We start from the raw sequence: 55,663 nt of genomic DNA, 5'->3' as shown, positions 1-55,663 counted from the left end.
CCGGATGCGCTCCGAGTCGGCGTCGCCCCAGCCGCCGGCCGCGACCGCGACCAGCCCCGACATCAGCCGTGGGAACTGGATCCGCCCGGCCCCGGTGACCGGCGCGGCCAACTGCTCGGCGATCACCAGCAGCGCGTGCGCCAACGGCGACCAGGCCTCGGCGGGCCGCCCCGAGGGCGGTGCGGCGAACTCCGGTGCGGCGCAGTCGACGAGCGCGACCGGCGTGTGCCCCCGGTAGGCGTCCCGCAGCTCCTCCAGGACCGCGCTCTTGCCGAGTCCGCGCGCGCCGGTGAGCACGACGAACGGCACCTCGCGCGGGTGCTCCACGGACACCGCACGGTGCTGGTGCGGACGCAGCCCCACCAGCCGCGGAGCGAGTCCGGCCGGATCCGTCCCGAACAACGCCGCGCGCCCGTGCAACCGTCTGTGCACCGAACCTCCCCCGTCCGACGCGACCCCAACTCCAGGGTAAATAGAGGGCCTTGATTCGGACCAGATTCAGTGATGACCGTTGGGTCACGAAATGCCGGAGCGTCAGTTCACGGCGATCGAATCGAGCTTGGCCCGCAGATAGACGTGCGAGTCGACCGGCTCGTACGCCACCCGGCCCACGGGTGCGGGCACGGACTCCACGAGGGTGCCGGGGGTGCACTCGCCGAAGTAGACCAGCGACATCAGCTCCTCGGCGGGCGCGTCGGCGGGCGGCGGCAGAACCCGGTGCCGCCCGGACCGCCACCGGTCGCCGGTCCACCGGGCCATCAGGTCACCGATGTTGACGGTGAACGCGTCGGGGTCGAAGGGCGCGTCCTGCCATCCCCCGTCGTCCGTGTACACCTGGAGCCCGCCCTTGCCGGCCTGCCGGTCGAGGATCGTCACCGTCCCGAAGTCGGTGTGCGGCCCGATCCGGAACTGCCCCGGCTCGGGCGGCCCGGTCACGTCCCGCCCCGGATACCAGTTGATGTTGAACCCGTACGTCGGATGGTCCATGTGCCGGGTGAAGAAGTCGGCGTCGAGACCGAGGGCGTGGCCCAGCAGCTCCAGGAGGCGGTTCTCCAGCTCGGCCATGCGGGCCAGGTACTCCTCGCACAGCGGCCGCAGCGCGGGCACCTCGGCGGGCCAGACGTTCGGCGCGTACCACTCGGCGTTCACGACCGGGTCGTCGAACGGCTCGTGCGTCGCGAACGTCAGCGACTCCTTCAGGTCCGGCGGGGTCTCGGTCCCCTCCGCGTACCCGTTGGCCTCCGCTCCCGGCCCCAGCCAGCCGCGCCCGCCGACCCTCGCCTCGTACGCCCGCTTCACGCCGGCCGGCAGCAGGAAGAACTCCCGCGCCGCCGCCCGGATCCGCGCCCGCAGCGCCGGATCGACCCCATGCCCGGTGACCAGCAGGAACCCGGCCCTCCGCAGCGCCTCGTCGACGGTGCGGGCGATCCGGGCACGGTCGTCCGGGCCGCCGCCGAGCCAGGGGCGCAGGTCGACGGCCGGGACACGGGCTTCACTCACCGACGTCCTCGTTCCACAGCCGGGGACGTGGCCGGGAACGTGGCCGGGGATGTTCCTTCACGACGGTCCATGCCCCCACTCTTCCCTTCGGCGGGCCCCGGGCAACTCGGCGTTCGGCGGACGTCCGGCGGTCTGTAACCTGAGCCGATCATCGCCGCGCACAGAGCGGCAGTCGGGGTCCCGTCGGGAGGAACGTCCATGGTTGCTGCTCCGGTGCTTCAGGAGCTGCGCGAGGTGTGCCAGCCGCACGCGAAGCTGGCGAGCCGCAACGGCGAGCACTGGGCGGGCCGCCTGTACATGCGCAGGATCTCCCTGCGCTTCACCCGGCAGCTGGTGCGCACCCCGGTCACCCCCGACCAGCTGACCTGGACGATGGTCGTGTGCGGGGTCGCCTCCGGGGCGGCGCTGATGATCCCGGGACTGACGGGCGCCGTCCTGGCCGCCCTCATGATGCAGCTGTTCCTCCTCTTCGACTGCGTGGACGGCGAGGTCGCCCGCTGGAAGGGCCAGAACAGCGCGACCGGCATCTACGTCGACCGCCTCGGCGCCTACCTGGCCGACGCGGCCCTGCTGGCGGGCGCCGGCTACCGGGCCGCCGAGTCCGGCCTGGGCGGCTGGCTGTCGCTGGGCATCGCCACGGCCCTGGGCGTCGTTCTCCTCAAGGCGTCCACCGACCTGGTCGACGTGGCGCGCGCCCGGCGCGGCCTCGCGGTCGCCGACGACGAGGCGACCCGGCCGCGCTCCCAGGGCGTGGCGACGGTACGGCGGGTGGCCGCCGCGTTCAGAATCCACCGCGTGACGAACGGCATCGAGGCGTCCCTCGTACTGCTGGCCGCAGCCGTCGCGGACACCGTCCTGGGCGGCGGCGTGGAGGTGACCCGCTGGGCGCTGGCCGCGCTCGCGGTCATCACCTGGCTGATGGTCCCGGCCCACCTGCTGTCGATCCTGGCGTCGTCGCGGCTTCGCTGAGCACGTCCAGATAGCCGTACAGGCGGCCCGCACCTTTGAGCATCGCCCGGGTGCGGGCCGTCAGTGTCTCGCCGCGTGCCGCGACCGCCGCCCGCAGGGCCTCGCTGCTGCCCTCCCGGCGCAGCCCCTCCAGCACCGGGCGGATCTGGTCCAGCGGGTAGTGGCTGCGGCGCAGCGTGTGGATCAGCCGGGCGTCCCGCACGTCCACGGGCCGGTACACGCGGTACCGCGTGCCGCGCTCCCGCTCCGGGGTGACCAGCCCGGCCGCCTCCCACACCCGCAGCGCCGACGTCCGTACGCCGATCAGCGCGGCGACCTCGCCGATCCGCAGTCCGCCGCTGGGCAGTTCGGCCGGTTCCCGCCCCGCCAGTGTCTCCAGGGCCTGGCGCGCGGCCTCCAAGGCGACGCGTTCCGCGTGCAGCGCGGCGTGCGCGGCGTCCACGAGAGCGAGGGCACGCGGCACGTCACCGGCGTGCACGGTCTGCATGATCCTGGCGGCGCCGGTCGTCCCGTACCCCTTCGACAGCGCCCGGTAGGTCAGCAGCGCCTGCCGGTGGACGGGCGCGAAGGTGCGGTGGCCGGTCTCGGTGCGCGTGGCGGGCGGGAGCACCCCCGCGTCCTCGTAGTTGCGGATCTGCTGGGTCGACACCCCGGCGAGACGGGCCAGGTCGACGGGCCGGAGCCGCTTGTCTGAACTCACGGATTTGAAGGTTACGCGGCCCGGCGACGGCAGTCTCCGGCAAAAGTCCCAACAAGGACTTCAATGGAAGACTTGAAGCCATGGACGACTCCATTCACGTCACGGGTGCCCGTCTCCACAATCTCAAGAACGTCTCCCTCTCCCTCCCCAAGAACAAGCTGGTCGTCCTGACCGGCCTGTCCGGCTCCGGAAAGTCCACGCTCGCCTTCGACACCCTCCACCGGGAGGGCCAGCGGCAGTACATGGAGTCGCTGGGCATGGTCACCGGCTTCGTCAGCAAGCCCGCCGTCGACTCGATCACCGGCCTGTCCCCGTCCATCAGCGTCGACCAGCACCACACCAACCGCAGCCCGCGCTCCACGGTCGGCACGGTCACCGAGGTCTTCACCTACCTCCGCCTGCTCTGGTCGCGGATCGGCGTCCGGCCCTGCCCGTCCTGCGGCGAGCGCGTCCCGCCCGCCCACTCCTCGGCGTCCCCGTACGACGAGGACGCCGAGCCCGGCACGACGCCCTGCCCGCACTGCGGCACCGCCGTGCCCGAACCGGTGATGGGCACGTTCTCCTTCAACAAGCCGGCCGGGGCCTGCCCCGAGTGCACCGGGCTCGGAGAGGTGATCCGCGCGGACGTACGGCAACTCGTCGACGAGGAGCGGTCCGTCGCGGACGGGGCGGTCGTCAGCTGGCACCCCAAGGCGACCGAACGCAACCTCGTCCTGCTGCGGGCGGCGGCCGAGCACTACGGCCTCGCCTTCTCCGCGAACACCCCGATACGCCAACTCGCCCCGCTCACCCGGACCCTGCTCCTCCACGGCGTCGAATCCCCCGAGTTCCGCACGCACTTCCCGGACACCGAACCGCCCGCCACCGTCTCCGCCGGCCGCTTCGAAGGCGTGGCCACCGCGCTGATGCGGCGGTACGCCGAGCGGATCGACGACGTCGGGTACCGGGAGAAGACCGAGCGCCTGATGCTGAAGGAACCGTGCCGGGCGTGCGCGGGGACCCGGCTGCGGGCGGAGAGCCGGGCGGTGACCGTGCGCGGCCTCGGCATCGTGGAGGCGGCACGGCTGCCGCTGACCGAACTCGCCGCCTGGCTGGCCGGGCTGCGGGAGCAGGTGACACCGGACGAGTGGCTGTTCGTGGAACCGGTCGTCGCGGACCTCACCGAGCGGGTGCGCCGCCTGGTGGACGTCGGCGTCGGCTACCTCACCCTGGACCAGCCCACCCCCAGCCTCTCGGCGGGCGAGACCCAGCGGCTGCGCCTCGCCGCACTGCTCGGCTCCGGCCTGACCGGCGTGCTCTACGTCCTCGACGAGCCGACCATCGGCCTGCACCCGTCGGACACCGCCCGCCTCATCGACGTCCTGCGCCGGCTGCGCGACCTCGGCAACACGGTCCTCGTGATCGAGCACGACCTGGACGTCCTGCGCGCCGCCGACCACGTCGTGGACATCGGACCGGGCGCGGGCCGGGACGGCGGCCGGGTGGTCGCCGAGGGCACACCGGAGGAGGTGGCGGCGACCGAGGGCTCGGTCACCGGGGCGTACCTGTCCGGCCGGCTGCCCGCACCGGCGTCGAAGGGCCGGGGCGACGCGGTCCGCGCCCTGGTCGTCCGGGGCGCACGCGAGCACAACCTGAAGGACATCACCGTACGGATCCCGCTGGGCCGCCTGGTCACGCTGACCGGCCCCTCCGGCTCCGGCAAGTCGACCCTGCTGCTGGACATCGTCGACCGTGCCGCCCGCCGGCACTTCTACCGCGCGGGCGACGTGCCCGGCGCGAACGACGGCATCGACGGCTGGGAGCACCTGGGCAAGGTCGTCACCATCGACCAGGAACCCATCAGCCGCGTGCCGCGCTCCAACGCGGCGACCTACTCGGAGGCGTTCACCCCGATCAGGGAGGCGTTCGCGGCCCGCTCGGGCGGTCGTCTGACGGCCGGCCACTTCTCCTTCAACGTGCCCGGCGGCCGCTGCGAGCGCTGCGAGGGGGCGGGCGTGCTGACCGTGCACATGCACTTCCTGCCCGCGGTGGAGGTCCGCTGCCCCGCCTGCCAGGGCCGCCGCTTCCGCGGCGAGGTGCTGTCCGTCCGCTACGAGGGGTACGACATCGCCGAGGTGCTGGAGGCGACGGTGGAGGAGGCCCTGGACGTCTTCGCGGAGGTCCCGGCGGTCGCCACCCGCCTGCGCCGCATGGCGGACGTGGGCCTCGGCTACCTGCCCCTGGGCCAGCCCGCGACGACCATGTCGGGCGGCGAGGCCCAGCGCATCAAACTGGCGAAGGAACTGGGCCGCAGGGCCACCGCCCGCACCCTCTACCTCCTCGACGAACCGACGACCGGCCTGCACGCCGCCGACACCGCCCGTCTGCTGGACGTCCTCCAGCGACTGGTCGACGCGGGCCACTCCGTCGTGACGATCGAACACAACGAGGACGTCGTCCGAGCCTCCGACTGGCTGATCGACCTGGGGCCGGAGGGCGGGGCGGGGGGTGGACAGCTGGTGTGGGAAGGGACGCCGTAGCGCCCTGGAACGCGGTGAGCTCCCGTCCGGGCGGGACGGGAGCTCACCTCTTCCTGGGCGATGGTGCCGTCAGGGACCGTTCACGGCGAAGTTCTGGTTCGTCGTGTTCGTCGCTCCCGGGCTGTCGATGTTGTTGTTGACGGCGATGTTGTTGAACATCGGCAGGATGCCGCTGAGGTCGACCGGCAGGATCGAACCCCCGCCGCCGTCGCCCCCATTGCCGCCGTTGCCCCCGTCGCAGGTGCCGCCGCCGACCGTCGTCGCGTCGCTCGCGGTGTCCGACTGGCTGCCGCCGCCGGAGACGGTCGCGGAGTTGGTGAAGCTGCACGCCGCGCCGGACGTGACGTTGACCGTGAGCGTGATCGGCGGGTAACTCGCCCCGGGGTCCAGCTCGTCACCGCGGGTGCAGGTGACGGTGCCCGCGGCTTGGCTGCACGTCCATCCGTTGCCGGTGGCGTTGTTGTAGGTGACGCCTGTGGGCAGGGTGTCCGTCACGGTCACCGTCCCCTCGGTCGGGCCGGCGCCGGAGGCGTTGGAGACCGTGAGCGTGTAGGTGCCGGTGCCGCCCTGGGAGAAGGCTCCCGAGTGCGACTTGGCGATGGACAGCTCGGCGGGGTCGTCAGGGGGGCTCTGCGTGACGGGGCTGCAGACGGTGTCCTCGTCGGTGGTGCCGCCGCCGGCCATCCCGACGAAGCCGGTGTTGCACACCTCGCTCGGCGCGTTCTCGGTCACCTCGGCGGTGACGGTGATCGGCGGGTAGGCGGCCCCCGGGTCCAGAGCGGGGCCCGTGTAGGTGCAGTTGCCGCCCGAGCAGGCCCAGTTCGTGCCCTGCAGGCCGACGATGATCAGTCCGGGACCCGCAGGCGAGTCACCGACGATCACCGGGCCCGACGGCGTCGCGGACTCGGAGTTCGACACGGCGAGGGTGTACGTCACGAACTGCCCCTGGGAGAACGGGGCCGGCGTGTTGGCGGTTTTCTCGATGACCAGTGGCGGTTCCTGACGGGCCGTGGAAGCCGCGTCGGCGGTCGCGGGCAGTGCGAAGGTGACACCCAGGGCCACCGCGAGGCTGCCCAGGGAGCGCGCCAGTCTTCGGAGAGACATTGGATCTTCCTGTCCGGTGATGGGTGAGATCAACCGAATGGCACCACAGCGATCCGGGCAGGAACGCGCGGCAGCACAGGGAGCCCCTGCCGACTTCATCCGAACCGCCTAGCGATCCGAGTCCGCGTGGCGCGAGGTGCGTGACGCCCTCGCTGTAGCGTTCACCTCATTCTCATTGCAACGAGCCGGAATAAGGACCGTTGCATTAAATCTAAAGCCGTTGCAACGATTTCTCGCCTGTGAGCTGCGAAGACAGCAATACTTCGCAACAAGTATGTTGCCGTATCTCTGAATGCAACGTAGCGTTTCCAATGTCAGAAACGACGAGCCAACAGGAGAGCACCATGCAGAAGTTCGACACCCCGGCCGCCGTCACCGCCGTCCTGGACATCCCCGCCGGACGCATCCAGCTCATCGCCGCCGACCGTGCCGACACGACCGTCGAGGTCCTGCCGGCCAACGCCGCCAAGAGCCGTGACGTGAAGGCCGCCGAGCAGGTGCAGGTCGTCTACAGCGACGGCGTGCTGCGGATCGAGGCGCCGGAGGCGAAGAACCGGGTCCTCGGTCAGTCCGGGTCCGTCGAGGTGACGGTCCAGCTGCCCGCAGGATCGCGGGTCGAGGCGAATGCGGCCGCCGCCGAGTTCCGCGGCGTCGGGCGGCTCGGTGACGTCGCCCTCACGGGCGGCCACCGTTCGGTCAAGCTCGACGAGGCCGCGAGCGCACGCCTCGCCGCCCTCGACGGCGACGTCACGGTCGGCCGCCTCGGCGGCCCGGCGGAGATCAGCACCCAGCGGGGCGACATCCAGATCACCGAGGCCGTCCGCGGCACGGTCACCCTGCGTACCGGGCAGGGCGGCATCTCGGTCGGCGCCGCTCGCGGAGTCTCCGCCTCCCTGGACGCCGGCACCGGCTACGGCCGCGTCAGCAACACCCTCAAGAACGACGGCACCGCCGAACTCGACATCCACGCCACCACCGGCCAGGGCGACATCACCGCCCGCAGCCTGTAACCGCTCGCAGTCACTGAAACAGGGGGCACTTCTCATGACCAGCTTGGCCATCGCGGCGAACGGGCTGCGCAAGTCCTACGGCGACAAGACCGTCCTCGACGGCATCGACCTGGCCGTCCCGGAAGGAACGATCTTCTCCCTTCTCGGCCCGAACGGTGCCGGCAAGACCACCGCCGTGAAGATCCTGTCCACGCTCATCACCGCCGACGGCGGCGAACTGCGCGTCGGCGGCCACGATCTCGCCGCCGACCCGCAGGCCGTGCGTGCCGCGATCGGGGTGACGGGGCAGTTCTCCGCCGTCGACGGCCTGATCACCGGCGAGGAGAACATGCTCCTCATGGCCGACCTGCACCACCTGTCCAAGCGTGAGGGACGCCAGGTCGCCGCCGAACTGCTGGAACGCTTCGACCTCACCGACGCCGCGAAGAAGCCCGCCTCCACCTACTCCGGCGGCATGAAGCGCCGCCTGGACATCGCCATGACCCTGGTCGGCAGCCCGCGGATCATCTTCCTCGACGAGCCCACCACCGGCCTCGACCCCCGCTCCCGCCACAACATGTGGCAGATCATCCGCGAACTCGTCACCGGCGGCACCACCGTCTTCCTCACCACCCAGTACCTCGAAGAAGCCGACGAACTCGCCGACCGCATCGCCGTCCTCAACGACGGCAAGATCGCCGCCGAAGGCACCGCCGACGAACTCAAGCGGATCGTCCCCGGCGGACACGTCCGCCTCCGCTTCACCGACCCGACCGCCTACCACCACGCCGCCGCCGCACTGCGCGAAGCCTCCCGCGACGACGACTCCCTCGCACTCCAGCTGCCCAGCGACGGCAGCCAGCGCGAACTGCGCTCCATCCTCGACTGGCTCGACTCCGCCGGCATCGAGGCCGACGAACTCACCGTCCACACCCCCGACCTCGACGACGTCTTCTTCGCCCTCACCGGCGGCCCCGCCGTCATCCCCGCCCAGTCCAAGGAGGACATCCGATGAGCTCCCTCTCCCTCGCGCTGCGCGACTCGTCCACGATGCTGCGCCGCAACCTCCTGCACGCCCGGCGCTATCCGTCGCTGACGCTGAACCTGCTGCTCACGCCGGTCATGCTGCTGCTGCTCTTCGTCTACATCTTCGGCGACACGATGAGCGCGGGCATCGGCGGCGGCGGTGGCGGCCGCTCGGAGTACATCGCCTACATCGTCCCGGGCCTGCTGCTGATGACCATCGGCAGCACCACCATCGGCACCGCGGTCTCCGTCTCCAACGACATGACCGAAGGCATCATCGCCCGGTTCCGCACCATGGCGATCCACCGCCCCTCGGTGCTCGTCGGGCACGTCGTCGGCAGCGTGCTGCAGTGCGTGATGAGCGTGATCCTCGTCGGCGCCGTCGGCGTGGCCATCGGCTTCCGCTCCACCGACGCCACCGCACTGGAGTGGCTGGCCGCGTTCGGACTGCTCGTCCTCTTCGCCCTGGCCCTCACCTGGATCGCGGTCGGCATGGGCCTGGTCAGCCCCAACGCGGAGGCCGCCAGCAACAACGCGCTGCCGCTGATCCTGCTGCCGCTGCTGTCCAGCGCCTTCGTGCCGGTCGACTCCATGCCGGGCTGGTTCCAGCCGGTCGCCGAGTACCAGCCCTTCACCCCGGCCATCGAGACTCTGCGCGGCCTGCTCCTCGGCACCGGGATCGGCCACAACGGATGGCTCGCCGTCGCCTGGTGCCTGGGCCTCGTGATCCTCGGCTACTTCTGGTCGACCTCCAAGTTCGACAACGACCCGAAGTAACCGCGATGGCGACGCGGGCCACTTCCCGCAGACTCGTCCCACCCCCCGGGGCGGCGTACACCGACATCCCGTCGGAGTACGCCGCCCCGTTCTCGTGAGGTAATGGGAAACTTCGGGCCACCCCCAACCCCCACCCATCCAGGCACCGTTCCAAGGGCTCCTCCCCCCGGCGTCCCAAAACTTCCAATCAACCACCCACCCGCCTTCAGCCGCCAAGCCCACCCGGCGTGCCGCCGCCGCGCTGACGCGCCTCCTGCGCAGGGCGCAACTCAGCCCACGGTGCCGGAAACCGGCAGAGGGCCACCGTCTTTCCGGGCCGTCCGCTCGCTTCTCACCCGTGCTGGAGCGAGCCGAGTCAAGGGTGGCCCGGAGGGCCATCGCCGAAGGCGACGCGGAACGCAGCGCAGCGGAGTGAAGCGCCCTTTACTCGGCTCGCGGAAGCACGACTCTGGCCAAGAAGCGGGCGGCCCCTGCCGTCACTGTCTCTCGAGTACGGCATAGTCCGCGAAGCTGCGCCGGTAACGCAGGTGGCAGGTCTCCTGGGTGTGCTTGCGCTGCCACTCCTCGACGTCCGCCGGATGAGCCCGCGGTCCCGACGCCGCCCCGCAGTCCGCCTCGTCCCCCGAGACGCAGTACGCCTCGTACTCCGGCTGCGCGGACGGGTCCTGGAAGATCGTGTACGGCACGAACCGGAAGAGGCGGCGGCCCGTCGACCGCTCGTTCGCCGCTCTCACGCCGGCGCTCAGCCGTTCCTCCGGAGTGGCCGCCCTGATCCTCGCCGGGTCCGCCTCCCACTCCCGGCCGCCGCCGACGGGGCGCAGCAGCGCGTACGGGCCGACCCTGGCCTGGAATGCACCGACCTTGCGCGTCTGCGGGTCGTACACGAGCGTTCCCGGTTCCATCCGTACACCTTTCGTGACTCTGGGTGTATCGAGCGTCGCGGACGGGAACAGCGGCAATCAACGCTGGACGCGTGCGACTGGCTGTTTGGCACGGAGGGGGAAGCGGTGACCAGGCGGAACGCGGAGGGGACCTCCGGTGCGACGAACGCGGAGATGTTCGGCGAAGTGCTGCGCCATTTCCGGGAGATGGCATTGCTGACGCAGGAGCGGCTGGCGAAGGAGGTCTACTGCGACCGGTCCCATGTGGCGCGGGTCGAGGCGGGGGCGCGGGTACCTCAGGACACGTTCGCGAAGAAGTGCGACGAGGTGCTGGGTACGGGTGGGGTGCTGGCGCGGCTGTGGGCGAAGGTGGACTGGTATCCGCAGGTGGAGCATCCGGACTGGTTCCAGCGCAGGGTCGACATGGAGGCGCAGGCGCTGGCCTTGCGGGAGTACCAGGAGTTGCTGGTGCCCGGCCTGTTGCAGACTGAGGACTACGCCCGAGCGTTGTTCAGCCGTCGGGGCAGAAGCGCCGAGAAGGTGGAGTCGAGCGTACGGGCCCGGCTCAGCCGACAGCAGCGGTTCCTTGCGGACGACGGCCCGATGTACGCAGTGATCCTGGACGAGAGTTGCCTGCGCACCGTGGTCGGGAGCCCCGAGATCATGAGGGACCAGTGCGCCCATCTGCTGAGCGTCGGCCGACGTCCCAACATCCGCATCCAGGTGGCCCCGGCCGGCCTTCTCGGACTTGTCCGGCCCCGCATTTCCATGTCTCTCATGGAGCTGCCCGGCAGCCGGTGGGTGTACTCCGAGTCGTTGGACCGGGGCCATTTCAGCAATGATCCGGCCGTCTACGCGGGCCATAGCCAGACCTATGATGTGCTCAGGGCCGACATCCCGTCAGCTCGCGAATCCGCCGCTCTGATCAGCGACGCGAGGGAGGGGTTCGAGCACCATGAACAGGTACGACCTGAGCGCGGCGACCTGGGTCAGGAGCAGCTACAGCGGCGACAACGGCGGCAACTGCGTCGAAGCGGCCCCCGACTTCCCCTCCGCCGTCCCCATCCGCGACAGCAAAACCCCTGACGGCCCCGTCCTCCTGATATCCCGCACCGCCTGGGCGGAGTTCACCGCCTCGCTCGCAGATCTCGCATGAGCGCAGGCGCAACCGTCGCCAGCCCCGCCACCGCCATCCCCGCTCCCAACCACAGCGGCGCCCGCAACCCCCACCCCTCGATCACCACGGCGCCCAGCGACGAGCCGAGGATGATGCCGAGGGTGATGAACGACGAGTGGACCGTGTTCACCAGCGGGCCCGCGTTGCCCGCGCGCTGGACTCGGGTCACCATCGCGGGGTTCATGGTGACGCCCACGAGCCCGATGCCCAGCATGCAGACGACGGCGGGGAGGGGCGCGTCGGCGAGCATGGCGAAGCCGGTGAGGAAGAGCAGGTTCAGCAGCAGGCCCGCCGCGAGTACCGGCAGCGTGTGCCGGTCGGCGAGCCGCCCGACGACGGTGTTGCCGACGACGGTGGCGGCACCGTAGGCGATCAGCAGGACCGGCACCGTGCCGGTGGAGAAGCCGGTGACCTCGGTGAGGATCGGGTTGAAGTAGCTGAACGCGGAGAACGTCGCGCCGATGATGAGCGTGCTGGTGGCCAGCGCCGGCAGCAGCCCCGGCCGCCGGAAGACGCGCAGCTCATCGCGTAAGCCGCCGCCGGCCTCCGTGGGGGCGAGGCGGGGGACGCCGAGCAGGGTGGCCGCCGCGGCGACGACGGTGATGAGGGTGATCGCCCAGAACGCCGCCCGCCAGCCCCAGCGTTCGCCGATCAGCGTGGACAGCGGCAGGCCGAGGAGCGTGCCGAGCATGAGGCCGTTCATGGCGACGGCGATCGCGCGGCCCCGCGCTTCGGGGCGGGTGAGCTGGGCGCACAGCGATATGCCGACGCCGAAGAAGGCCTGGGAGGCGATGCCGGTGATGATGCGCGCGGCGAGCATGACGCCGTAGCCGGTGGCGGTCGCGGCGAGGACGTTGCCCGCGAGGAAGACGGCGAAGAGGACCATCAGGGCCGTGCGCGGCGGGAGTTTCATCAGGGCGACGGTGAGGAAGGGGCCGCCGGCCGCCATGGCGACGGCGAACGCGGTGATGAGGTAGCCGATCTGCGGGACGGTCGCGTCCAGTCCGTCCGCCATCTGCGGCATCAGCCCGGCGACCACGAACTCGCTGGTCACCATGGCGAAGATGCCGAGCGCGAGGACGTACACGGCTCGGGGCACGGGTGGTCTCCTTGACTTGGTCAACATGGTTATGGATAGCTCAGTACAAAACTTGCTCATGAAAAGAAGCGCCAGCGGCGCGGTGTGCTTCTCAGCCTGTGAGCGCGTCCATCGTCACCTCGGCGATCGCCTCCAGCGTCGCCCGGTCGGCGCCGCCCTGGCTGGAGACGCGCATGCCGCCGATCGCCGCGTTGACGAAGCGGGCGAGGGAGGCGGAGTCCCGGGGTGAGGTGATGCTGCCGTCGCGCCGGCCGGCCTCCACGGCCGCGCGCAGGGCCGCCAGGCGGCGGGCCGTGTCGCGTTCCAGCAGTTCTGCGGCGCGGTCGTCGCGGCCGGCCAGTTCGACCGTGGTGTTGACGGTGAGGCAGCCGAGGCTGCGGCCGCCCGCGCGGTGTTCCGTCTCGCCGTCCACCACCCAGGCGAACAGGGCGCGGACGCGTTCCGCGCCGCTGAGCCGGGTGTCCTCCAGGAGGGCCAGCTGGGCGGTCGTCATGGTGTCGATGTAGTGGGCCAGCGCGCGTTCGAACAGGTCGTGCTTGCTCTTGAACGTGTTGTAGATACTGCTGCGGCCCAGTCCGGTGGCGTCGCACAGGTCCTGGGTGGAGGTGGCTTCGTAGCCCTTCTCCCAGAACGTGCGCATCGCCGCGTCCAGGGCTCGTCCCTCGTCGAAGTTCCGTGGTCGGGCCATGAGGCGAGACTACGGTTTTGGATCGGACGTTTCAATAGCGCGTGGTTCGACGGCGGGCGCTTCCGCGGCGATGGACCGCCAGATCCGGTCCGGCAGTACCCGCATCGCCTCCTCGAGGTCGGCGTCGTCCAGGCCGGACAGCCGGCGCCGGGCCGTCGCCACGATGGGCCCCAGGACCAGGGACTCCATCAGGGCCTGGGGCAGTGGCGCCACCTCGCCCGAGTCGACGTGCGTCTGGATCCACAGCCCGAACGCCGAGACGCGGGCCTCCTGGGTGTCCCGGAGTTCCTTCGCCTGGGTAATGGTCCGGCGGTCGGCCCGCGAGGAGTGGAGCAGGCGGGAGGCGGCCGGGTGCTTCTGCACGAAGGTCAGGTACGTCCGGGTGAGCGCCCGGATGCCGGTGCGGGCGGTGCGGGTCTGCTGGAGCGCTCCCAGCAGCTCGCCGAGCAGCTCGTCCAGCCAGCGCCGCGTCAGCGCGTCCAGGAGGCCGTCGATGCTGCCGAAATGGTGGTAGAGGCTTCCGAGGCTGACCCCGCTCGCTCTGGTGACGGCGCTCACGGTCAGCCCCTGTTCGCCCGCCTCCGCGTAGACGCGCAGGGCGGTGTCCAGGAGGACTTCGGCGGTCGCCGCACCTCGTTGCTGCTTGGGGCTCATGTCGTGCAGGGTAGATCACGTGAATTTCTAGAATCAGTTTCTAGAAAGATCTTCCAGTACTACCTCTCGCTGCACCACACTGACGGCATGTCACAAACAGCGCAGCAGTCCGGTGCGGGGGCTCGTGGCCGCCTTGCGGTGGTCGCGGTCGCCGGGGCCGTGCTCTTGACCGTCGGCTGCACCAGCCAGACGAACGACGACAGCAGCAACTCGTCCTCCGATTCCTACGCGACCTCCTCGCCGTACGACCCGTACACCGAGGACCCCTCCACGGAAGATCCGTATGCGGAGGACACGTACTCGGATGACTACGGCGACTCCGGGGGCTACGACGACTCCGACGATTCGTACGAGGACCCCTACGCGGAGCCGTCCGAGACCGAGGAACCCGACCCGTACACCTCCGGCACCTGCCTCAACGGCGAGCTGCCGAACTCCACCACCGCCCAGAGCGTCAGCAACGTCGACGAGGTCGACTGCAACGCCTCCGACGCGCACTACAAGGTCATCGAGTCCATCCCCATGACCTCCGACATGAGCCGCTGCAACGACAACCCGCAGACCCAGTACGCCTTCTCGTCCCGCTACACCCTCAACGGAGTCACCGTCAGCGAGTACGTGTACTGCCTCGTCGGACTCGGGGCGTACGCCCGATGAGCGGTGCTCCCGGAACCGAGCCGCTGGGGGACGACGACCCCCGGCGGATCGGTCCGATCCCGCTGCTCGGACGGCTCGGCGCCGGCGGCATGGGGCGGGTCTACCTCGGCGTGCACGAGGGCCGGTACGCCGCCGTCAAGCAGTTGCTGCCCTCCGTCGTCGGCGAGGACAAGGACTTCGTACGGCGCTTCGGGCACGAGCTGGACAACCTCGCCCGGCTGCCCGGGACGGCCACCGCGCCGCTGCTCGCCAGCGACCGGGACGCCACGCCGCCCTGGTTCGCCACCGCGTATGTGCCCGGACTGACCCTGCACGAGGCCGTCGCCCGGCACGGCGGTCCGCTGCCCGTGCGGGCCCTGTGGGTGCTGCTGCGGGAGGCCGCCTCCGCGCTGACGGCGGTGCACGCGCTGGACATGGTGCACCGGGACCTCAAGCCGTCCAACGTCATGCTCACCCTGGACGGCGTCACCCTCATCGACTTCGGGGTCGCCCGCGCCGCCGAGCAGAGCCAGCTGACCCGCACCGGCATGGTGGTGGGCACCCCCGCCTACATGTCCCCCGAGCAGGCCTCGGGCGCCCGGCGGCTCACCGGGGCCGTGGACGTCTTCGCGCTGGGGTCCGTCGTCGCGTTCGCCGCCAGCGGGCGCCCGCCCTTCGGCGACGAGTCCGGGCACGGGGTGCTCTACCGGATCGTGCACGAACAGCCCGACCTCGCGCCGCTGCGCGAACTCGACGCCGACCTCGCCGAGGCCGTCGCGTCCTGCCTGGACAAGGACCCGGAGGGCCGCCCCACCGCCGCCGAGCTGCTCGAACTCGCCGAGGCGCACGGGCCCTTCGAGGCGCCGCCGTGGCCGGAGTCCATCACCGGACCGCTCGCCGAACGCGCCGGCTTCGCCGCCGGCACGCCCGACCCCGGCGAACTGCCCCTGCCGGACGCGCCGGCACCGGAACCGGCACCGACGCCGACGCCGGTCGTCGAAGGGCAGGGGTCCCGGCCGGAGCAGCCGCGCCGTGAGCGGCGGCGTACCCGCGTCGTCCTGGCCGTCGTACCGGTCGTCGTCGTGGCGACCACCACGACCCTCGCCCTCCAGTACCTCCCGCACACCTCCGACCCGGACCGGGACCGGGCCGGCGTCACGCCGACCGTCACGGTCTCGTCGTCGGCCGCACCCGACCCCACCGGCACCGCACCCGAGGACCGTGCGTCCGCCTCACCCGGCAAGGACAAGGGCAAGGGGAAGGACGAGGACGGCGAGGAGCGCGGCGAGGACGGCGGTGGCGGCAGCGCCTCCGGGGGATCCGGGGCCGCCGACGGCTCCGGCGTCTCCGACGACGGCGACGGCGGATCGGGCGCCGGTGACTCCGGCGGATCCGGGAGTACCGGCAGCACCGGCGACTCCGGCGGATCGGGCGGCTCCGGTTCGGACCCGGTCACCGCCGCCCCGGCCCCCGCGCCCGCCCCCGCCTCCTCCACCGGCCGCTACCGCAACGGCGACGACGGCACATGTCTCACCCAGGTCTACGGCGCCGCGAACACCGGCGGCTGCGCCGGTTCCGGCACCTCCTGGACCGTGAGCAGCACCTCCGGTGGATTCCGGCTGGTCAACAAGGAGTCCGGCGGCTGCCTGGCCGCCAACATGCTCGGGCAGGCCGTCTTCGTGAAAACCTGTGACGGCTCGGCGTCGCAGGTGTGGCGGTCCGGTTCGGGCGGTTCGCTGGTGAGCGTCGGCAACGGCGGGTGCCTCGACCTCGGGATGAACACCAACACGGTGACGTCGAACTGCGCCGGCCAGGCCTCCCAGCGCTGGTCGAAGGTGTGACCGACCTGGGGCCATCGGCGCCGCCGATGGCCCCATCGTCAGGACGCCCCACTGGCGCGTGGACCCGGGCCTTCGCCCGCTCGTAGCGTCCTGGGCATGACCTCGCAGACCTCCTCGCAGACCGCGTCGCAGCACAAGGGCACCGCCCAGCTGACCGCCGCCATGGTGCTCTCCGGCACCCTCGGCGTCTTCGTCGTCGAGTCCGGCGCCTCGCCCTTCAACGTGGTCTTCTTCCGCGTCCTGTTCGGCGCCCTCGCCCTCGGCGGCTACGTCCTCGCCCGCGGCTGGCTCAGGAACCACGGATTCACGCCCCGCACCCTCGGACTCGCCGTCCTCGGCGGGGTGTTCATCGTCTTCAACTGGGTGCTCCTCTTCCAGTCGTACGAGAACACGTCCATCTCCGTGGCGACCGTCGTCTACCACACCCAGCCGTTCTACGTGGTGCTGCTCGGCGCGCTGCTCTTCCGGGAACGGCTCACCGCCGCCAGGACCGGCTGGATCGCCGTCGCCTTCGCCGGGCTGATCCTCGTCTCCGGCGTGACCCCGGGCGACTTCGCCGACGGCGGCGGGTACCTCCTCGGCATCGGCCAGGCCCTGCTCGCCGCGCTCCTCTACGGCCTGTCCACGGTCGTCACCAAGCACATCACCGGCGTCCGCCCGCACCTCATCGCCCTCGTCCAGGTCGTCGTCGGCATCCCGCTGCTGCTGCCCTTCGCGGACTTCGGCGCGATGAGCGGGACCGGCGCCGACTGGGGCTGGCTGGTCGGGCTCGGCGTGATCCACACCGGGCTGATGTACGTGCTGATGTACGCCGCCTACGCCCAGCTGCCCACGGCCAAGATCGCCGTGCTCGCCTTCGTCTACCCGGCCGTCGCGATGGTCATGGACTGGGCGGTGTACGGCCACCACATCGGGCTCGTGCAGGCGCTCGGCATCCCGCTGATCGTCGCCGCCAGCCTCAAGGTCACCCTTGCTCGGACGCCAGCTTCCGCGCCTGCTCCAGGAACAGCCGGGCGTGCGCCGGAAGCCGCTTCCCGGACCGCCACGCCAGTTGCGTCCGAAGCGTGAACGGCGGCTCCCAGTCCAGCCGTACCAGGGAACCCCCGGCGAGTTCGGCGGCGACCGTGATCTCGGGCAGCAGCGAGACCCCGAGACCGGCCGCCGCCGCCCGTTTGGTCGCCTCGATCGTGCCGAACTCCATGAACGCCACGGGAGCCAGCGAGGTCAGCTCCTGCTCGAACAGGTCGCGGTAGGCGCAGCCCGGTTCGGTGGCGAGGAGGGACTGGGGGAGAAGGTCGGCGGTGCTGAGCGGGCGGCCGGCGAGCGGGTGGCCGGGGGCGGCGACCAGGGCCAGCGGCTCGACCGCCAGCACCTCCGTCTCCAGCCCGGCGTGCTCGGTCTCCCGCTCCATCAGGAAGCCCAGGTCGTAGGTGCCCTGGCGCAGGGCCTGCCGGGTCTCGTCGCCGATCGTCGTGCGCAGCGAGAGGCGGACCTTCGGATAGCGGTGGTGGAAGAGCTCCAGGAGCGGGGGCAGGCGGTGGTTCGTCAGCGACTCCATGGTGCCGACGGTGAGCGAACCCGCCGGCTCCTCGGCGTCCGCGACCGCCGACCGCGCCTCCTCGGCCAGCTCCAGGATCCGGCGGGCGTACGGCAGCAGCCGCTCACCCGCCTCCGTCAGCCGGATGCGGCTGCCGAGCCGGTCGAACAGCTCCGCGCCCAGCGAGGACTCCAGGGCACGGATCTGGCTGGTCACACTGGACTGGGCGTACTTCAGCTCGGCCGCCGCCCGGGTGAAGCTCAGGACGGTCGCGACCTTCTCGAAGGTGACCAGCAGCCGCAGCTCCACGTCAGGGCTCGTCCCGCTTCTTCTTGTCGCTCTCGCCCTCGCCGCCGCCGTCGTTGTCGTCGCCGTCCTTGTCGAGGGACTTCAGGAACTCCGGGTTGTCGTCCGGGGCGACCCACTGCCGCGACCGGCCGCCGCCGCCCCGCACCCCGGACCAGCCGTCGGCGGCGAGCGCGCGCTTCTTGCCGGCGATCAGCCAGGAGATCGAGCCGACCAGGGGGAACAGGAGCACGAGGATCGCCCACAGCGGCTTCGGCATGTGGCGGATGTCCTGCTCGTCCGTGCTGATGCAGTCGATGAACGCGTACACGCTCAGGGCCAGTGGCACGACGAACATCAGGACGCGGAGCATGGTGCACCCCCAGTGGAACGGCGGTCGGGACCCGCGCAGGCGGCCCCCGTGACGGGGCCAGGGTAGCCCCTCGGGGATACTTGACCCCATGGCTTACGACGATCTTCGCTCCCTGCTCAGGGCACTGGAGCGCGAGGGAGACCTGAAGCGCATCAAGGTGGAGGTCGACCCCCATCTGGAGGTCGGGGAGATCGTCGACCGGGTGAACAAGGCCGGCGGTCCCGCGCTGCTCTTCGAGAACGTGAAGGGCTCGTCGATGCCCCTCGCGATGAACGTCTTCGGGACCGACCGGCGGCTGCTGAAGGCCCTCGGGCTGAAGTCGTACGACGAGATCAGCGGCAAGATCGGCGGGCTGCTGAAGCCCGAGCTGCCGCACGGCTTCGTCGGTGTGCGGGAGGCCTTCGGGAAGCTCGGCGCGATGACCCACGTACCGCCGAAGAAGGTCAAACCGGACAACGCGCCCGTGCAGGAGGTCGTGCTGCACGGCGACGACGTGGACCTCGACCGGCTGCCCGCGCTGTTCACCTGGCCCAAGGACGGCGGCTCCTTCTTCAACCTCGGGCTCACCCACACCAAGGACCCCGAGACCGGCATCCGCAACCTCGGGCTGTACCGCCTCCAGCGCCACGACAAGCGCACCATCGGCATGCACTGGCAGATCCACAAGGACAGCCGCAACCACTACCAGGTGGCGGCCCGGCGCGGGGAGCGGCTGCCCGTCGCGATCGCGTTCGGCTGCCCGCCCGCCGTGACGTACGCCTCCACCGCCCCGCTCCCCGGCGACATCGACGAGTACCTGTTCGCCGGGTTCGTCGCGGGCAAGCGGATCGAGATGGTCGACTGCAAGACCGTGCCGCTGCAGGTGCCGGCGAACGCCGAGGTCGTCCTGGAGGGCTGGCTGGAGCCCGGCGAGATGCTGCCGGAGGGGCCGTTCGGCGACCACACCGGCTTCTACACCCCGCAGGAGCCGTTCCCCGCGCTGAGGATCGACTGCGTGACCATGCGGAAGCGCCCGCTGCTCCAGTCGATCGTCGTCGGCCGCCCGCCGACGGAGGACGGCCCGCTGGGCCGCGCCACGGAACGGTTCTTCCTCCCCCTGCTGAAGATCATCGTCCCGGACATCGTCGACTACCACCTGCCCGAGGCCGGCGGCTTCCACAACTGCGCCATCGTCTCGATCGACAAGAAGTACCCCAAGCACGCGCAGAAGGTGATGAGCGCCATCTGGGGCGCGCACATGATGTCCCTGACCAAGCTGATCGTCGTCGTGGACTCCGACTGCGACGTCCACGACCTGCACGAGGTCGCCTGGCGGGCGCTCGGGAACACGGACTACGCCCGTGACCTGACGGTCGTCGAAGGCCCCGTCGACCACCTCGACCACGCCTCCTACCAGCAGTTCTGGGGCGGCAAGGCGGGCATCGACGCGACGAGGAAATGGCCGGAGGAGGGCTACACCCGCGACGGCGGCTGGCCGGACATGGTGGAGTCCGACCCGGACACGGCGGCGAAGGTGGACCGCAGGTGGAAGGAGTACGGACTGTGAGCGGCGCGGCCTCCGCGGCGATCCCCCAGCCCGGGCGGACCAAGGCGTTCCTGCGCCTGGTGATGATCGAGCACTCGATCTTCGCGCTGCCCTTCGCCTACATCGCCTCCCTCACCGCGATGTTCCAGCTGGACCGGAACATCCACTGGGGCCGGCTGCTGCTCGTCACGGTCTGCATGGTCGGCCTGCGCACCTTCGCCATGGCCGTCAACCGGATCATCGACCGCGAGATCGACGCCCGGAACCCGCGCACCGCGCACCGGGAGCTGGTGACCGGCGCGATGTCGGTGAAGCACGCCTGGACCGGCGCGCTGGTCGCGGTCGTGGTGTTCCTGGGCTCGGCGGCCCTGCTGAACCCGCTGTGCCTGGCCCTGGCCCCGGTCGCCGTCGTGCCGATGGTCGTCTACCCGTACGGCAAGCGGTTCACGAACTTCCCGCAGGCCATCCTGGGCCTCGCCCAGGCGATGGGCCCGGTCGGCGGCTGGCTGGCGATCACCGGGGAGTGGTCCTGGGACGCGGTGATCCTCGGGCTCGCGGTCGGCATCTGGATCGGCGGTTTCGACCTCATCTACGCCTGCCAGGACGTCGAGACCGACCGCGAGATCGGGGTCCGCTCGGTCCCGGCCCGGTTCGGCATCCCGGCGGCGATCTGGGGCGCGCGGGCCTGCCACGCCGTGACGACGGGCCTGTTCGTCTGGTACGCGCTGGCGACGGACGCCGGTGCCTTCTTCTGGCTGGGCCTGCTGATCGTCGCGGGCGCGTTCGTCTACGAGCACACCATCGTCCGCCCCCACGACCTGTCCCGCCTCAACCGGGCGTTCTTCTCCGTCAACGGGTTCATCGGCATCGCCCTGTTCGCGTGCGCGCTCCTCGACCTGCTGGTGCGGGGACTGACGGTCTGAGCCGCGGGCCTGGACTGTCGGTCCGCGCGGCCCGGCGGCTAGGGTCGGTTCGGTTCCGTTCCGCCGCCTGTCTGTGAGAGGCCCCGATGCCGTCCGAGAACACGCCTCCGCCGGATCCGTCCGCCCAGCACTTCGGCCCGGAGGGCATGCGCCGCCTCGACGTCCCGGCCGCGTACGCCGGCGGGATCCCGGAGGAGGCGCGGGCGCTCCTCGCCCGTACCGGGGTACCGCTGCACGTCGGCTCGTACTTCACCGCCGCCCGCGAGACCGACGCCCCGACCCTCGGCCTGTTCGCGGGCCACCACGGGGTGACCGTCCCGGACACGATCGCCGACCTGGTGCGGCTGGGCACCGACCGGCTGGGCCAGATCTGCGTCCGCGCCGACGGGGCCGTGCAGGCGCTGTTTCTCGGCCAGTTCGGCATGGACGACCTGTACGTCAGCTCCGGCGTCGACGCCTTCAACCGGTCGCTGGCCGCGCTCGACCGCCGGATGCCCGTCATCGCCGCCGCCGAGAGCCTGCCGGTCGCCGCGGCCGCCTTCCGGGAGCTGAACGCCGAGCTGCGGTCCCTCGACCCGGCCGCGTTCGAGAACCGGGAGAGCTGGTGGCCGCGCGTCCTGGACGACGTACGCCACACCCTCAACTTCCCGTTCTCCGCCGCCTTCGAGTACGTCGACGGCGACGGGCAGAAGCAGATCGTCACCGACGCGACCGGCCCCGGCCGCCCGCACCCCGAGGAACTGGTCTGGGACCGGCTCGCCGGGCAGGGCGTCCAGCCCGAACAGGTGCGGCGCGTCTACTGCGAACTCGAACCGTGCATGATGCCGGGCCACTACTGCGCCGTCTGGCTCCAGCGGCTCTTCCCGCACGCCGAGTTCACCCACAGCTTCGACTACGGCGACACCGCCGACTCCCGCGAGGAAGGCATGAAGGAGCTGATCACGCACGCCGCCCAGCAGGGGCCGCGGTGACCGCGCCCGCATCCGGCGGGCAGCGCTGGGCACGGCCCGCCGCCGGACGCGAACCCGCCGCGGCGGCCCTGCTCGGCTGGCTCGCCGACCCGAAGGCGCCCGGCCTGTGCGTCGTCACGGGCTCCGCGGGCTGCGGCAAGTCGACGCTGCTCGCCTGGCTGGTCGGGCACGGCACCCGGCCGGGCACGGCGGCGGAACGCCGGGTGCACGCCTTCGCCCCGGCCGGCGGACTCGGCGTACGGGCACTGGCGTGGATGCTCGCCGACCAGCTGGGCGTGGCGGCGCGGACACCGGGCGAGCTGGCGCGGGCGCTGGCCGCGGACGCCCGCCGCACGGTGATCGTCCTGCCGGAACTGCACGGCGCCGCCGACCCGGAGGCGACGGCCGCCCTCGTCGACCTGCTCGTCGGGGTGAGGCACCTCCGCCTGGTCGTCGAGGTCCGCACCGGGGACACGCCCCGGCCGGCCGCCGCCGGCGACGCCGCCGTCCTGGACCTGGACGACCCCCGCTGGACGGACGAGGCACGGCGGGCGGAGTGGGAGCGGGACGGGCACGCGGAGCGCCCCGAGGCGCCGCCGGAGCAGGCGGACTCCCTGCCCGGCCTGGACGACCCGGTCGCGGTCCTCGCCGCCGACCCGTACCGGCTGACGACGGCTTACGAGACCGCCGCCGACGCGCACGGAGGGCTGCGGGACGCCTGGCTGCGCGCCGGGCAGGCGCTGGTCGCCGCTCAGCCGCCCGCGTCGCGGGCCCTCGCGCTGCGGGCCGCACTCGGCGACACGGCGGACCCGCGGCTGGCGCCCGCCCTGGACGAGGCGGCGGCGGACGCCCCGTGGCGGATGGCGTGGTCCCGGGTACGAGGTGATGTGCGGCCTCCGTGGCCGGGGCCGGCGCTCGCCCTCGCCCACACCGGCGGGCGTCTGCTGAGCTGCGACCACCAGGGCACCGTACGGGTCCTGGACGCCGGGACCGCAGCAGCCGAGGGCCGGCTGCCCGAGCCGTATCCGGGGGCGACGGCCCTGGCGGCGCTGCCCGACGGCGCCGTCCTCGTGCTGGACGCGCGGGGCCGGGTCCACGTGGACCGCGCCCTGGTGGCCCGCCCGACCGGACTGGAGGCGCTGGTCGCCGAGGACGCCGGGCCCGCCCAGGAGGAGGCGGCGAAGGCACTGGCGGAGGCCTGCGAGGCGACGGCGCTGGCGACCGGCCCGAGCGGCCTGGCCGCGGTGGGGGACGCCGGCGGCACCGTGCACCTGCCCGCCGTCACCCGCTCCGCCCGTCTGCACGAGGGCCGGGTGACCGCCCTGACGGTCTGTCAACTGCCGCCTTCGGACGTCCCGTTGCTGTACAGCGGCGGCGTGGACGGACGGGTGCGGGCCTGGGGTCCGGGCGGCGATCCGCTCGCCACGCCGGTCGTGGAACGCCCGTGCGCGGTGACGGCGTTGAGTGCGCGGTACGTCGCCGAGACGGGGCCGGTGCTGGCGGTGGCCTGGTCGGACGGCCGGGTGGACCACCACGTCCTCGACACCGGGGTACGGCGCTCCTTCCGGCCGGGCCAGCCGGTGACGGCCGTCGCGGTCACGCCGGAGGGCGGCATGGTCGTCGGCACCGCCGAGGCCCTGGTGGCCCTGCGCCCCGTCTGATCCCCGTACCGGGTTCTTCACAAGGGTGTCGCAACCGCCCGCCGCTCCCTTGCGCCCATCCCGGCGACCGTCGTTATGGTCTTTGCTCGCGCTGAAAGTCCCTTGTGGGAAAGAGGACTTCGACGGGAGGAGTGCGGCGATGGGTTACACGATCCCGGGTTGGCTGGACGAGATCCTGGACTTCATCGGGATCAACTTCCCCAACGTCGACGAGGACGACTACCGCGAGATGGCCACGGCCATGCGCGACTTCGCCGACAAGTTCGAGGGCCACGGCGGCGACGCGCACAAGGCGTTCGGAAGAATCCTTTCCTCGTCCGAGGGATGGGCCGTCGACGCCATGGAGAAGCACTGGGCCCATGTGAAGGCCGAACACCTCGACAAGATTCCCGAGATCGCGAGGCTGTTCGCGGACGCCTGCGACGTGGTCGCGGACATCATCTTCGGCATGAAGCGCAAGGCCGAGGTCGAACTCGCCGTCATGGCCGGGTCGGTGGGCATCTCGCTGGGACTGTCGGTCGTGACCGGCGGTCTGTCCGCGCTGATCGGGGCGGCCGAGGTCGCCGCCATGCGGCAGCTGGTGAAGCGGATCATCGACGAGGCCGTCGACCGGATCGTGGAGGAGCTGACGACCCGGGTCACCGAGCCGGTCACCGCGAAGCTGGAGAAGCTCGCCGAGGACGCCGTGCTGGATCTGGTGGAGGGCGCGTTCCAGCTGCCGCCCGGGGAGGGCGGCGGCGACGGCAAGAAGGGGCCGGGCATGCAGCTGGCCTCGGCCGGCGGAGGAGGCGGACCCGGCGGGGAAGGCGGCTACAAGAAGCTGCACATCGACCACGTCGAGTTCGAGGACGGGGCGGGGAAGGTCGCCGCGCACGGGGGAGAGCTGAGCCTCGCGACGGCCACGCCGTTCGCCAAGGCGAAAGGCTCCTTCGGTAAGACCAAGGGCAAGGACTCGTTCACCGCCGCCTTCGACGGGGTGCTGGAAGGCGCGCTGAACGGTGCCGAGAAGGCGGTCAAGAAGATAACCAAGCATGTCACCGAGACCGTCCCCGACAAGGTCAAGGCCACGTCCAAGACGCACAAGGGGAGCGACCTGGACGTCGGGCACGACGCCCAGAAAGTCAAGACGAACGGCAAGGGAGGCGGGGACGACACCCCGATGTACCTCCTCAACCACGACGGCACGGTCGAACGGCTCCATGCGGACGGCGGCAAGCCGACCAGAATGAAGGGCGACGAGGCGGGCCTCCCCGACTTGGTCGGGGAGGACGGCAAGGTCTGGCGATACCGCGCCACGGTGGACAAAGGGGATAATCCCTACGGTCTCAAGCCGGACCCTGACAATCCCAAGGTCGAGTCGAGGCGGCTGAAGCCCCACGAGAAGAGCGAACTGGCCTACGCCACACAGTTGGCGCGCTACTCCAAGCAGGATTACAAAGGCGGCAACTACGCCGCGGCCCATTACGTCGACTCCAACGGCAATTCCTTCATTTTGGTCGGGCACAGCAAGGGCGTGCACTCGGAACGCACCATCGGCTATCCGGTGCTCAGGGACGGAAATCCAGACGGGCTCGGACCCCTCTATACCGAGCGACAACCGTGCCAGGCCGCCAGCTCATGGTGCGACCAATGGCTTGCCGAGCACTTCAAACAAGACATGGACGTGACGCACTCGCACAAATACGACCAGACACCGGGTCCGGACGGCAAGACCGACCCCAAGAAGGACGAAGAGCACAAGACGTACCGGTTGAACCTGCGTGACTGGCACGAGAAACACGGCCTCGGCCATGGGATGATGACCGAAGCGGACGGCGCGGTCATGGAAGCCGCCCGCAAAGCCAAGAAAGGGTGATCCGTGATCTTCGATCTTGATCACGAGAGCTTGACCGACGTGGTCGGAGAGGAGAACGTGCACCTGCTGCCGCAAAGCACCGCGGAGCAGTACGGTTTCACCGGAGAGACGCTGGGATTCCTCACGGAGGTGGGCATTCCGTCGTCCGAGGAGTGGGAGCTGCCGTTCGGACTTCCCGCGGACTTCGATCCCGAACTCCTGTGGGACCGCGCCTCGCGGGAGCAGCGGGGGTGGACGTTCCCGGCCGGCGTGAAGGCGGTCGTTCCCATCGGGAATTTCCCGGTCAACGCTGTGGTGATCGATCCGGGGACGGGAGTGGTGTACCAGTACACCGATGCTCTTCAGGAGATCGTTCCCATTCACCGGGACCTGTCCTCCCTGGCCCGAACCCTGACCGCTTTCGTCGGCTACATCGAGTCCTACGAACAGGCGGACGGGGAAACCCCCGAATGGGAGGACGCGCGCCGTCAGCGAGAAGTCGAGACGCTCCTGGCGGACATCAAGCAGGTCGACCCGTTGCCCTTCGCCCACGAACTGAGCGAATGGAACGAACTCTTCGAGAACCTGTCGACAGGTGTCTACACCTGATCCCACTCCGTTCGAGTACGAGCGAGTACGAGCGAGTACGAGGAATTCCCGTGGAATGTGATCCTGGAGGAACTCGAAAGCGGCATCTGGTGAGCTCGGCGCCCCCGGCCTGAACATCGCCCGGCCCGCCGGTAGGCTCGGGGGTGTGAACGCAGGAGAAACGCAGCGCGCGCCTTGGATCGTGGGGGTGTCCGGAGCGTCCGGGACGCCCTACGCCGCCGCGGTGCTGCGTGCGCTGCTGGACGCGGGGGAGAGCGTCGACCTGGTGGTCAGCCGGGCCTCACGGCTCACCCTGCTGGACGAGACCGGGATCTCCTTCCGGGACGCGCACTGGCGGGACGACCTCGGGGAATGGCTGGCGCGGGGAGCCGACGGGAAGCCGGACGCCTTCCGGGCCGACCTCGACGCGGTGCGGTACTGGAACGCCGGCGACCTGGCCGCCGGGCCGTCCTCGGGCTCGTACCCGGCCAAGGGCATGCTGATCGTGCCCGCCTCCACCGCGTGCGTCGCCGGAGTCGCCCTCGGACTCTCCAAGGACCTGCTCCAGCGGTCCGCGAGTGTCACGCTGAAGGAACGGCGGCCCCTGGTGGTCGCCGTGCGCGAGGCGCCACTGAGCGGACAGACCCTGCGGCACCTCGTCGCCCTGGACGACGCCGGCGCCTCCGTCGTCCCCGCCTCGCCCGCCTTCTACGCGGGCGCGACGCACATCCAGGACCTGGTCGACTTCGTCGCGGGACGTGTCCTCGACGCTGTCGGCGTCCCCCACACTCTGTACCGCCGCTGGGAAGGGGAACTCGGCGGCGGCTCCCGCAACGACTGACCCCCACACGCTCGTTTCTCGGATCTCAGATTTCTTCAGCGGAAGGCTTCGAATCGCATGGACGCGGTGGACAGGCAGCTCATCCAGGCCCTGAGGGAGAACGGCCGGGCCTCCTACGCGGAGCTGGGACGCCTCGTCGGCCTGTCGGGACCCAGCGTCACCGACCGCATCAACCGGCTGGAGGCGGCCGGTGTCATCACCGGCTACCGCGCCACCGTGAACGCCGCCTCGCTCGGCCTCGGTGTCACCGCCCTGGTCGGCATCTCGCTCTCCGACGCCGCCGACCACGAGGACGTGGCACGCCGGCTGAAGGACCTGCCGGAGATCGAGGACTGCTGGTTCATCGCCGGCGACGACTCGTACATGCTCAAGGTCCGCGCGACCGACGTGGACGGGCTGGAGCGGATCATCCGCCGGCTGGGCGGCACCAAGGGCGTCTCCCGGACCCGTACCACCATCGTGCTCTCCACCAAGTGGGAGAACCGGGTGGGGGAGTTGCCGGAAGAGGCGTAGGCGTACGGTTTACGAAGTCTGTCTAGGAAGGGATCACCCATGGACGTCGGGCTCAAGCGCGAGCTGGAGGAGAAGGTCCGCGCCGGTGAGCGGCTGACCCGCGAGGACGGCATCGCGCTGTACGAGTCGGACGACCTGGCCTGGCTCGGCGGGCTCGCGCACGAGGTGCGCACGCGCATGAACGGCGACGTCGTGCACTTCAACGTCAACCGGCACCTCAACATGACCAACGTCTGTACGGCCTCCTGCGCGTACTGCTCCTTCCAGCGCAAGCCGGGCGAGAAGGACGCGTACACCATGCGCATCGAGGAGGCCGTGCGGCTGGCCAAGGCGATGGAGTCGGAGAACCTCACCGAACTGCACATCGTCAACGGGCTGCACCCGAACCTGCCGTGGCGGTACTACCCGCGTTCCCTGCGGGAACTGAAGGCCGCACTGCCGAACGTCTCCCTGAAGGCCTTCACGGCGACCGAGATCCACCACTTCGAGACCATCTCCGGGCTGACCGCGAGCGAGATCCTGGACGAGCTGATCGACGCGGGGCTGGAGTCCCTGACCGGCGGCGGCGCGGAGATCTTCGACTGGGAGGTCCGGCAGCACATCGTGGACCACCGCACCCACTGGGAGGACTGGTCCCGCATCCACCGCCTCGCGCACGAGAAGGGGCTGAAGACCCCGAGCACCATGCTGTACGGGCACATCGAGGAGCCCCGGCACCGGGTGGACCACGTGCTGCGGCTGCGTGAACTGCAGGACGAGACCGGCGGCTTCCAGGTCTTCATCCCGCTGCGCTACCAGCACGACTTCGTCGACATGAAGGACGGCAAGGTCCGCAACCGCCTCCAGGCCCGCACCACCATGGCGACCCCGGCCGAGGCGCTGAAGACCTTCGCGGTGTCGCGGCTGCTCTTCGACAACGTTCCGCACGTCAAGGTCTTCTGGGTGATGCACGGCGTGCAGACCGCGCAGCTCGCGCTGCAGCACGGGGCGGACGACATGGACGGGTCGGTGGTCGAGTACAAGATCACCCACGACGCGGACAACTACGGCACGCCGAACAAGCTGACCCGGGACGATCTGCTGGATCTCATTCGGGACGCGGGGTTCCGGCCGGTGGAGCGGAACACCCGGTACGAGGTCATCAGGGAGTTCGAGGGGCCGGACGCGGGGCGGCGGGAGTCGCCCCAGCCGATGAGGATCTGAGGTTCGCGGTTCGGGTGCGGGTCGTGGGGGGGGGCTCGCGCAGTTCCCCGCGCCCCTGGGGTGGGTACTCGCGAGGGCGTGAGTACCGCGCCCGAGGAGCAGTACACCGCCGAACCCTTCGTGCCGGACGGTGCTGATCTGGATGGTCTGCGCCGGGCCGCCGGCGAGTGCCGGGGCTGCCCCCTTCACCGTGATGCCACGCAGACCGTGTTCGGGGCCGGGGACGCGCGCGCCCGCGTCATGCTCGTCGGCGAGCAGCCCGGTGATCAGGAGGACCGGCAGGGCAAGCCCTTCGTCGGGCCGGCCGGGAAGCTGCTCGACCGGGCGCTCGCCGAAGCGGGGATCGATCCCGGTGAGGCGTACGTGACCAACGCCGTCAAGCACTTCAAGTTCACCCAGGCCGAGCCCCGGAAGCGGCGGATCCACAAGGCGCCGAGTCTGCGGGAGACGACGGCCTGCGGGCCGTGGCTCGCGGCCGAGCTCGCGTTGGTGGAGCCGGAGCTGATCGTGGTGCTGGGGGCGACGGCGGGCAAGGCGCTGCTGGGGTCGTCGTTCCGGGTCGGCGAGGTGCGCGGGACGGTGCTGGAGCGGGAGATCCACGGGCGCGCGGAGCGGCTGGTGCCGACCGTGCATCCGTCGTCGGTGCTGCGGGCCGACGACCGGGAGGGCGCGTACCAAGGGCTGGTGGCGGATCTCAGGGTGGCGGCGCGGGCGCTGTCGTAATGACTAGGATGCCTGCATGCCCCTTACGTTCACGCTCGATCCCGCCGTCACCCCCGACCTGCGCGACGGCATCCTCGACCTGTGGGCCGACGTCTCCAACGCGGGCGGAGCCGTCGGCTTCGTGCCGCCGGTGGAAAGGGAGACGATCCGGCCCGAGCTGGTGAGGCACCTCGTGGCCATGGCGGAGGGCCGGGCCCGGCTCCTCGTCGGCCACGACGAGGACGGACGGGTCGCCGCCACGGGCTTCTTCCACTTCAACACCCACCGCCTGATGACCCACTGGCTGTGGCTGTACACGGTGATGGTGCACCCCCGCCACCAGGGGAAGGGGTACGGCCGTGACCTGCTCGCCGCCGCCGAGGACGCCGCCCGCGGCTTCGACGGGATCGAGGCGATCCGGCTGACCTGCCGCGGCGGTCTCGGCCTGGAGCGGTTCTACGCGTCCTGCGGCTACAAGGAGGTCGGACGCGTGCCCGGCGCGATCCGGGTCGCCCCGGACGACGACCGGGACGACGTCGTCATGCTGCTGCCGCTGGGCTGAGCCCCGCCTGCAAGACCGGGTCGTCGGCGTGCTTCACTGGATCGTGCCCCTGTTCGTCATCGGAAGAGTGGATTGAGATGCTCCGATACACGCTGATGCGCCTCGGCATCTTCGCCGGTTGCCTGGTCGTCGTCTGGGGCCTCGTCTACTCCGGTGTCGCCCCGCGCGGCCTCGGCGACTCCAACGGCATGTGGATCGTCCTGCTCGCGCTGGTGATCTCCGCGCCGATCAGCTTCGTGGTGCTGCGCGGCGCCCGGGACCGCGCGTCCGAGGGCATCGTGCGCAAGGTCGACCAGGTGAAGGCCAACTTCGAGGCCAACCGCAGCCAGGAGGACCGCGCCGACGACGCGGCCCGCGCGCAGGGCCAGACCGCGCAGGGCCAGACGTCGTAAGACGCGTCACACAAGCACAGAGCCCCGCCCCCCGAACACCTCGGAGGACGGGGCTTCTTGCGTTCCGTGGGTGCCGGCGGCCGCCCACCTCTCAAAGAAAGGCTTTGGGACTCCCAAAGTTCAGGTGTTAACGTCTTCGGTGTGAAGTCAGCAGCCGCGTCCCCCTGGTCCCCGAGCCTCATGCTCGTGGCGCGCCTGCACGTGGACCTCTGCCGGTGCGCCTCCGGGATCTGTCCCCGCTGACGCCGCGCCCGGCCCTTTCGTCGTCAGTCCACGTATTTCCCCTACGCGCCCCCAACGGAGCATGTCCGTGTCCGCGAACACGAAGTCGTTCAAGGTGCCCTTCTGGGCCCAGATACTCGCCGGCCTCGTCCTGGGTGTCCTGCTCGGCTGGATAGCCCGCAGCCAGGACCTCTCCTGGCTGGTCACCACCCTCGAGAAGATCGGCGGCACCTTCATCGGGCTGCTCAAGCTCGCCGTCGCCCCGCTCGTCTTCTTCGCGATCCTCGTCTCGATCACCAACCTGCGGAAGGTCAACAACGCGGCCCGGCTGGCCGGCCGCACCCTCCTCTGGTTCATGATCACCTCGCTGATCGCGGTGGCCATCGGTCTCGCCATCGGCCTGGTCACCAACCCCGGCGCCGGTACCGGCCTCACCCCGAAGGACGGCGCGGAGCCCGAGCACACCGGGTCCTGGATCGACTTCCTGACCGGCATCGTCCCGACCGACGTCATCACGCCGTTCACCGAGCTGAACGTGCTGCAGATCGTCTTCATGGCCGCCGTCGCCGGTATCGCCGCCCTCCAGCTCGGCGACAAGGCCCAGCCGATCCTCAGCCTCAGCGAGTCCGTCCTGGAGCTGTTGCAGAAGGCCCTGTGGTGGGTCATCCGGCTCGCCCCGCTCGGCACCGTCGGCCTCATCGGCAACGCCATCGCCACCTACGGCTGGGACCTGATCGGCAAGTACGCCACCTTCACCGCCGACGTCTACATCGGCTGCGCGCTCGTCCTGTTCGGCGTCTACCCGGCGCTGCTGGCGACCGTCGCCAAGGCCAACCCGGTACAGTTCTTCAAGGGCGCCTGGCCCGCGATCCAGCTGGCGTTCGTCTCCCGCTCCTCCGTCGGCACCATGCCGCTCACCCAGAAGGTCACCGAGCGGCTGGGCGTGCCGAAGGAGTACGCCTCCTTCGCGGTGCCGTTCGGCGCCACCACGAAGATGGACGGCTGCGCCGCCATCTACCCGTCGATCGCCGCGATCTTCGTCGCGCAGATCTTCGACATCCAGCTGAGCGTCGGCGACTACCTGCTGATCGCGTTCGTGTCCGTGGTCGGCTCCGCCGCCACCGCCGGCCTCACCGGCGCCACGGTCATGCTGACCCTGACCCTGTCCACGCTCGGCCTGCCCATGGAGGGCGTCGGCCTGCTGCTCGCGATCGACCCGATCCTGGACATGATGCGCACGGCCACCAATGTGGCCGGGCAAGTTGTCAACCCGTTGATTGTGGCGTCGCGGGAGAACATCCTCGACCGCGACAAGTACAACAGCGTGTCGACGGCTCCCCTCGATGCCGATGAGCCCCGGGCGGTGGCTGCCGCCGCTTGATCGTGGCGGACGACTGTGGCCGCCTGGCCAAGTCGCGTGACGCCCCGCGCCGACCTCGTGGTGCGGGGCGTCACTTTGCATTTCATCGGAAGTTACACGCCGACTGGGGCAAGCCACTCACTCCGGTGGCGCTTCATCCGGCACGTCGACCGATGTGATCTTGATGGAGGTGATCTCGGGCGGCTTGCGTCTGCCGCGGCCGATGCTGAACACGTCCACGTGGTCGATCACGGACGCCACGATGGCACGGCGGCGTTCGAGGTTTTCGGGTCCGTCGTCCTTCCAGACCGCAAGTGCGTCGGTCTCGACGCGAGATCGGCGAATACCTGTTGTTGCTTCGCGCGTGCGCAGGGTCTGGAGCTCCGAGCGAAGGTGAGCCAGGGAGTCGAAGTAATCCTCGTCCTCCATCCGTCCTTTCTTCCAGCGGTCTCGAAGTGCCCGGATGCGGCTTTCCAGCAAGTTGATCCCGTCCGTGAGGTCTTCCGCAGGCACCTCTTCCTCCCGAGGCGTGCGGGACAGGAGCGCAGCTTCGGTCACCTCGTTGAGCCGCTCTTCGATCCAGTCGTACTTGCGGCTCACCTTGCCGCAGCCTAGGTGACCGTTCCTGCCTCGCTGCCCTGAGTGACAGAACGTCCGCCGGAAGGTTCGTCCCTGGATGGTCGCCCACTGCACGCGCATGGTGGAGCCGCAGTAACCGCACCGAAGGAATCCGGAGTACAGGTGCTTCCGCTTGCCCGAGCCTTGCGCCGCCGGTGTGGCGCGCCCGTCCAGAAGGATCTGGACGGTCCTCCACTGCTCGCGGGTCAGAGGGGCACCGTAGATGCTGTCTCCGATGTCCTGGCCTTTGTATGTGACGATTCCCCCAGTCCGTTCCGACCGGTACAGGCGCTTCACCGCCTGGATCGTCCAGGCGCCGCCGTGCGGAGTCGTGGAGCCCTTGGAATTCCAGTACCGGGCCACATCACCCGGCGTCTTCGGCGCCTGGTCCATCAGCATGTGGTAGCCCTCACGAATGAGTTCGGCCTCGCCTTCGTTCAGCTCCTTGAAGTGCGACCCCTCCTTGAAACCGAACTGCCTTCTCCCGCCGGCGTGCGGCTTGCCCTCCTCTCTGCGCTGTAAGAGGGAGTTGTTCACGCGCTCCGACATGCGCTCCGTCTCCTGCTGCGCCACCGCACCCTTGATGGTCAGGACCATCCGGCCGTTGGCTGTCGACGTGTCCTCGCCCTCCGTAGTGGCGAACGCGAATCCGTGTTCCTTCTGCGCTTCGAGGAAGCTGCTCAGCTCGCTGATCCGGCGTGTCAGGCGGTCGATGGAGTAGACGACGATCCCGTCGATGACGCCGTCGCGGGCGTCGCGGAGCATCTCGGTGTACTGGGGACGCCGACGCTTGCTGGTCGTTGACGCCGACATGTCGTTCTCCGGGTAGACCTTGAGAACGCCCCACCCCATGCGCTCGCACAATTCCCGGCACGCCTTCTCCTGGCGCTGGATACCGAGTTCCTGACCCTTGCGATCCTTACTGATTCGTACGTAGATCCCTACACGCTTGGGCCTGGCCATGTCCCACCCCTGGTCACGGATTAGGTGCTTGCGCCTGAATAACGTGCATACAGACAGTTCGGTCACGAGGTGGCCGGCCAGGCCCTCGTCCCGGTCGTCGTCTCCGCCCGTGAGGGGCTGCTGGACCGCGAGGCCTACGACTCGGTGGGTGGCGGCTCGCCGGTCGACGAGCCGGCCGCGGGTCCGGTCGACGAGTCCCGAACGGTTCAGGCCGCGGCCTGACCGAGCGGTCAGTAACGGCGCGGTACGGACCGTACGCTGTTCCGCATGGGTTCCGTGAAGACCAAGCGGATGCCGCGTGCGGTCCGTGAGCAGCAGATGCTGGACGCCGCCGTACGGATCTTCGGGCAGCGCGGGTACATGGCGGCCTCGATGGACGACATCGCGGAGGTCGCGGGCGTCTCCAAGCCGCTGGTGTACCTGTATCTGCACTCCAAGGACGAGCTGTTCAGCGCCTGCATCCGCCGTGAGGCGCGGGCGCTGATCTCGGCCGTCCGCTCCGGCATCGACCCGTCCCTGTCCGCCGACCGGCAGTTGTGGGACGGGCTGCTGGCGTTCTTCACGCACACCGCCCGGCACCCCGACGGCTGGTCGGTGCTGCACGTCCAGGCCCGCACCCACGGGGACGCCTTCGCCGCCGAGGTCACCGCGATGCGCGCGGAGGCGGTGGCGTTCGTGACCGGGCTGATCGCGGAGGCCGCCCCCGAGGCGTATCCCGAGCGGGAGGCCGCCGGGCTCGCCCAGTCCCTGGTGGGCGCCGCGGAGTCGCTCGCCGCGTGGGCCAACGCCACTCCTGGCGTCACCGCCCGGCAGGCGGCGGCGACGCTGATGAACTTCGCCTGGGCGGGTCTCGGCGGTCTGCTGGAGGGGCGGGCCTGGTCACCTCCGCAGGGGTGAGGCGAGCGGTTCGACGCTCCCCGTGAGGTGGACCCGTTCGCCCCCGCGCAGCTCGAACCGCCCGTCCCGCGCGCCGTACCGGACCGTCCCCGGCAGCGGTACGGGCGCCAGGAACCGGGCCCTCACCCGCACCGCGTCCGGGGTGCCGTGTTCGGCGAGGCAGCGGGCCACGCTCCACATGCCGTGCGCGATCGGCCGGGGGAAGCCGAAGACGCGGGCGGTGAGCGGGTGCAGGTGGATGGGGTTGCGGTCGCCGGAGGCGGCGGCGTACCGGCGGCCGAGGTCGCCGGGGAGGTGCCATTCGGCGAGTTCGGGCAGGGGGGTGTCCGGGTGTGCGCCCGCCGTGCCGGCCGGGTGGCCGGTGCGGTGCCGGGCGAGGTAGGTGCTTCGCGACTCCCAGACGACTTCTCCGGCTTCTCCGGCTGGCCGCAGTTCGGTCACCACGGTCGCCTCCGTGCCCCTGCGATGCGGCGTCAGTCCCCCGACGCGGACGGTGACGTCGTATGCGCCGGTGGCCGGGAGGGTGGTGTACCGGGTGAGGTCGAGGGAGGTGTGGACGAGGCCGAGCAGCGGCAGCGGGAAGTCCCGGCCGCTCATCAGCCGCATGGCCAGCGGGAAGCCGAGGATGTGCGGATACGTCGGCGGCAGCGCGTCCGCGCCGGTGGGGAAGCCGCAGGCCCGCTCGTAGGCGGCCAGCCGGGCCAGGTCGATACGGGCCCGGGCGAGGGTGAGCGGGGCGCGGGGGTAGTCGGCGTCGGGGCGGGGGCGTTTGAAGGGGGACAGCAGGGCGCCACGGGTGAGGGAACCGGTGAGTGAGGCCATGTCGGGGGCTCCCGGGGACGTGTCCGCTGTGCTTACTCTGGAGTAAGGTTACCGCAGGTAAGGCGTGTTGATGTATGCACTCTGCACACATCAGGCCCCGGACCGTTCCCGAAACCTCCAGGAACCCGCACAGGCCCCTCACGCGGGCGCCGTAGGATCCCCGTCCTACCGGCGGTAACGACCGAGCCGCCCGGAGGAGCCGCATGCCCATCTCGTACTCGTCCCAGCCGGTGCCGCCGGTGTCGTCCGCCTCGGCACTCGACTACGACCCGGACAGCGGTCCCGTCCTCGTCGAACCGGAACTGCGGCGGCTGGACGGCGAGGTGCGCGAGGTGGCCGTACCGCCGCTCGTGCCGCCCGTCACCCACGGCTCGCTCGCCGACCTGCCGTTCGAGAACGCCGCCGCCGAGCCCGGACGGGCGGTCCTCAGCCGCCGTGCCGACGACGGCGTATGGACCGATGTGACGGCCGCCGGCTTCGCCGCCGAAGTGCTGGCCGTCGCCAAGGGGCTGATCGCCGAAGGGCTCGTCCCAGGCGACCGGATCGCGGTCATGGCCCGCACGTCGTACGAGTGGACCCTGCTCGACTTCGCCGCCTGGGCGGCCGGGCTCGTCACCGTTCCCGTGTACCCGACCTCCTCCGTCTTCCAGACCCGCTGGATCCTCCAGGACTCCGGAGCGGTCGCCCTCGTCACCGAGACGGCCGGGCAGGCCGCCGCGATCGGACCCGAACTCGAACGGCTGCGCGACCTGCGGCACGTGTGGGTCGTCGAGAAGGGACACGTCGAGGAGCTGGGCCGGCGCGGCGCGCTCGTACCGGACCAGGAGGTGGACGTACGGCGGGGCGTCCTAGGCCCCGACACCCTCGCCACCCTCGTCTACACCTCCGGCACCACCGGCCGCCCCAAGGGCTGCGCCCTCACCCACGGCAACTTCCTCGCCGAGGTCGACAACGCGATCGAACTCCTCTACCCCGTCTTCAAGGCGCGGACCGACGAGGAACCGTCCACCCTGCTCTTCCTGCCGCTGTCACACGTCTTCGGCCGGATGGTCGCCGTCGCGTGCGTCCGGGCCCGGGTCCGGCTCGGGCACGCGCCGAGCCTCAAGGCGGAGGACCTGCTGGCCGACCTCGCCGGGTTCCGGCCGACCTTCCTGCCGGCCATCCCGTACATGCTGGAGAAGGTCTTCAACAACGCGCGCGCCACCGCCGAGAGCGGCGGCAAGGCGGGCGCGTTCGAACGCGCGGTGAACACGGCCCGCCGGTACGGGGAGGCCGTCGAGGCCCGCCGGCACGGCACCGGCCCCGGCCCCGGCGCCGCCCTCAAGGCCGCCCGCGCCCTGTACGACCCGCTCGTCTACCGCCGCCTGCGCAACGCGCTCGGCGGCCGGGTCCGCTACCTCATCTGCGGCGGCTCACCCCTCGGCCGCGACCTCGCCGCGTTCTACGCGGGCGCGGGCATCGAGGTGTACGAGGGCTACGGGCTGACCGAGACCACCGGCGCCGCCACCGTCACCCCGCCCCTCAAACCCCGCCTCGGCACCGTCGGCTGGCCGCTGCCCGGGTCGCGGGTACGCATCGCCGCCGATGGGGAGATCCTGCTCTCCGGCGGGCAGGTCTTCCGCGGGTACTGGGACCCGCACGCGGGCGGAGTGGTCGCGGCGACGCCGGACGGCTGGTTCCCCACCGGCGACCTCGGGCACCTCGACGACGAGGGCTATCTGACCATCACCGGCCGCAAGAAGGAGATCCTGATCACCGCGGGCGGCAAGAACGTCGCCCCGGCCCCGCTGGAGAACTGGCTGCGGCAGCACCCGCTGATCTCCCAGTGCGTGGTCGTCGGCGACCACCGCCCCTACGTCGCCGCCCTGATCACCCTGGACATGGAAGGCGTCGGCCACTGGCGGCGGATGAACGGCAAACATCCCGTGCCGGCGGAACTGCTCGGCGACGACGCGGAGTTGCGGGCCGTGCTGCAACGGGCCGTGGACGAGGCCAACAAGCTGGTCTCCCGGCCCGAGTCCATCCGCCGGTTCACGGTCCTCCCCGTCGACTTCACGGAGGAGACCGGCCACCTGACGCCGTCCATGAAGCTGCGCCGGGCGGTGATCCTGCGGGACTTCGCCCGCGAGGTGGACGGCCTGTACGGCTCCTGAAGGTGACTGTGGTCACATCGGCTCGTTCCTCGTCACACTCGCCCGCCGGGCCGTGTCAGCCAGGTGAACGAGCCGAAACGATGGGAGCCGAACCATGTCCACTGCCTACGTCGTCGTCACCGTCCTGGGCGCCCTGATGGTGGGTTACTCCGCCGGAGCGATCCAGTTCCGCGCCGCCTGGGTGGTGAAGCCGCTCAACGACTACGGGGTGCCGCGCGCCTGGTGGCCGTGGCTGGCCGGCGCCAAGGCCGCGGGCGCGGTGGGCCTGCTGGCCGGGCTCGTCGTCCCGTGGGTGGGCCTGATGGCGGCGGTCGGCCTGGTCCTCTACTTCACCGGCGCGGTGATCACCATCATCCGGGCCCGGTGGTTCTCGCACATCCCGTTCCCGCTGGTGTACGCCGCTCCGGCGGTGGCCTCCCTGGTCCTGGGCGTCACCGCCTGACAGCCGGGCGTCACCCGGGAAGCGAACCGGGAAGCGAACCGGGAAGCGACCCGGGCAGCGCGGCCACGGCCAGCTCCGCCAGCCGCTCCCGGTCCGCGACGACGTCGATCTCCGTGATGCCGTCGTCCGTGACGGTGAAGAACAGCACCAGCGCCAGCCGCCCGCCCGGCGCCATCGCCAGCCCCACCCGGCCGTCCAGCAGCGCCGGACCGGTGAACCGGGCCCGGCCCATGGCCGCCATGGCGCCCCGCGCGACCCGGTCGGCGCCGGCCACGGTGACCGGCTCGGGCGTCGGCACGACCCACTTGTCGGCGGTGAGCACGACGTCCGGGGCGAGCAGCGACACCAGCGCCTCGAAGTCGCCGCCCCGGGTGGCGGCGAGGAACGCGGCGACGGCGGTGCGCTGCCGGCCGAGATCGGCGGGCGCCGGGTCCGTGCCCCTGACCCGGCGCCGGGCGCGGCTGGCCAGCTGCCGGGCGGCGGCCGGGGTGCGGTCGATGAGCGGCGCGATGTCGTCGAAGGGGACGGCGAACATGTCGTGCAGCACGAACGCCAGCCGTTCGGCGGGCCCCAGCCGGTCGAGGACGACCAGCAGCGCCACCCCGACGGAGTCGGCGAGCAGCGCCTCCTGCTCCGGGTCGGGCCGGGTGTCCAGGAGGGTGTGGTCGAGGGGTTCCTCGGGCCGGGCGCGCCGCGCGCGCAGCACGTTCAGGCAGACCCGCGCGACGACGGTGGTCAGCCAGCCGCCGAGGTTCCCGACCTCGCCGGTGTCCGCGCGCGAGGCCCGCAGCCAGGCCTCCTGCACGGCGTCCTCGGCCTCCCCGAGCGACCCGAGCATCCGGTAGGCGACGGCCCGCAGCCGCCCCCGCTCGGCCTCGAACCGCTCGGCGGACAGTGTGCCGGCCGGTACGCCCATTCCCTCATCCCCCCGCTCGCCGACTCCCGGGAAATCTACCGCCCTTCACCCGGCGTCGCGTCGGCGCGGCGGCTCGCCGCCACCGTCTCGGCGAAGGCGCGGGCGAGCGGGGTGAGCGCGTCCCACTGCCGGGCCGCCCAGCCGACCGTCAGCGGTCGCAGCGCCGGGAGCGGCACCAGCCGCAGGCCGCCGCCGCTCGCCGCCCGCAGTCCCGGCAGCGCGGGCACCACCGCCCGGCCCAGGCCCAGTTCCGCGAGCAGCAGGGCGGTGTCCCAGTCGGCGACGCTGGTGTCGTGGGCGAGGCGGACTCCGAGGTCGGCGCAGGCGGCGTCCAGGTGGGCCGCCGAGGTGGAGTCCGGGGGCAGGCGGATCAGCCGCAGGTCCGCGAGGCCGGCGGGGTCGAGGGCGGGGCTGGCGGCGAGCGGGTCGTCGGCGTGCACCGCCAGGACCCAGGGCAGGTCGACGACCGGGCGCTGCTCGATGCCGCGCACCGGTGGGCCGAGGGTGATCCAGGCGAGGTCGAGGTCGCTGCCGGCGAGGGCGTCGAAGCAGGCGCGGCTGGAGCTCTCGGTGCGGAACTCCAGGCTGACCCGGGGGTGCCGGCGCCGGAAGCCGACGATGGCGTCCGCCATGAAGTGCCGTACGGTCGTGCCGCCGGTCGCCACCCGCACCGAGCCGGTCTCGCCGTCGACCAGGTCCCGCAGCCGCCGCAGCGCCAGGTCGAGCCCGCCGATGCCCTCGGCCGCGGCGGCCTCCAGGACCCGCCCGGCCGCCGTCGGCACGACACCGCGCGGGCGCCGCTCCAGCAGGCTGACCCCGGTCTCCCGCTCCAGCCGCTTCACGTGCTGGCTCACCGCCGACTGCGTGCAGCCGAGGTCACGGGCCACGGCACTGAGGCTTCCGGCACGGCACACGGCCACGAACACACGGAGGTCGTCGAGCGTCATGAGACCCAAGGTATCGCTTGGATGTGCGCAGTATTCCTTAGGATTGACTGGGCGTCAGCCGGTGTACGACGATCTCGGCAGGGCCCGGGCGGCAACCCGCTCCGCGCCCCGCCGAGGTCCGGACCGGTGGCGGGGGAGGAGCGGGTGCCGACCCACATCACCGGAGGACCCCATGCAGGCACGCACCTTCCTCGAACAGCTCGGCGCGGGCGCCCTCGCGCACCGCGGCGGCACCCTGCTCACCCATCTCGACCGCGTCCGCGACCGGTTGGCGGCCTGGCAGGCCCGCCCCGCCCTCCAGCAGGCCGGTCTGTGCCACGCCTGCTACGGCACCGACGGCTTCCCGGCGGTCCTGCTCCCGCTCGACCGGCGGGCCGAACTGTCCGCCGTGATCGGCCCGGAGGCCGAGGCGATCGTCTACCTCTACGGCAGCTGCGACCGCTCGGCGAGCTACGCGACCCTCGCCGACGGCACCGGGGAGGTACGCGACCGTTTCACCGGCGCGCGGCACCGGCCGGACGAGCGGCTGCGCCGCGACCTCGCCGAACTCACCGCCGCCAACGAACTCGACCTCGCCCGGCACGACCCGGTGTTCCGCGCCCGGTGGGGCCCCGAACTGCTGTCCCTCTTCACCCGCTTCCGCCCCCTGCTCAGCGATGCGGCGTGGACGGACTGCCTGGCCGTGCTGGGTGACGCTCCTTAGGGGGCGTCTCGCCGATCATGCCGGGCTCGCGGCGCCTGGCACCGCGCCTCGCCGCGTTGTCGTCGGTCCCCGATGCGCCGCATCGGCTCCCTCCTCCGCCTTGCGATGCACGGCACCAGACGCCGCTCCCTGATCCGGCCTGATCGGCAAGACACCCCCTAGGGCCGTCCTACGGCGATCAGGAACGCCTGCGGAGCGGACTCGCCCAGGGTCTCGTCCGCCTCCCGCACGGTCCGCGACCACAGGGCGAACCCGGCCCGCTCCAGCAGCTCCGCCATTCGCTCCGGCCGCCGCCGTTCGAAGTCCAGGGCGACCGGGTGGCCGAACGGCTGGTCCAGGTGGAGGGGCGCGTCGCCGACCTGGAAGGCGAGCAGCAGGTGCCCGCCCGGGGCCAGGACGCGGGCGAACTCGGCGAAGAGGCCGGGGAGCCGGTCCACCGGCGTGTGGATGGAGGAGTACCAGGAGACGACCCCGGCGAGCTGTCCGTCGGGCAGGTCGAGGTCCAGCATGGAGCCCTGTGTGAACCGCAGCCCGGGGTGCTCGCGCCGGGCCACCGCCAGCATCGACGCCGACAGGTCCAGGCCGGACACCGGCAGCCCGAGGGAGGCGAGGTGCGCCGTCACGAGGCCCGTTCCGCACCCGAGGTCCGCCACCTCCCCGGCGCCGCCGACGAGTTCGGCGTACGTGCCCAGCAGCGCCCGCTCCAGCGGCTGGGCGGCGAAGACGCGGGTGGCGAGTTCGGCGTACTCCTCGGCGATGGCGTCGTAGAAGGTGCGGGTGGTGGCGAGGAAGTCGGTGTCGGTGTCAGTCATGGGCAGGGACCCTAGAGACCTCCTGTGACACACCGGCCGGTTCAGGCCACGCCCGCCGCCCGCAGCAGTGCCGTCACCCCGGCCGCCCCCAGCACCACCACCACGAACGGCGCCCCCCTCCAGGCCAGGGCGACGGCCGCCAGCACCCCGGCCGGCCGTGCCCAGCCGGCGAAGCCGCCGCCCTCGGTGAGGGCGCCGCCGGCCAGCAGGGCGACGAGCAGCACCACCGCCCCGGCGGACAGCACCTCCTGCACCCGCGCCGGTATCTCGACCCGCCCGTGCAGCACCGGTCCGACCAGCCGGAGGGCGTACGTGCCCACGGCGAGCGCCAGGATCATCGCGACCGTCGGGTTCACGCCGCGGCCTCCTTCCGGCCGCCGCCGTACAGGGCGAGCCCGGTGAGGGCCAGCAGCACCGGCACTCCGGCCGGGACGAGGGGCGTCACCAGCAGGGCGACGCAGGCGCCGAGCAGCGCGCAGCGGCGGGTGCGGGCGTCGTCGCGCAGGGCGGGCAGCACCAGGGCGGCGAGGACGGCGGGGAAGGCGGCGTCCAGCCCGTAGGCGGCGGTGTCGCCGAGCGCGCTGCCGGCGAGGGCCCCGGCCAGGACCGAGACGTTCCACACGGCGAACAGTCCGAGCCCCGAGACCCAGAACGCCGTCCGCCGCCGCTCGGGGTCGGACTGGGCGAGGGCGAAGGCCACGGTCTCGTCGGTGACGAGGTGGGCGCCGAGCAGCCGGGCGAGGCGGCCGCGGCCGAGCACGTCGGCGACGGCCAGGCTGAACGCGGCCGTACGGGTGTTGAGCAGCAGGCCGGTGGCGGCCGCGGCGAGCGGTCCGCTCCCGGCCAGCAGCACGCCGACGGCGCTGAACTGGGCCGACCCCGCGTACACCACCAGGGACATCACCACCGGCACCCACACGGGCAGCCCGCCCGCGACGGCCACCGCGCCGAAGGAGATCCCGACGATGCCGCCGGCCACCCAGACGAGGGAGGCGTCGCGAACGAGGGGGAGGACCATGGGTGTTCGGAGTGGCGAACGCATGTTTTCTACAATGAACAGACGGCCTCCTGTTCGTCAAGCCGAACGATCGTACTTCTGGAGCGAACGACATGACCGATTCCGCGCCCGGGAGCGGCACCCCGCCCCGCCTCCCCCTCGACTGGATCGCCGCCTCCCTGCGCCGGGAACGCACCCGCGCCGGGCTGTCGCTGTCCGAGCTGGCCAAACGGGCGGGGATCGCCAAGTCGACGCTCTCCCAACTGGAGGCGGCGAGCGGGAATCCGAGCGTGGAGACGATCTGGGCGCTCGGCGTGGCGCTCGGGGTGCCGTTCAGCGCACTGGTCGAGCCGCCGGCTCCGGCCGTACGGGTGATCCGGGCGGGAGAAGGGCCCTCGGTCGCGTCCGAACAGGCGAATTACGTGGCGACCCTGCTCTCGGCGTGTCCGCCCGGTGCCCGCCGGGACATCTACGCCCTACGGGCGGAACCGGGCGCCGCGAGGGAATCCGAGCCGCATATTCCGGGCTCCGTGGAGCACCTGATCGTGAGCTCCGGACGGGTGAAGGCGGGCCCGCGCGGGGAGAGCGTGGAACTGGGCCCGGGCGACTACATGACCTATCGCGGGGATGTTCCGCACGCCTACGAGGCACTGCTGCCGGGCACGACGTTCGTGCTGATCATGCAGCACATCTGACGCATCCGAGAATTCGTACAGAATTCACCGGAAGGCGGCCTGCGAATGGGCCGGGGAAAGGGCAGGAGCCCCGTCGCCGAAAGGCGCGGGGCTCCTTGGGTACTGCGCTAGATCGGATCCCGGATCAGGAAGGATCAGACCGGGGTGACGTTCTCAGCCTGCGGGCCCTTCGGACCCTGCGTGACGTCGAAGGACACCTGCTGGTTCTCCTCAAGCGACCGGAAGCCGGTCGCGTTGATCGCGGAGTAGTGGACGAAGACGTCGGGGCCGCCGCCTTCCTGGGCGATGAAGCCAAAGCCCTTTTCGGCGTTGAACCACTTAACGGTTCCGGTAGCCATAAGCCCTCCTTGGGCCCAAAGGGTTGCCCTGCTCCAGAACCAGCAAGTGTGAAGACGAGTTCTGCACAACTGCATCCGCCTGAAAACGACGAGAGCCCGCGGTCACATGCTCCGCAGGCTCTGTACTGCAAGGGAAACCAAACTGCAACTTGCGGCGAGCCTAGCACGCGGGCACCCGAAAGCAATAGAGGTCAAGATCACGTCACCCGGACGTTTGAAGATCGCCACGCCTGTCCGACGCCGGGGGCGAGGACAGCAGCCTACTGCCCAGGGTCTAGCCTCGCGATGTGGACATTTCTCGCACCCGGCCGCGCGTCGGCCACATCCAGTTCCTGAACTGCCTGCCCCTGTACTGGGGGCTCGCGAGAACGGGCACGCTCCTCGACTTCGAGCTGACGAAGGACACCCCGGAGAAGCTCAGCGAGCAGCTGGTGCAGGGAGACCTCGACATCGGGCCCGTCACCCTCGTCGAGTTCCTGAAGAACGCGGACGACCTGGTCGCCTTCCCCGACATCGCCGTCGGCTGCGACGGACCGGTCATGTCCTGCGTGATCGTCTCGCAGGTCCCGCTGGACCGCCTCGACGGCGCCCGGGTCGCCCTCGGTTCGACCTCGCGGACCTCCGTCCGGCTGGCCCAGCTGCTGCTGGCGGAACGCTTCGGCGTCCAGCCCGACTACTACAGCTGCCCGCCCGACCTCAGCCTGATGATGCAGGAGGCCGAGGCCGCCGTCCTCATCGGCGACGCCGCGCTGCGCGCCAACCTGCACGACGGGCCGCGCTACGGCCTCGCCGTACACGACCTGGGCGCGCTGTGGAAGGAGTGGACGGGCCTGCCGTTCGTCTTCGCGGTCTGGGCGGCGCGCCGCGACTACCTGGAACGCGAGCCGGTCATCACCCGCAAGGTCCACGAGGCCTTCCTCGCCTCCCGCAACCTCTCCCTGGAGGAGGTCGGCAAGGTCGCCGAACAGGCGGCCCGCTGGGAGGCCTTCGACGAGCGGGTCCTGGAGCGGTACTTCACCACCCTGGACTTCCGCTTCGGCGAGCCGCAGCTCGCCGCCGTCGCGGAGTTCGCCCGGCGGGTCGGCCCGTCGACGGGCTTCCCGGCCGACGTGAAGGTGGACCTGCTTCAGCCGTAGCGGGGAACGGCACCCGGCGCCCGAACCTGCGTAACCTGCTGGAGTTGACAGGGCCACGGGGGAGGGGGCGCGCCATGCAGCCGCTCGGAGTCGACGAACCCACCGGCGTGGGGCCGTACCGCCTGCTCGGCAGGCTCGGCTCCGGCGGGATGGGGCGGGTGTACCTCGGCCGCAGCGCGGGCGGGCGCACCGTCGCGGTGAAGGTCGTCCACCCGCACTTCGCGCTGGACGAGGAGTTCCGGGCCCGCTTCCGGCGTGAGGTCGCCGCCGCGCGGCGGGTCGGCGGCGCCTGGACCGCGCCGGTCCTGGACGCCGACCCGGAGGCGCCGGTCCCCTGGGTCGCCACCGCCTACGCGGCCGGCCCGTCCCTGACCGCGGCGGTGGCCGAGGTGGGGGCGCTGCCCGTCGGCGCGGTACGGGCGCTGGGCGCGGGGCTCGCGGAGGCGCTGGCCGCGGTGCACGGGCTGGGCCTGGTGCACCGGGACGTGAAGCCGTCGAACGTGCTGCTCACCCTGGACGGCCCGCTGCTGATCGACTTCGGCATCGCCCGCGCCACCGACGGCACGGCGTCGCTGACCTCCACCGGTGTCTCGGTCGGCTCGCCCGGCTACATGTCGCCGGAGCAGATCCTCGGCAAGGGCGTCACGGGCGCGGCGGACGTCTTCTCCCTCGGCGCGGTACTGGCGTACGCGGCGACCGGCGAACCGCCGTTCCCCGGCGACTCCTCCGCCGCGCTGCTCTACAAGGTCGTCCACGAGGAGCCCGAACTCGCCGGTCTGGAGGGCGACCTGCGCGAGCTGGTCGCCGACTGCCTGGCGAAGGACCCGGGCGCCCGCCCCGCACCGGACGAGGTGGCCCGGCGCCTGGCCCCCGAGGGCGCGGCACGCCTGGTGGCGGACGGCTGGCTGCCCCCGGCGCTGGTGGAGGGGGTGAGCCGGAGCGCGGTACGGCTGCTGAACCTGGAGGCGGCGACGGACACGCCGTCGGGGCCGGTCGGGTTCAGCACGCCCGCGGTGAGCGTGCCGCAGTCCGCAGGCACGTTCGGGCCGCCGCCGGTGATGCCGCCCGCCGTACCGGCGCAGAGACAGGAGCCGCAGCAGTCCCAGCCGCAGCCGCAGCCGTACGACAGCACGCCACCGCGGGACACCGTCACCCCGTCCGGCGGGCGCCCCGGCAAGCTCTCCGTCACCGTGGCCGCCTCGGCGGCGCCCGAAGCGGACGGCAGGGGGCGGCGGTTGAGCTGCTCGGTCGCGCTGGCCGTCGCGGGCGCGCTGGCGGCGGTGACGGTCGGCTCGGTCCTCGTCCTCGACCTCCTGCCCGGCGGCCACCGGGACACCGCGGAGGGCGGCAAGGACAGCGGCGCCTACTCCCCGGCCCCCAGCGACGGGGATCCCGGCAGCCCCGGGGACGCCCCGTCCCCGGCCGAGGTACCGGCCCGCTACCTCGGCACGTGGGAGGGGCAGGGCACCGCCCTCGGCGGCGCGCTGCCCGTCGGCACCTTCCGGGTCACCCTCCGGCAGGCCGAGGTCGGCGAGGAACTGGGCGAGGTCCGCCAGACGGACGCGCTGGGCGGCGTATGCACGGACGTCCTGACCCTGGAGCAGGTGACCGGGAAGCAGCTCGTCGCCACGTCCGTCGGTGCGGAGTCCAACCACGGCGGCTGCAGCGGGGCGAAGGCGACGATACGGCTGACTCCCGTGGGCGACGACCTGAAGTACCAGTCGGACAGCTCCGAGTCGGGCAAGCCGGAGGCCCGGCTGTCGAAGCTCAGGTAGCGGCGGCGCTCTCCCGGATCCGGCTGATCAGCCGAGGGATCCCGTCCCGTACCGCGGGCAGCGGGCCCTCCGACTCGTCGTACGGCAACCGGCGTCCGCCGCCGTCCGGCAGGGTCAGCCGCATCCCCGGCAGCGAGGCCGGTGCGGCCGTCGCCGCGTCACGGCACGGCTCGCACACGGGCAGCCAGCGCCTGCGGTTGCGGTGCTCCGCCGAGACGCGGACGTCACGGCGGGTGCGGGCCGGGCCGTGCAGGGGATTCACCCCGCACACCCGGTCCTCGGGCCCGCCCTCGTTCGGGGGCAGCGCCGCCCGGCCGGCGCGGGCGAGGACGATGAGCGCGACCAGCGTCGCCGGGGCCGGCGCCGGGTCCTTCGCGGCATCCGCCAGCCGCTCCCGGCCGCCGCCGGTCAGCAGCAGCACCGCCTCCATGCAGTTCCGGGCACGCGCCCCGGCATCGTCCGTGAAGTGCGCGTCGAAGGCACGCAGTTCGGCGCGCGCGGTGCGGCGCAGGAAGTCCGCCGACGGCTCGGTGGGCTGGGTGTACGGCAGCGCCTCCGTCGGCACCGGGTGCGCACCACGCCGCCGCAGCGCCTTCCCGGTCAGCGCCAGCACCGCCGCCACCAGCGCGAACAGCAGCCCCGCCAGCACGGCACCCGACCACAGGCCGGGCCAGAACTCCCCGGAGAACAGCGGCCGCAGGGTGTCCTCCTCGCGGGGGTTGGGGGCGGGGGCGGGGTCGCCGAGCGAATCGGGCTCCTCGGTGCGCGGGGCCTTCTCCAGGAAGGTCATGAGCCGGTCGAGGCGCCGGCCCATCAGATGGTCGTCGGCCCGGCCCGCCGCGTCGTCGCCGTACGCGACGGCCTCCGGCACGTCGAAGGTGACGCTGAGGCTGTCCAGCCGCAGGCCGTGGTTGTAGACGCCGATCACGCCCAGCACCGGGTCGGCGACGACGTACACGCCGTCCTCGCCCACCCGGTGGTGCACGGCGGCGGCGAACAGCTCGTCGTCGCCCGCGGACTCGTCCTCGGGCTGCTGCGGGACCAGCGCGACGTACACCGGGCCGCCGCCCTCCGAGCGGGCGAAGGCGCGGATCCGCTCGTGCAGCCGCTCCCGCTGCCGCGCGGTCAGCACCCGCGGGCTCTCCGGGTCCTCGTACACCGGGTCCTGCCTCAGCCCCGCGGCGACCCGCTCGACCCGCGCGGACATGTCGGCGGCGGTCGGCGCGGGCGCGGCGCCGGAACGGGTCTGGTCGAAGCGGGCGTTCGCGGTGACGGCGACCGCGACGGCGCAGGCGACGGCGACCGCCGGGACGACCCAGCGCCGCCGCGCGGCCGGCCGCCCGGCGGGCGCGCCCGGCAGCCGGCGCCGCCACCGCCGTACGTACGGCACCAGGAGCAGCACCGTCAGCGGTACGCCGGTCAGCGCGGCCCCCGTCATGAGCGACTGGTCGTCCCGGTCGGAGGGGCCGATGTAGAGGGGTTCGGGCTCGTCGCCGTCGCCGTACCTCTCGCGGGCGGCCTCGGCCCGCGCCGCGGCCTTCTCCTCGCCCTGCGCGACGACGTCGGCGAAGCGCCGCAGGCTGAGCAGCGGTCCGGCGTCGTAGGGGAGTTCGTACAGCGAGACGGTCACGGCGTCGTCGGCGGGCGCGGTCACGCCGTACGCGGCGGCGTCCGTGACGCCCGAGTCGTCCAGCAGGACGTACAGCCCGTCCCGCCCGAGCCGGTCGTGCACCGCGTCCAGCAGCTCCTCGCCGCCGGCGCTCCCGGCGGGCAGCACGAGGACGTAGGTGGGCAGGCCGGTTCGCTGTGCCGCTTTCGCGAAGTCGGGCGCGGTGGATCTCGGCACCTCACGAGGGAGTTGATCCGATATGTACACCGGTTCGTCGCGCAGCCGCTCGGCGAGATGGCCGGCCTGCGCGACCGGCACGCCCTCCGCGGCACGCGCGCCCGGCACGGCGAGCCCGAGCAGGGCGGCGACGAGGACGAACAGGGCGATGCCCGCCCGGCCGGCGATTCGCTCCATGGAAGACCCTTCGCTGTCGCGCACACGGCAAGCAGTGATCATGACACGCCGTACTCTCCGCCCGGCCGGCTGCTGCGTACGCGGCCTGACGTGAGCGCGCGGAAACCCCTGGCGTACGCTGGATCAGTCCGTCCACAACCCTTGACGAAAGGGACGCCCCGGTGACCGAGAAGGCCGACCTCCAGTCTGTGCTCGACCGCGCCGCAGCGGGTGGGCGGATCACCCCCGAGGAGGCACTGGACCTCTACCGCGACGCGCCGCTGCACGCCCTGGGCGCCGCCGCGGACGCGGTGCGCCGCCGCCGGTACGCGGGCGTCGAGCACATCGCGACGTACATCATCGAGCGGAACATCAACTACACGAACGTGTGTGTCACGGCGTGCAAGTTCTGCGCCTTCTACGCCCCGCCGAAGAGCGACAAGGGCTGGACCCGCGACCTGGACGACATCCTGCGCCGGTGCGCGGAGACCGTCGAACTGGGCGGCACGCAGATCATGTTCCAGGGCGGCCACCACCCGGACTACGGCGTCGAGTACTACGAGAAGCACTTCTCCGCGATCAAGAAGGACTTCCCGCAGCTCGTCATCCACAGCCTGGGGGCGAGCGAGGTCGAGCACATGGCCCGGATCTCCAAGGTGTCGGTGGAGGAGGCCATCCAGCGCATCCACGCCGCCGGCCTCGACTCCTTCGCGGGCGCCGGCGCCGAGCTGCTGCCGGAGCGGCCGCGCAAGGCGATCGCCCCGCTGAAGGAGAGCGGCGAGCGCTGGCTGGAGATCATGGAGACCGCGCACAACCTGGGCGTCGAGTCGACCTCCACCATGCTCATGGGCACCGGCGAGACCAACGCCGAGCGGATCGAGCACCTGCGGATGATCCGTGACGTACAGGACCGGACGGGCGGCTTCCGCGCCTTCATCCCGTACCTCTACCAGCCGCAGAACAACCACCTGAAGGGCCGCACCCAGGCCACCATCTTCGAGTACCTGCGGATGATCGCGATCGCCCGCCTCTTCCTCGACAACGTCGCCCACATCCAGGGCTCCTGGCTGACCACCGGCAAGGACGCCGGCCAGCTGACCCTGCACTACGGCGCCGACGACCTCGGTTCGATCATGCTGGAGGAGAACGTCGTCTCGGCGGCCGGTGCCAAGCACCGCTCCAACCTCATGGAGATGATCGAGATGATCCGGGGTGCCGACCGCGTCCCGGCCCAGCGGAGCACGACGTACGAGCACCTGCTCGTGCACGACGACCCGGCGAACGACCCCGTCGACGAGCGGGTCGTCTCCCACATCTCGTCGACGGCGATCGAGGGTGGCACCGCCCACCCCGAGCTGAAGATCCTCGCCGCCAACTGAGCCCGCGTTGCTGACCCTCCACGTCGCCGAGGCCTCGCCCGAGAACGCCGTCCTGGTCGACGGCGCACACCTCGCCGCCGTCGGCCCGTACGACGAGCTGGCCGCCGCCCACCCGCGGGCCCGGGTGCGGCGCTGGCCCGGCATCCTCACCCCCGGGCTGCTCAACCCGTACGGGCCGGAGCTGCTGGAGCGGACGTACCACCCCGACCCGCGCGAGGCCGACCGGCTCGGCACGGAGCCGATCGGCGGGGAGCGTGCGCAGGCCCTGTTCCGCGCGGACCCCGCCCGCCGCGGCGCCAGCGCGCGGCGCGGCGTGCAGCGGCTCCTCGCGCACGGCACCGTCGCCATCGCGGGGGAGCTGCGCGAGCGGGCCGCACTGGACGCGGTGCGGCGCGCGGGGCTCGCCGTCGGGCAGCGGCCGCCGTCGCTGCCGGGGCCGCCGTCCCTCTCTCCGGTCCCGCTGATCCTGCTGCCGCCGCTCGCCGCGGGCGGCCCCGCCCGCTTCGCCGTCTTCGACGTGCCCGACCGGGCCGCCCTGGTCCGGCAGGGCGCCGCCACCTGCGTGGCGACGGTCGTCGCGGGGCGCCTGGTGCACCGCCGCCGGTAGTTCTCCGAGGACGAGGCGAGGGCTTCGCGGACGGCATGACCGGCGTGAGACCCTGGTGGCGCTCGGATTGGTCTGTACCTGCCATCAGGAGGTTCGGGTCCATGCGCGGCACCACCGTCCCGCCCGGGACACCCTCTCTCCCGCCCCGTACCGGCGAACCGCCCCTGCACCGGCTGGAAGTGGCCGGCCCCGGAACCGTCCCCTTCGCGGCCGGCGACTTCGACTCCCTGGGGCCGTACGCCCGCTGGGACCGGCCGCACCGGCACACCTTCTACGAGATCGTCCACGTCACCGCCGGGTCCGGCACCCACGTCGTCGACCTCACCCGCCGACCGCTCGCACCGCAGCACCTGGCCGTGCTCGCGCCGGGCCAGGTGCACCACTGGGAGGACGGCCACGCCCTCGACGGCACGCTCGTGCTGTTCACCGAGGACTTCCTCGTGGACCACCCCGGCGACCGCGAGCTGCTGCGCCGGCTCGCCGAACGCGGCTGGTTCCGGCCGCCGCCGGGGGAGGGCGAACGCATCGGCGCCCTCATGACCGAGCTGGTCAGGGAGTACGAGCAGCGGGGACCGGGGTACGAGGGCGTGCTGCGGGCACTGCTGCACGTACTCGCCGTCCGGGTGGCCCGGCTCCCGGACGGGCCCGCGCCCGGCGTCCCGGCCGAGGGCCGCGGGGCCGCCGTCGCCCAGGCCTTCGCCCGGCTGATCGCCCGCCCCGACGCGGTCGCCTGGACGGTCCGGGAGTGCGCGGACCGGCTCGGCGTCACCCCCGGCTACCTCACCCAGGCCGTACGGTCCGCCACCGGCCGCAGCCCGGGACGGCTGCTGCGGGAGGCCCGCACCTGCCAGGCCCAACGGCTCCTCGCGCACACCGAGCTGTCGGTACGCCAGGTCGCCGCCCGCACCGGCTTCACCGACCCGGCGTACTTCAGCCGCTTCTTCCGCCGCGAGACCGGGCAGAGCCCCGGCGCCTTCCGAAAACACCACAGCCGCGCACACCAGTCCATCGAACCCCCGCACGCACACGCCTAGGTTCGGTGCCGTTCAGTCCGAAGTCGTTCCGACAGCCCCCACAAGGAGCAGGCATGGACAACGCGACGAACGAGACGCGCGACCCGGCCGAGGAGAACTCCCCGCTCGTCAGCCGCAAGACGGTGCTGCGCGCCGCCCTCGCCGCGACGGTCGCGGTTCCCGCGGCCCTGGCCGGCGCCCCGGCGCTGGCCCGCACCCTCACCGCCCAGGACACGGCACCCCCGCTCACCCCGGCGTGCGACGACGGCGACGACCCCACGCCGCCCCAGACCGAGGGCCCCTACTTCAAGCCGAACTCGCCCCGCAGGACCAGCCTGCTGGAATCCGGCACGCCCGGGACCCGGCTCACCGTGAGCGGCTACGTCTTCGGCCTCGCCTGCCGGCCGATAGCCGGCGCCCTGCTGGACTTCTGGCAGGCCGACGTCAACGGGGCCTACGACAACACCGGGTTCCGGTTCCGCGGCCACCAGTACACCGGCGCCGACGGCGCGTTCACCCTCACCACGATCGTCCCCGGCCTCTACCCGGGCCGGACCCGGCACATACACGTGAAGGTGCAGGCCCCGAACCGGCCGGTGCTGACCACGCAGCTGTACTTCCCGAACGAGCCCCGCAACAACACCGACACCATCTTCGACCCGCGCCTGCTGATGACCGTCCGCGACGCGGGCGGTGCCAAGGAGGCGGCGTTCGACTTCGTCCTCGCCGTCCCGCAGGACCCCGGCCCCACCCCGCCGCCGGGCGGCACCTGGACCGTCGGCACCGCCTACCGGCCCGGCGACCGCGTCACCCACGACGGCCGCGCCTGGCTCTGCCTCCAGGCCCACACGGCACAGCCCGGCTGGCAACCCCCGTCCGTCCCGGCGCTGTGGCGGATCGCCTGACCCGGCTCAGCCCGCGAACGCCGCACCGAACGCGCCGTCCGCCTGCGCCACCCCACTGCACTCGGACGCCGTGTCGCCCTCCCCGCACGCCCGGTCGCGGAACGTCGCCCACATCGACACCCAGGCGAGCCCCTGCCGCTCGGCGAACGCCCGGACCTGCGCCGCGTCCGCCAGGGTGAACGTCTCGCCGTCGACGTCGTTCACGCCGATCATCGACGTCAGCGCCATGCCCTTCCAGGCGGCGGCCGACGACAGGCCGAACACGTCGGCGAGCTGGGTGTGCGCGGCGCGGGCGGCACGGACCGCGTAGCCGCCCATGTCGCCGGTGTAGGAGCCGCCGTAGTTCATCGTCATCAGGTTGACGGTGGAGACCTGCACGTCGTGCTCGTTGGCGGACGCCAGCAGCGCCAGGCTGTCGGCGTCCAGCCCGGACGGCATCACCGGGAGGGTGAACGAGACCTCCAGCTCCGGCCGTTCCTGCTGGAGCAGGGCGATCGCCTCGCTGCGCAGGGCGACCGAGTCCGCGTCGGTCAGCTCGTCGCCCTCGATGTCGAAGTCGGCCCGCGTCGCCCCCGCCGCGTCCAGCGCCGCGCCGTACGCCTCGGCCAGCTCGGCCGCGCTGCCGCAGACGGCGGCGAGTTCCTTGCCGGAGGCGCCGCCGAACGAGACCCGCACGGGCGTGCCGGACTCCGTCAGCCGCGCGATCCGGGAGGTCACGGTCGCGTCGGTGAGCGCCTGGGTGCCGTTCCACCCGGGAGTGCAGCCGCTGCCGTCCGACAGGACGAAGGCCAGGTTGTAGGCGTCGGGGGAGCCGGCCGAGTCGGTGGCGGAGGCGGTGGTGGCGCTGACGTAGGGCGCGTACGACAGGGCGTACGACGCGGTGGACGGCGCTGTGGCGGACGGCGTGGCGGACGGCGTCTGCGATGGATCGGACGTCGTGGGCGCCGTCTCGGCGGAGCACCCGGCCGTGGCCAGGGCGACCAGACAGGCGAGCGCGGCCGTCGGCTTCAGGAATCCCTTCATCGCGGGAACGTCTCACCCGCAGCTGGGAGCCACCCGTGAGAATCCGGGCCCCGGGCGGGATCTCTCAGCGGACGCACAGGCTGCGCCGATTCTCATGGACGCTTCACAGCAAGCCGGTGACCTCGGCACATGAAGGCTCCCTAACGTCCGGGGAATGCATTCCGAGCCTGTCACCGAAAGCCGCGCGGCCACGCGCGGCCGCCGCCGCAAACGCGGCACCGGGTCCGCCGAAGGGCCCGTGTTCGTCGACAACTCCGGACGCAGGTCCAGGCTGCTGCGCCGGATCGGCGTCCTCCTCGGCGTCGGCTGCCTCGCCTACGCGGCCGTCCTCGGCGCCGCCTTCATGGGCTGGGGCAGCTCACTGACCCCGTCGTCGCTGCTGCCCTTCGGCGCGGACGCCCAGGGGGCCGCGGGCGGCGGCCAGGGGCCCGGCGGCGTCCGCCCCGGCGGCATGGGCGAGCGGATCGGCCTGCCCGGCAGCGCGCCGCCCTCCGGCACCGCCGCCCCCTCCCCGTCCGCCTCGGCGACCGCCGACTGACGCCCACGACCGGAACGCAGCCACACCCATGACGACGACTCCCTCCCGCGGCCGGCGCCGTGCCCCCACCCGCATCGAACGGGCCGCGGGCAAGGCCGCGGCACTGCAGAAACCGCGTGTCATCCTCGCCCTGCTGCTCCTGCTCGCGCTGACCAGCGTGATGCTGCTCGACGGCTATCTGCGCTCCGAGGTCGGCGGCGACCAGCGGGTACGCACCGGGGCCGGCGCCGGCGAGGTGCCCGACGACGTCCTCGACGGCGGCCCGATCCTCACCTTCCGCGGCGGACAGGCGACGACCGTGTCCGTGCCGGACAAGACGATCGCGCTCACCTTCGACGACGGCCCCGACCCGACGTGGACGCCGCAGGTGCTGGAGGTTTTGGAGGAGTACGACGTCCCGGCCACCTTCTTCGTGCTCGGCTCGATGGTCGCCCGCCACCCGGACATCGTGGCGGACATGGTCGAGCAGGGAAACGAGATCGGCCTGCACACCTTCACCCACGTCGACCTGTCCTACCAGTCCGAAGCCCGCGTGAACCGCGAGATGCAGCAGACCCAGCTGGCCCTCGCGGGCGCGGCCGGCATCACCACCACGCTGTTCCGGGCGCCGTACTCCTCGAAGACCGACGCCATCGACGACTACAGCTGGCAGGTCTACGAGCAGCTCGGCAAGCAGGGCTACACCAGCGTCTTCATCGACACCGACAGCGACGACTGGAAGCGCCCCGGCGTCTCGAAGATCGTCGAGTGGGCCACGCCCGAGGACGGCGAGGGCGCGTCCGTGCTCTTCCACGACGCCGGCGGGGAACGCTCGCAGACCATCGAGGCGCTGCCGAAGTACATCGAGAAGATGCGGGCGAAGGGCTACACCTTCACCACCATCAGCGGGGCCATGGGGCAGCAGGCCCCGGGCGCCGCCGCGTCCGGCGCCGGTTCGCAGGCGGCTCACCACCCCGCCACCGGCGCCACCCTCTACGAGGGCAAGGCGCTCGTCGCGGCCGTCGCCGTCGCCGAGTGGACCGTGCCGGCGCTGTCCGTCGGCCTGGCGGTCGTCGGCGTCGCGGTACTGGGCCGCTTCGGGATGATGCTGATCCTCGCCCGCCGCCACTACCGGCAGCGCAACAGACGCCGGTTCTCCTGGGGGCCGTTGGTCACCGAACCGGTCAGCGTGATCGTCCCGGCGTACAACGAGAAGGAGTGCATCGCCAACACCCTGAACTCGCTGGCGCGAAGCACCCATCCGATCGAGATCATCGTGGTCGACGACGGCTCCACGGACGGTACGGCGGACATCGCCGAGTCCCTGGGCCTGCCCAACGTCCGCGTCATCCGCCAGGCCAACGCGGGCAAGCCCGCCGCCCTCAACAACGGGGTGCGCAGCGCGTCGTACGACATCGTCGTGATGATGGACGGCGACACCGTCTTCGAACCGGACACGGTACGGCAGCTGGTGCAGCCCTTCGCCGACCCCGGCGTCGGCGCGGTCGCGGGCAACGCCAAGGTCGGCAACCGCGACACGGTCATCGGGGCCTGGCAGCACATCGAGTACGTGATGGGCTTCAACCTCGACCGGCGCATGTACGACCTGCTGCGCTGCATGCCGACCATCCCCGGCGCGATCGGCGCCTTCCGGCGCGCGGCGGTGCTGGACGTCGGCGGGATGAGCGAGGACACCCTCGCCGAGGACACCGACATCACCATCGCCCTGCACCGCGCGGGATGGCGGGTCGTCTACCAGGAGCACGCGCGGGCCTGGACCGAGGCGCCCGGTTCGCTGAAGCAGCTGTGGTCGCAGCGCTACCGCTGGTCGTACGGCACCATGCAGGCGCTGTGGAAGCACCGCAAGGCGCTCACCGACAAGGGCCCCTCGGGGCGGTTCGGCCGGGTCGGGCTGCCGCTGGTGGTGATCTTCCAGATCGTCACGCCGGTCTTCGCGCCGCTCATCGACGTC

General features: G+C 71.7%; 56 protein-coding genes and 2 pseudogenes (2 of these 58 cut by a window edge). 38 read left to right on the top strand and 20 right to left on the bottom strand.

Annotated features, from left to right (window positions below):
• Positions 1-432: the 5' end (the start) of a hypothetical protein gene (locus AMK31_RS13535; protein ID WP_073940690.1), read on the bottom strand. 1,662 nt of this gene lie to the left of the window's left edge; 432 of the gene's 2,094 nt are visible here — the first part of the coding sequence; the start codon lies at positions 430-432; the stop codon falls past the left edge of the window.
• A gap of 102 nt (positions 433-534) precedes the next feature.
• Positions 535-1,500 carry an isopenicillin N synthase family dioxygenase gene (locus tag AMK31_RS13530; protein WP_073940689.1) on the bottom strand — a complete coding sequence of 322 codons (966 nt, stop codon included), beginning with the start codon at positions 1,498-1,500 and terminating at the stop codon, positions 535-537.
• 198 nt (positions 1,501-1,698) lie between these two features.
• On the opposite strand from AMK31_RS13530, the gene AMK31_RS13525 reads away from it, so the two are divergent.
• Positions 1,699-2,469, top strand: coding sequence for a CDP-alcohol phosphatidyltransferase family protein (locus AMK31_RS13525; protein ID WP_073940688.1), 771 nt, complete (start codon positions 1,699-1,701; stop codon positions 2,467-2,469).
• Here AMK31_RS13525 and AMK31_RS13520 read toward each other — a convergent pair.
• A complete protein-coding gene (locus tag AMK31_RS13520) occupies positions 2,408-3,169 on the bottom strand; it encodes a TioE family transcriptional regulator (protein ID WP_073940687.1) in 762 nt (253 codons plus the stop codon). The genes AMK31_RS13525 and AMK31_RS13520 overlap by 62 nt on opposite strands.
• A gap of 80 nt (positions 3,170-3,249) precedes the next feature.
• Here AMK31_RS13520 and uvrA point away from each other — a divergent pair, with 80 nt between their 5' ends.
• Positions 3,250-5,688 carry an excinuclease ABC subunit UvrA gene (uvrA, locus tag AMK31_RS13515; protein WP_073940686.1) on the top strand — a complete coding sequence of 813 codons (2,439 nt, stop codon included), beginning with the start codon at positions 3,250-3,252 and terminating at the stop codon, positions 5,686-5,688.
• Between the two features lie 69 nt (positions 5,689-5,757).
• Here the strand turns inward: uvrA and AMK31_RS13510 are convergent, their stop codons facing one another.
• The gene (locus AMK31_RS13510; RefSeq protein WP_073940685.1) at positions 5,758-6,792 is read right to left on the bottom strand and encodes a DUF11 domain-containing protein; all 1,035 of its coding nucleotides are present in this window, start codon (positions 6,790-6,792) and stop codon (positions 5,758-5,760) included.
• A 344-nt stretch (positions 6,793-7,136) separates the two neighbouring features.
• On the opposite strand from AMK31_RS13510, the gene AMK31_RS13505 reads away from it, so the two are divergent.
• From AMK31_RS13505 to AMK31_RS13495, 3 genes are read left to right on the top strand one after another with little or no spacing between them, the layout of a single operon-like run.
• On the top strand, positions 7,137-7,802 hold the full coding sequence (locus AMK31_RS13505) for a DUF4097 family beta strand repeat-containing protein (RefSeq protein WP_073940684.1): 666 nt from the start codon (positions 7,137-7,139) through the stop codon (positions 7,800-7,802).
• A gap of 34 nt (positions 7,803-7,836) precedes the next feature.
• On the top strand, positions 7,837-8,796 hold the full coding sequence (locus tag AMK31_RS13500; RefSeq protein ID WP_073940683.1) for an ATP-binding cassette domain-containing protein: 960 nt from the start codon (positions 7,837-7,839) through the stop codon (positions 8,794-8,796).
• Positions 8,793-9,584, top strand: coding sequence for an ABC transporter permease (locus AMK31_RS13495; RefSeq protein WP_073940682.1), 792 nt, complete (start codon positions 8,793-8,795; stop codon positions 9,582-9,584). Before AMK31_RS13500 ends, AMK31_RS13495 begins: the two co-directional genes overlap by 4 nt.
• Positions 9,585-10,060: 476 nt before the next feature.
• Here AMK31_RS13495 and AMK31_RS39155 read toward each other — a convergent pair whose 3' ends face one another.
• The gene (locus AMK31_RS39155) at positions 10,061-10,486 is read right to left on the bottom strand and encodes a DUF7848 domain-containing protein (RefSeq protein WP_079186821.1); all 426 of its coding nucleotides are present in this window, start codon (positions 10,484-10,486) and stop codon (positions 10,061-10,063) included.
• A gap of 153 nt (positions 10,487-10,639) precedes the next feature.
• Here AMK31_RS39155 and AMK31_RS13485 point away from each other — a divergent pair, with 153 nt between their 5' ends.
• Together AMK31_RS13485 and AMK31_RS41500 are read left to right on the top strand one after the other, a co-directional pair.
• On the top strand, positions 10,640-11,551 hold the full coding sequence (locus tag AMK31_RS13485) for a helix-turn-helix domain-containing protein (RefSeq protein ID WP_107468602.1): 912 nt from the start codon (positions 10,640-10,642) through the stop codon (positions 11,549-11,551).
• Positions 11,505-11,621 (top strand): annotated as a pseudogene (locus AMK31_RS41500) (DUF397 domain-containing protein); the annotation flags it as partial. The gene AMK31_RS13485 and the pseudogene AMK31_RS41500, both read left to right, overlap by 47 nt.
• Here the strand turns inward: AMK31_RS41500 and AMK31_RS13475 are convergent.
• The 3 genes from AMK31_RS13475 to AMK31_RS13465 form a co-directional block, all read right to left on the bottom strand.
• Complete coding sequence (locus AMK31_RS13475; RefSeq protein ID WP_073940679.1) at positions 11,593-12,741, bottom strand: MFS transporter; 1,149 nt, start codon at positions 12,739-12,741, stop codon at positions 11,593-11,595. The pseudogene AMK31_RS41500 and the gene AMK31_RS13475 overlap by 29 nt on opposite strands.
• A 91-nt stretch (positions 12,742-12,832) precedes the next feature.
• Positions 12,833-13,429 (bottom strand): TetR/AcrR family transcriptional regulator, encoded by a 597-nt coding sequence (locus tag AMK31_RS13470; protein WP_073940678.1) that lies wholly within the window; start codon positions 13,427-13,429, stop codon positions 12,833-12,835.
• A 9-nt stretch (positions 13,430-13,438) separates the two neighbouring features.
• A complete protein-coding gene (locus AMK31_RS13465) occupies positions 13,439-14,083 on the bottom strand; it encodes a TetR/AcrR family transcriptional regulator (protein WP_073940677.1) in 645 nt (214 codons plus the stop codon).
• 87 nt (positions 14,084-14,170) lie between these two features.
• Between AMK31_RS13465 and AMK31_RS13460 the strand changes: the two genes are divergently transcribed.
• The 3 genes from AMK31_RS13460 (at position 14,171) to AMK31_RS13450 (ending at position 17,628) form a co-directional block, all read left to right on the top strand.
• Positions 14,171-14,740 (top strand): LppU/SCO3897 family protein, encoded by a 570-nt coding sequence (locus AMK31_RS13460; protein ID WP_143204233.1) that lies wholly within the window; start codon positions 14,171-14,173, stop codon positions 14,738-14,740.
• Complete coding sequence (locus tag AMK31_RS13455; RefSeq protein ID WP_073940675.1) at positions 14,737-16,560, top strand: serine/threonine-protein kinase; 1,824 nt, start codon at positions 14,737-14,739, stop codon at positions 16,558-16,560. Before AMK31_RS13460 ends, AMK31_RS13455 begins: the two co-directional genes overlap by 4 nt.
• Before the next feature lie 96 nt (positions 16,561-16,656).
• On the top strand, positions 16,657-17,628 hold the full coding sequence (locus tag AMK31_RS13450; protein WP_073940674.1) for a DMT family transporter: 972 nt from the start codon (positions 16,657-16,659) through the stop codon (positions 17,626-17,628).
• On the opposite strand, the gene AMK31_RS13445 is transcribed toward AMK31_RS13450, so the two are convergent.
• On the bottom strand, positions 17,525-18,406 hold the full coding sequence (locus tag AMK31_RS13445) for a LysR family transcriptional regulator (protein WP_073940673.1): 882 nt from the start codon (positions 18,404-18,406) through the stop codon (positions 17,525-17,527). The two genes, AMK31_RS13450 and AMK31_RS13445, sit on opposite strands and share 104 nt — an antisense overlap.
• 1 nt (position 18,407) lies before the next feature.
• Positions 18,408-18,755 carry a PLD nuclease N-terminal domain-containing protein gene (locus AMK31_RS13440; protein ID WP_073940672.1) on the bottom strand — a complete coding sequence of 116 codons (348 nt, stop codon included), beginning with the start codon at positions 18,753-18,755 and terminating at the stop codon, positions 18,408-18,410.
• 88 nt (positions 18,756-18,843) lie between these two features.
• On the opposite strand from AMK31_RS13440, the gene AMK31_RS13435 reads away from it, so the two are divergent.
• The 14 genes from AMK31_RS13435 (at position 18,844) to AMK31_RS13370 (ending at position 32,052) form a co-directional block, all read left to right on the top strand.
• Entirely contained in the window at positions 18,844-20,301 is a 1,458-nt protein-coding gene (locus tag AMK31_RS13435; protein WP_073940671.1) for a menaquinone biosynthesis decarboxylase, read from the top strand.
• Positions 20,298-21,203 carry a menaquinone biosynthesis prenyltransferase MqnP gene (gene mqnP, locus AMK31_RS13430; protein WP_073940670.1) on the top strand — a complete coding sequence of 302 codons (906 nt, stop codon included), beginning with the start codon at positions 20,298-20,300 and terminating at the stop codon, positions 21,201-21,203. Before AMK31_RS13435 ends, mqnP begins: the two co-directional genes overlap by 4 nt.
• Before the next feature lie 86 nt (positions 21,204-21,289).
• Entirely contained in the window at positions 21,290-22,174 is an 885-nt protein-coding gene (locus AMK31_RS13425; protein WP_073940669.1) for a nucleic acid/nucleotide deaminase domain-containing protein, read from the top strand.
• Complete coding sequence (locus AMK31_RS13420) at positions 22,171-23,814, top strand: hypothetical protein (protein ID WP_073940668.1); 1,644 nt, start codon at positions 22,171-22,173, stop codon at positions 23,812-23,814. Before AMK31_RS13425 ends, AMK31_RS13420 begins: the two co-directional genes overlap by 4 nt.
• Positions 23,815-23,953: 139 nt before the next feature.
• On the top strand, positions 23,954-25,669 hold the full coding sequence (locus AMK31_RS42410) for a nucleic acid/nucleotide deaminase domain-containing protein (RefSeq protein ID WP_079186820.1): 1,716 nt from the start codon (positions 23,954-23,956) through the stop codon (positions 25,667-25,669).
• A 3-nt stretch (positions 25,670-25,672) separates the two neighbouring features.
• Complete coding sequence (locus AMK31_RS13405; protein WP_073940667.1) at positions 25,673-26,257, top strand: SUKH-4 family immunity protein; 585 nt, start codon at positions 25,673-25,675, stop codon at positions 26,255-26,257.
• A gap of 145 nt (positions 26,258-26,402) precedes the next feature.
• A complete protein-coding gene (locus tag AMK31_RS13400; RefSeq protein ID WP_073940666.1) occupies positions 26,403-27,077 on the top strand; it encodes a UbiX family flavin prenyltransferase in 675 nt (224 codons plus the stop codon).
• Between the two features lie 57 nt (positions 27,078-27,134).
• Positions 27,135-27,590: an Lrp/AsnC family transcriptional regulator gene (locus AMK31_RS13395; RefSeq protein ID WP_073940665.1), complete on the top strand. Its 456-nt coding sequence runs from the start codon at positions 27,135-27,137 to the stop codon at positions 27,588-27,590.
• A gap of 39 nt (positions 27,591-27,629) precedes the next feature.
• Positions 27,630-28,793 carry an aminofutalosine synthase MqnE gene (gene mqnE, locus AMK31_RS13390; RefSeq protein WP_073940664.1) on the top strand — a complete coding sequence of 388 codons (1,164 nt, stop codon included), beginning with the start codon at positions 27,630-27,632 and terminating at the stop codon, positions 28,791-28,793.
• A 78-nt stretch (positions 28,794-28,871) separates the two neighbouring features.
• Positions 28,872-29,516, top strand: coding sequence for a UdgX family uracil-DNA binding protein (locus AMK31_RS13385; protein ID WP_073940663.1), 645 nt, complete (start codon positions 28,872-28,874; stop codon positions 29,514-29,516).
• A 16-nt stretch (positions 29,517-29,532) separates the two neighbouring features.
• Entirely contained in the window at positions 29,533-30,057 is a 525-nt protein-coding gene (locus AMK31_RS13380) for a GNAT family N-acetyltransferase (protein ID WP_073940662.1), read from the top strand.
• A gap of 77 nt (positions 30,058-30,134) precedes the next feature.
• Positions 30,135-30,449 carry a DUF4229 domain-containing protein gene (locus AMK31_RS13375; RefSeq protein ID WP_073940661.1) on the top strand — a complete coding sequence of 105 codons (315 nt, stop codon included), beginning with the start codon at positions 30,135-30,137 and terminating at the stop codon, positions 30,447-30,449.
• A gap of 141 nt (positions 30,450-30,590) precedes the next feature.
• Positions 30,591-30,692, top strand: a complete 102-nt coding sequence (locus tag AMK31_RS42310; protein ID WP_338013038.1) for a putative leader peptide — start codon at positions 30,591-30,593, stop codon at positions 30,690-30,692.
• A 61-nt stretch (positions 30,693-30,753) separates the two neighbouring features.
• Positions 30,754-32,052, top strand: coding sequence for a dicarboxylate/amino acid:cation symporter (locus AMK31_RS13370; protein WP_073940660.1), 1,299 nt, complete (start codon positions 30,754-30,756; stop codon positions 32,050-32,052).
• A 117-nt stretch (positions 32,053-32,169) separates the two neighbouring features.
• On the opposite strand, the gene AMK31_RS13365 is transcribed toward AMK31_RS13370, so the two are convergent.
• Positions 32,170-33,612: a recombinase family protein gene (locus AMK31_RS13365; RefSeq protein ID WP_073940793.1), complete on the bottom strand. Its 1,443-nt coding sequence runs from the start codon at positions 33,610-33,612 to the stop codon at positions 32,170-32,172.
• A 69-nt stretch (positions 33,613-33,681) separates the two neighbouring features.
• Here AMK31_RS13365 and AMK31_RS39805 point away from each other — a divergent pair.
• A pseudogene (locus AMK31_RS39805) lies at positions 33,682-33,834 on the top strand (dicarboxylate/amino acid:cation symporter); the annotation flags it as partial.
• A 45-nt stretch (positions 33,835-33,879) separates the two neighbouring features.
• Positions 33,880-34,509 carry a TetR/AcrR family transcriptional regulator gene (locus AMK31_RS13360; protein ID WP_073940659.1) on the top strand — a complete coding sequence of 210 codons (630 nt, stop codon included), beginning with the start codon at positions 33,880-33,882 and terminating at the stop codon, positions 34,507-34,509.
• On the opposite strand, the gene AMK31_RS13355 is transcribed toward AMK31_RS13360, so the two are convergent.
• Positions 34,492-35,331, bottom strand: a complete 840-nt coding sequence (locus tag AMK31_RS13355) for a MaoC family dehydratase (protein WP_073940658.1) — start codon at positions 35,329-35,331, stop codon at positions 34,492-34,494. The genes AMK31_RS13360 and AMK31_RS13355 overlap by 18 nt on opposite strands.
• 203 nt (positions 35,332-35,534) lie before the next feature.
• Here AMK31_RS13355 and AMK31_RS13350 point away from each other — a divergent pair, with 203 nt between their 5' ends.
• Together AMK31_RS13350 and AMK31_RS13345 are read left to right on the top strand one after the other, a co-directional pair.
• The gene (locus AMK31_RS13350; RefSeq protein ID WP_073940657.1) at positions 35,535-37,484 is read left to right on the top strand and encodes an AMP-dependent synthetase/ligase; all 1,950 of its coding nucleotides are present in this window, start codon (positions 35,535-35,537) and stop codon (positions 37,482-37,484) included.
• A gap of 94 nt (positions 37,485-37,578) precedes the next feature.
• The gene (locus AMK31_RS13345) at positions 37,579-37,926 is read left to right on the top strand and encodes a DoxX family protein (RefSeq protein ID WP_073940656.1); all 348 of its coding nucleotides are present in this window, start codon (positions 37,579-37,581) and stop codon (positions 37,924-37,926) included.
• Between the two features lie 10 nt (positions 37,927-37,936).
• Here the strand turns inward: AMK31_RS13345 and AMK31_RS13340 are convergent, their stop codons facing one another.
• Positions 37,937-38,842, bottom strand: coding sequence for a sigma-70 family RNA polymerase sigma factor (locus AMK31_RS13340; protein WP_073940655.1), 906 nt, complete (start codon positions 38,840-38,842; stop codon positions 37,937-37,939).
• Between the two features lie 35 nt (positions 38,843-38,877).
• Complete coding sequence (locus AMK31_RS13335) at positions 38,878-39,789, bottom strand: LysR family transcriptional regulator (protein WP_073940654.1); 912 nt, start codon at positions 39,787-39,789, stop codon at positions 38,878-38,880.
• Between the two features lie 172 nt (positions 39,790-39,961).
• Here AMK31_RS13335 and AMK31_RS13330 point away from each other — a divergent pair, with 172 nt between their 5' ends.
• Positions 39,962-40,492, top strand: coding sequence for a DUF6817 domain-containing protein (locus AMK31_RS13330; protein ID WP_073940653.1), 531 nt, complete (start codon positions 39,962-39,964; stop codon positions 40,490-40,492).
• 158 nt (positions 40,493-40,650) lie between these two features.
• On the opposite strand, the gene AMK31_RS13325 is transcribed toward AMK31_RS13330, so the two are convergent.
• Genes AMK31_RS13325 through AMK31_RS13315 form a run of 3 tightly spaced genes read right to left on the bottom strand, consistent with a single transcriptional unit; the run spans position 40,651 to position 42,346 of the window.
• Positions 40,651-41,304, bottom strand: a complete 654-nt coding sequence (locus AMK31_RS13325) for a class I SAM-dependent DNA methyltransferase (RefSeq protein WP_073940652.1) — start codon at positions 41,302-41,304, stop codon at positions 40,651-40,653.
• A gap of 41 nt (positions 41,305-41,345) precedes the next feature.
• Entirely contained in the window at positions 41,346-41,660 is a 315-nt protein-coding gene (locus AMK31_RS13320; protein WP_073940651.1) for an AzlD domain-containing protein, read from the bottom strand.
• Positions 41,657-42,346: an AzlC family ABC transporter permease gene (locus tag AMK31_RS13315; protein ID WP_073940650.1), complete on the bottom strand. Its 690-nt coding sequence runs from the start codon at positions 42,344-42,346 to the stop codon at positions 41,657-41,659. Before AMK31_RS13315 ends, AMK31_RS13320 begins: the two co-directional genes overlap by 4 nt.
• Positions 42,347-42,414: 68 nt before the next feature.
• Between AMK31_RS13315 and AMK31_RS13310 the strand changes: the two genes are divergently transcribed.
• On the top strand, positions 42,415-42,996 hold the full coding sequence (locus AMK31_RS13310) for a helix-turn-helix domain-containing protein (RefSeq protein ID WP_073940649.1): 582 nt from the start codon (positions 42,415-42,417) through the stop codon (positions 42,994-42,996).
• A 134-nt stretch (positions 42,997-43,130) separates the two neighbouring features.
• Here the strand turns inward: AMK31_RS13310 and AMK31_RS13305 are convergent, their stop codons facing one another.
• Entirely contained in the window at positions 43,131-43,334 is a 204-nt protein-coding gene (locus AMK31_RS13305; RefSeq protein WP_004984723.1) for a cold-shock protein, read from the bottom strand.
• A 287-nt stretch (positions 43,335-43,621) separates the two neighbouring features.
• Between AMK31_RS13305 and AMK31_RS13300 the strand changes: the two genes are divergently transcribed.
• Positions 43,622-44,470 carry a menaquinone biosynthetic enzyme MqnA/MqnD family protein gene (locus AMK31_RS13300; protein WP_073940648.1) on the top strand — a complete coding sequence of 283 codons (849 nt, stop codon included), beginning with the start codon at positions 43,622-43,624 and terminating at the stop codon, positions 44,468-44,470.
• Between the two features lie 74 nt (positions 44,471-44,544).
• A complete protein-coding gene (locus AMK31_RS13295; protein ID WP_073940647.1) occupies positions 44,545-46,245 on the top strand; it encodes a serine/threonine-protein kinase in 1,701 nt (566 codons plus the stop codon).
• Here the strand turns inward: AMK31_RS13295 and AMK31_RS13290 are convergent.
• Entirely contained in the window at positions 46,238-48,268 is a 2,031-nt protein-coding gene (locus tag AMK31_RS13290; RefSeq protein WP_073940646.1) for a hypothetical protein, read from the bottom strand. The two genes, AMK31_RS13295 and AMK31_RS13290, sit on opposite strands and share 8 nt — an antisense overlap.
• Before the next feature lie 161 nt (positions 48,269-48,429).
• On the opposite strand from AMK31_RS13290, the gene mqnC reads away from it, so the two are divergent.
• The 4 genes from mqnC (at position 48,430) to AMK31_RS13270 (ending at position 52,151) form a co-directional block, all read left to right on the top strand.
• Entirely contained in the window at positions 48,430-49,626 is a 1,197-nt protein-coding gene (gene mqnC / locus AMK31_RS13285; protein WP_073940645.1) for a cyclic dehypoxanthinyl futalosine synthase, read from the top strand.
• A gap of 7 nt (positions 49,627-49,633) precedes the next feature.
• Entirely contained in the window at positions 49,634-50,233 is a 600-nt protein-coding gene (locus tag AMK31_RS13280; RefSeq protein WP_073940644.1) for an imidazolonepropionase-like domain-containing protein, read from the top strand.
• A gap of 101 nt (positions 50,234-50,334) precedes the next feature.
• The gene (locus AMK31_RS13275) at positions 50,335-51,267 is read left to right on the top strand and encodes a helix-turn-helix transcriptional regulator (RefSeq protein ID WP_073940643.1); all 933 of its coding nucleotides are present in this window, start codon (positions 50,335-50,337) and stop codon (positions 51,265-51,267) included.
• A gap of 53 nt (positions 51,268-51,320) precedes the next feature.
• Positions 51,321-52,151 (top strand): dioxygenase family protein, encoded by an 831-nt coding sequence (locus AMK31_RS13270; protein WP_073940642.1) that lies wholly within the window; start codon positions 51,321-51,323, stop codon positions 52,149-52,151.
• Positions 52,152-52,157: 6 nt separating this feature from the next.
• Here AMK31_RS13270 and AMK31_RS13265 read toward each other — a convergent pair whose 3' ends face one another.
• Positions 52,158-53,174 carry a chitinase gene (locus tag AMK31_RS13265; protein WP_073940641.1) on the bottom strand — a complete coding sequence of 339 codons (1,017 nt, stop codon included), beginning with the start codon at positions 53,172-53,174 and terminating at the stop codon, positions 52,158-52,160.
• A 154-nt stretch (positions 53,175-53,328) separates the two neighbouring features.
• On the opposite strand from AMK31_RS13265, the gene AMK31_RS13260 reads away from it, so the two are divergent.
• Entirely contained in the window at positions 53,329-53,712 is a 384-nt protein-coding gene (locus tag AMK31_RS13260; protein ID WP_073940640.1) for a hypothetical protein, read from the top strand.
• Between the two features lie 28 nt (positions 53,713-53,740).
• Positions 53,741-55,663, top strand: partial view of a bifunctional polysaccharide deacetylase/glycosyltransferase family 2 protein gene (locus AMK31_RS13255; protein WP_073940639.1) — the 5' portion only. It continues 288 nt past the right edge of the window; only the first 1,923 of its 2,211 coding nucleotides appear in the window; it begins with the start codon at positions 53,741-53,743; its stop codon lies off the right edge, out of view.

It is taken from the genome of Streptomyces sp. TSRI0107 (assembly GCF_001905845.1).
In the GTDB taxonomy this organism is placed as follows: domain Bacteria; phylum Actinomycetota; class Actinomycetes; order Streptomycetales; family Streptomycetaceae; genus Streptomyces.
The sequence above is the reverse complement of the archived record's forward strand: the minus strand, read 5'-3'. Positions and strand labels throughout refer to the sequence as shown.

Coding starts and splice junctions, on each gene's coding strand:
- AMK31_RS13525 (WP_073940688.1), top strand. CDS start 1,699: ATGGTTGCTGCTCCGGTGCTTCAGGAGCTGCGCGAGGTGTGCCAGCCG.
- uvrA (WP_073940686.1), top strand. CDS start 3,250: ATGGACGACTCCATTCACGTCACGGGTGCCCGTCTCCACAATCTCAAG.
- AMK31_RS13510 (WP_073940685.1), bottom strand. CDS start 6,792: ATGTCTCTCCGAAGACTGGCGCGCTCCCTGGGCAGCCTCGCGGTGGCC.
- AMK31_RS13505 (WP_073940684.1), top strand. CDS start 7,137: ATGCAGAAGTTCGACACCCCGGCCGCCGTCACCGCCGTCCTGGACATC.
- AMK31_RS13500 (WP_073940683.1), top strand. CDS start 7,837: ATGACCAGCTTGGCCATCGCGGCGAACGGGCTGCGCAAGTCCTACGGC.
- AMK31_RS13495 (WP_073940682.1), top strand. CDS start 8,793: ATGAGCTCCCTCTCCCTCGCGCTGCGCGACTCGTCCACGATGCTGCGC.
- AMK31_RS39155 (WP_079186821.1), bottom strand. CDS start 10,486: ATGGAACCGGGAACGCTCGTGTACGACCCGCAGACGCGCAAGGTCGGT.
- AMK31_RS13485 (WP_107468602.1), top strand. CDS start 10,640: ATGTTCGGCGAAGTGCTGCGCCATTTCCGGGAGATGGCATTGCTGACG.
- AMK31_RS13470 (WP_073940678.1), bottom strand. CDS start 13,429: ATGGCCCGACCACGGAACTTCGACGAGGGACGAGCCCTGGACGCGGCG.
- AMK31_RS13465 (WP_073940677.1), bottom strand. CDS start 14,083: ATGAGCCCCAAGCAGCAACGAGGTGCGGCGACCGCCGAAGTCCTCCTG.
- AMK31_RS13460 (WP_143204233.1), top strand. CDS start 14,171: ATGTCACAAACAGCGCAGCAGTCCGGTGCGGGGGCTCGTGGCCGCCTT.
- AMK31_RS13455 (WP_073940675.1), top strand. CDS start 14,737: ATGAGCGGTGCTCCCGGAACCGAGCCGCTGGGGGACGACGACCCCCGG.
- AMK31_RS13450 (WP_073940674.1), top strand. CDS start 16,657: ATGACCTCGCAGACCTCCTCGCAGACCGCGTCGCAGCACAAGGGCACC.
- AMK31_RS13440 (WP_073940672.1), bottom strand. CDS start 18,755: ATGCTCCGCGTCCTGATGTTCGTCGTGCCACTGGCCCTGAGCGTGTAC.
- AMK31_RS13435 (WP_073940671.1), top strand. CDS start 18,844: ATGGCTTACGACGATCTTCGCTCCCTGCTCAGGGCACTGGAGCGCGAG.
- AMK31_RS13425 (WP_073940669.1), top strand. CDS start 21,290: ATGCCGTCCGAGAACACGCCTCCGCCGGATCCGTCCGCCCAGCACTTC.
- AMK31_RS42410 (WP_079186820.1), top strand. CDS start 23,954: ATGGGTTACACGATCCCGGGTTGGCTGGACGAGATCCTGGACTTCATC.
- AMK31_RS13395 (WP_073940665.1), top strand. CDS start 27,135: ATGGACGCGGTGGACAGGCAGCTCATCCAGGCCCTGAGGGAGAACGGC.
- mqnE (WP_073940664.1), top strand. CDS start 27,630: ATGGACGTCGGGCTCAAGCGCGAGCTGGAGGAGAAGGTCCGCGCCGGT.
- AMK31_RS13380 (WP_073940662.1), top strand. CDS start 29,533: ATGCCCCTTACGTTCACGCTCGATCCCGCCGTCACCCCCGACCTGCGC.
- AMK31_RS13375 (WP_073940661.1), top strand. CDS start 30,135: ATGCTCCGATACACGCTGATGCGCCTCGGCATCTTCGCCGGTTGCCTG.
- AMK31_RS13370 (WP_073940660.1), top strand. CDS start 30,754: ATGTCCGTGTCCGCGAACACGAAGTCGTTCAAGGTGCCCTTCTGGGCC.
- AMK31_RS13365 (WP_073940793.1), bottom strand. CDS start 33,612: ATGGCCAGGCCCAAGCGTGTAGGGATCTACGTACGAATCAGTAAGGAT.
- AMK31_RS13360 (WP_073940659.1), top strand. CDS start 33,880: ATGGGTTCCGTGAAGACCAAGCGGATGCCGCGTGCGGTCCGTGAGCAG.
- AMK31_RS13355 (WP_073940658.1), bottom strand. CDS start 35,331: ATGGCCTCACTCACCGGTTCCCTCACCCGTGGCGCCCTGCTGTCCCCC.
- AMK31_RS13350 (WP_073940657.1), top strand. CDS start 35,535: ATGCCCATCTCGTACTCGTCCCAGCCGGTGCCGCCGGTGTCGTCCGCC.
- AMK31_RS13345 (WP_073940656.1), top strand. CDS start 37,579: ATGTCCACTGCCTACGTCGTCGTCACCGTCCTGGGCGCCCTGATGGTG.
- AMK31_RS13340 (WP_073940655.1), bottom strand. CDS start 38,842: ATGGGCGTACCGGCCGGCACACTGTCCGCCGAGCGGTTCGAGGCCGAG.
- AMK31_RS13335 (WP_073940654.1), bottom strand. CDS start 39,789: ATGACGCTCGACGACCTCCGTGTGTTCGTGGCCGTGTGCCGTGCCGGA.
- AMK31_RS13330 (WP_073940653.1), top strand. CDS start 39,962: ATGCAGGCACGCACCTTCCTCGAACAGCTCGGCGCGGGCGCCCTCGCG.
- AMK31_RS13325 (WP_073940652.1), bottom strand. CDS start 41,304: ATGACTGACACCGACACCGACTTCCTCGCCACCACCCGCACCTTCTAC.
- AMK31_RS13315 (WP_073940650.1), bottom strand. CDS start 42,346: ATGCGTTCGCCACTCCGAACACCCATGGTCCTCCCCCTCGTTCGCGAC.
- AMK31_RS13310 (WP_073940649.1), top strand. CDS start 42,415: ATGACCGATTCCGCGCCCGGGAGCGGCACCCCGCCCCGCCTCCCCCTC.
- AMK31_RS13305 (WP_004984723.1), bottom strand. CDS start 43,334: ATGGCTACCGGAACCGTTAAGTGGTTCAACGCCGAAAAGGGCTTTGGC.
- AMK31_RS13295 (WP_073940647.1), top strand. CDS start 44,545: ATGCAGCCGCTCGGAGTCGACGAACCCACCGGCGTGGGGCCGTACCGC.
- AMK31_RS13290 (WP_073940646.1), bottom strand. CDS start 48,268: ATGGAGCGAATCGCCGGCCGGGCGGGCATCGCCCTGTTCGTCCTCGTC.
- AMK31_RS13275 (WP_073940643.1), top strand. CDS start 50,335: ATGCGCGGCACCACCGTCCCGCCCGGGACACCCTCTCTCCCGCCCCGT.
- AMK31_RS13270 (WP_073940642.1), top strand. CDS start 51,321: ATGGACAACGCGACGAACGAGACGCGCGACCCGGCCGAGGAGAACTCC.
- AMK31_RS13265 (WP_073940641.1), bottom strand. CDS start 53,174: ATGAAGGGATTCCTGAAGCCGACGGCCGCGCTCGCCTGTCTGGTCGCC.
- AMK31_RS13260 (WP_073940640.1), top strand. CDS start 53,329: ATGCATTCCGAGCCTGTCACCGAAAGCCGCGCGGCCACGCGCGGCCGC.